The 57,671-nt window shown below is 63.1% G+C and carries 48 protein-coding genes (1 of these 48 cut by a window edge); 32 read left to right on the top strand and 16 right to left on the bottom strand.

Translation table 11 applies throughout. The features are described from left to right. Positions 1–174: 174 nt before the first annotated feature. Together OGV19_RS11810 and OGV19_RS11805 are read left to right on the top strand one after the other, a co-directional pair. Positions 175–1,641, top strand: coding sequence for a DUF3300 domain-containing protein (locus tag OGV19_RS11810; protein ID WP_264313532.1), 1,467 nt, complete (start codon positions 175–177; stop codon positions 1,639–1,641). Next, entirely contained in the window at positions 1,638–2,531 is an 894-nt protein-coding gene (locus tag OGV19_RS11805) for a DUF2950 domain-containing protein (RefSeq protein WP_264313531.1), read from the top strand. The genes OGV19_RS11810 and OGV19_RS11805 overlap by 4 nt, the downstream gene beginning before the upstream one ends. Before the next feature lie 27 nt (positions 2,532–2,558). Here OGV19_RS11805 and OGV19_RS11800 read toward each other — a convergent pair whose 3' ends face one another. The 4 genes from OGV19_RS11800 to OGV19_RS11785 all read right to left on the bottom strand — a co-directional run bounded on the left by OGV19_RS11800 (position 2,559) and on the right by OGV19_RS11785 (position 8,538). Further along, on the bottom strand, positions 2,559–3,515 hold the full coding sequence (locus tag OGV19_RS11800) for an AraC-like ligand-binding domain-containing protein (RefSeq protein ID WP_264313530.1): 957 nt from the start codon (positions 3,513–3,515) through the stop codon (positions 2,559–2,561). Between the two features lie 142 nt (positions 3,516–3,657). Next, positions 3,658–5,742 carry a caprolactamase subunit alpha gene (locus tag OGV19_RS11795; protein ID WP_264313529.1) on the bottom strand — a complete coding sequence of 695 codons (2,085 nt, stop codon included), beginning with the start codon at positions 5,740–5,742 and terminating at the stop codon, positions 3,658–3,660. 13 nt (positions 5,743–5,755) lie between these two features. Continuing rightward, positions 5,756–7,501, bottom strand: coding sequence for a caprolactamase subunit beta (locus tag OGV19_RS11790; RefSeq protein WP_264313528.1), 1,746 nt, complete (start codon positions 7,499–7,501; stop codon positions 5,756–5,758). A gap of 182 nt (positions 7,502–7,683) precedes the next feature. Beyond that, positions 7,684–8,538, bottom strand: coding sequence for a LysR family transcriptional regulator (locus OGV19_RS11785; RefSeq protein WP_264313527.1), 855 nt, complete (start codon positions 8,536–8,538; stop codon positions 7,684–7,686). A gap of 93 nt (positions 8,539–8,631) precedes the next feature. Between OGV19_RS11785 and OGV19_RS11780 the strand changes: the two genes are divergently transcribed. Further along, a complete protein-coding gene (locus OGV19_RS11780; RefSeq protein WP_264313526.1) occupies positions 8,632–9,063 on the top strand; it encodes a multidrug/biocide efflux PACE transporter in 432 nt (143 codons plus the stop codon). 6 nt (positions 9,064–9,069) lie between these two features. Here OGV19_RS11780 and csiR read toward each other — a convergent pair whose 3' ends face one another. Continuing rightward, a complete protein-coding gene (gene csiR / locus OGV19_RS11775; RefSeq protein WP_264313525.1) occupies positions 9,070–9,765 on the bottom strand; it encodes a DNA-binding transcriptional regulator CsiR in 696 nt (231 codons plus the stop codon). Positions 9,766–9,960: 195 nt separating this feature from the next. Here csiR and glaH point away from each other — a divergent pair, with 195 nt between their 5' ends. From glaH to OGV19_RS11735, 8 genes are all read left to right on the top strand, one after another. After that, positions 9,961–10,938 carry a glutarate dioxygenase GlaH gene (glaH, locus tag OGV19_RS11770; protein ID WP_264313524.1) on the top strand — a complete coding sequence of 326 codons (978 nt, stop codon included), beginning with the start codon at positions 9,961–9,963 and terminating at the stop codon, positions 10,936–10,938. Between the two features lie 22 nt (positions 10,939–10,960). Continuing rightward, entirely contained in the window at positions 10,961–12,211 is a 1,251-nt protein-coding gene (lhgO, locus tag OGV19_RS11765; RefSeq protein WP_264313523.1) for an L-2-hydroxyglutarate dehydrogenase, read from the top strand. Positions 12,212–12,369: 158 nt separating this feature from the next. Next, complete coding sequence (gene gabP / locus OGV19_RS11760) at positions 12,370–13,761, top strand: GABA permease (protein WP_264313522.1); 1,392 nt, start codon at positions 12,370–12,372, stop codon at positions 13,759–13,761. Between the two features lie 119 nt (positions 13,762–13,880). Further along, positions 13,881–14,774 (top strand): PA4780 family RIO1-like protein kinase, encoded by an 894-nt coding sequence (locus tag OGV19_RS11755; protein ID WP_264313521.1) that lies wholly within the window; start codon positions 13,881–13,883, stop codon positions 14,772–14,774. Between the two features lie 230 nt (positions 14,775–15,004). Beyond that, complete coding sequence (hemB, locus tag OGV19_RS11750; RefSeq protein ID WP_264313520.1) at positions 15,005–15,979, top strand: porphobilinogen synthase; 975 nt, start codon at positions 15,005–15,007, stop codon at positions 15,977–15,979. 807 nt (positions 15,980–16,786) lie between these two features. Next, entirely contained in the window at positions 16,787–18,289 is a 1,503-nt protein-coding gene (gene proP / locus OGV19_RS11745; RefSeq protein WP_264313519.1) for a glycine betaine/L-proline transporter ProP, read from the top strand. A gap of 33 nt (positions 18,290–18,322) precedes the next feature. Further along, positions 18,323–19,219 carry a transcriptional regulator GcvA gene (gene gcvA / locus OGV19_RS11740; protein ID WP_264313518.1) on the top strand — a complete coding sequence of 299 codons (897 nt, stop codon included), beginning with the start codon at positions 18,323–18,325 and terminating at the stop codon, positions 19,217–19,219. A 110-nt stretch (positions 19,220–19,329) separates the two neighbouring features. Continuing rightward, positions 19,330–20,034: an SDR family oxidoreductase gene (locus OGV19_RS11735; RefSeq protein ID WP_264313517.1), complete on the top strand. Its 705-nt coding sequence runs from the start codon at positions 19,330–19,332 to the stop codon at positions 20,032–20,034. Here OGV19_RS11735 and OGV19_RS11730 read toward each other — a convergent pair whose 3' ends face one another. The 4 genes from OGV19_RS11730 to OGV19_RS11715 all read right to left on the bottom strand — a co-directional run bounded on the left by OGV19_RS11730 (position 20,035) and on the right by OGV19_RS11715 (position 24,537). Continuing rightward, positions 20,035–20,736 (bottom strand): YoaK family protein, encoded by a 702-nt coding sequence (locus OGV19_RS11730; protein WP_264313516.1) that lies wholly within the window; start codon positions 20,734–20,736, stop codon positions 20,035–20,037. Between the two features lie 2 nt (positions 20,737–20,738). Beyond that, positions 20,739–21,368: a riboflavin synthase subunit alpha gene (locus OGV19_RS11725; protein ID WP_264313515.1), complete on the bottom strand. Its 630-nt coding sequence runs from the start codon at positions 21,366–21,368 to the stop codon at positions 20,739–20,741. 83 nt (positions 21,369–21,451) lie between these two features. Continuing rightward, positions 21,452–23,518 carry a maltose alpha-D-glucosyltransferase gene (treS, locus tag OGV19_RS11720; protein ID WP_264313514.1) on the bottom strand — a complete coding sequence of 689 codons (2,067 nt, stop codon included), beginning with the start codon at positions 23,516–23,518 and terminating at the stop codon, positions 21,452–21,454. A 101-nt stretch (positions 23,519–23,619) separates the two neighbouring features. Next, positions 23,620–24,537: a LysR family transcriptional regulator gene (locus OGV19_RS11715; RefSeq protein WP_264313513.1), complete on the bottom strand. Its 918-nt coding sequence runs from the start codon at positions 24,535–24,537 to the stop codon at positions 23,620–23,622. Positions 24,538–24,657: 120 nt separating this feature from the next. Here OGV19_RS11715 and OGV19_RS11710 point away from each other — a divergent pair, with 120 nt between their 5' ends. The 5 genes from OGV19_RS11710 to OGV19_RS11690 all read left to right on the top strand — a co-directional run bounded on the left by OGV19_RS11710 (position 24,658) and on the right by OGV19_RS11690 (position 31,435). Next, on the top strand, positions 24,658–25,416 hold the full coding sequence (locus tag OGV19_RS11710) for a 5-oxoprolinase subunit PxpA (RefSeq protein ID WP_264313931.1): 759 nt from the start codon (positions 24,658–24,660) through the stop codon (positions 25,414–25,416). A gap of 93 nt (positions 25,417–25,509) precedes the next feature. Next, entirely contained in the window at positions 25,510–26,397 is an 888-nt protein-coding gene (locus tag OGV19_RS11705) for a 5-oxoprolinase subunit B family protein (protein ID WP_264313512.1), read from the top strand. After that, positions 26,394–27,365: a 5-oxoprolinase subunit C family protein gene (locus OGV19_RS11700; RefSeq protein WP_264313511.1), complete on the top strand. Its 972-nt coding sequence runs from the start codon at positions 26,394–26,396 to the stop codon at positions 27,363–27,365. Before OGV19_RS11705 ends, OGV19_RS11700 begins: the two co-directional genes overlap by 4 nt. A gap of 201 nt (positions 27,366–27,566) precedes the next feature. Then, a complete protein-coding gene (locus OGV19_RS11695) occupies positions 27,567–30,539 on the top strand; it encodes a T6SS effector BTH_I2691 family protein (protein ID WP_264313510.1) in 2,973 nt (990 codons plus the stop codon). Positions 30,540–30,541: 2 nt separating this feature from the next. Further along, positions 30,542–31,435, top strand: a complete 894-nt coding sequence (locus tag OGV19_RS11690; protein WP_264313509.1) for a DUF6708 domain-containing protein — start codon at positions 30,542–30,544, stop codon at positions 31,433–31,435. Between the two features lie 4 nt (positions 31,436–31,439). Here OGV19_RS11690 and OGV19_RS11685 read toward each other — a convergent pair whose 3' ends face one another. Together OGV19_RS11685 and OGV19_RS11680 are read right to left on the bottom strand one after the other, a co-directional pair. Beyond that, complete coding sequence (locus OGV19_RS11685; protein ID WP_264313508.1) at positions 31,440–32,279, bottom strand: TIGR03915 family putative DNA repair protein; 840 nt, start codon at positions 32,277–32,279, stop codon at positions 31,440–31,442. Then, positions 32,270–33,490, bottom strand: coding sequence for a putative DNA modification/repair radical SAM protein (locus OGV19_RS11680; protein WP_264313507.1), 1,221 nt, complete (start codon positions 33,488–33,490; stop codon positions 32,270–32,272). The genes OGV19_RS11685 and OGV19_RS11680 overlap by 10 nt, the downstream gene beginning before the upstream one ends. A gap of 159 nt (positions 33,491–33,649) precedes the next feature. Between OGV19_RS11680 and mqo the strand changes: the two genes are divergently transcribed. Further along, the gene (gene mqo / locus OGV19_RS11675; protein ID WP_264313506.1) at positions 33,650–35,239 is read left to right on the top strand and encodes a malate dehydrogenase (quinone); all 1,590 of its coding nucleotides are present in this window, start codon (positions 33,650–33,652) and stop codon (positions 35,237–35,239) included. A gap of 112 nt (positions 35,240–35,351) precedes the next feature. Here mqo and OGV19_RS11670 read toward each other — a convergent pair whose 3' ends face one another. After that, positions 35,352–35,549 (bottom strand): hypothetical protein, encoded by a 198-nt coding sequence (locus OGV19_RS11670; RefSeq protein ID WP_264313505.1) that lies wholly within the window; start codon positions 35,547–35,549, stop codon positions 35,352–35,354. After that, positions 35,539–36,099 carry a hypothetical protein gene (locus tag OGV19_RS11665; protein WP_264313504.1) on the bottom strand — a complete coding sequence of 187 codons (561 nt, stop codon included), beginning with the start codon at positions 36,097–36,099 and terminating at the stop codon, positions 35,539–35,541. The genes OGV19_RS11670 and OGV19_RS11665 overlap by 11 nt, the downstream gene beginning before the upstream one ends. 254 nt (positions 36,100–36,353) lie before the next feature. Between OGV19_RS11665 and OGV19_RS11660 the strand changes: the two genes are divergently transcribed. After that, positions 36,354–37,400: a class I SAM-dependent methyltransferase gene (locus OGV19_RS11660; protein ID WP_264313503.1), complete on the top strand. Its 1,047-nt coding sequence runs from the start codon at positions 36,354–36,356 to the stop codon at positions 37,398–37,400. 100 nt (positions 37,401–37,500) lie between these two features. Further along, positions 37,501–38,196 carry a tRNA (adenine(22)-N(1))-methyltransferase gene (locus OGV19_RS11655; RefSeq protein WP_264313502.1) on the top strand — a complete coding sequence of 232 codons (696 nt, stop codon included), beginning with the start codon at positions 37,501–37,503 and terminating at the stop codon, positions 38,194–38,196. Position 38,197: 1 nt separating this feature from the next. Here the strand turns inward: OGV19_RS11655 and OGV19_RS11650 are convergent, their stop codons facing one another. Beyond that, on the bottom strand, positions 38,198–38,464 hold the full coding sequence (locus tag OGV19_RS11650) for a DUF2790 domain-containing protein (RefSeq protein ID WP_264313501.1): 267 nt from the start codon (positions 38,462–38,464) through the stop codon (positions 38,198–38,200). A gap of 125 nt (positions 38,465–38,589) precedes the next feature. Between OGV19_RS11650 and OGV19_RS11645 the strand changes: the two genes are divergently transcribed. Continuing rightward, on the top strand, positions 38,590–39,522 hold the full coding sequence (locus OGV19_RS11645; protein WP_264313500.1) for a LysR family transcriptional regulator: 933 nt from the start codon (positions 38,590–38,592) through the stop codon (positions 39,520–39,522). A 113-nt stretch (positions 39,523–39,635) separates the two neighbouring features. On the opposite strand, the gene OGV19_RS11640 is transcribed toward OGV19_RS11645, so the two are convergent. Further along, a complete protein-coding gene (locus tag OGV19_RS11640) occupies positions 39,636–40,787 on the bottom strand; it encodes an acyl-CoA dehydrogenase family protein (RefSeq protein ID WP_264313499.1) in 1,152 nt (383 codons plus the stop codon). 16 nt (positions 40,788–40,803) lie between these two features. After that, positions 40,804–41,874 (bottom strand): enoyl-CoA hydratase/isomerase family protein, encoded by a 1,071-nt coding sequence (locus tag OGV19_RS11635; protein WP_264313498.1) that lies wholly within the window; start codon positions 41,872–41,874, stop codon positions 40,804–40,806. Positions 41,875–42,187: 313 nt separating this feature from the next. Here OGV19_RS11635 and mdcA point away from each other — a divergent pair, with 313 nt between their 5' ends. The 12 genes from mdcA to OGV19_RS11575 all read left to right on the top strand — a co-directional run. Then, positions 42,188–43,849, top strand: coding sequence for a malonate decarboxylase subunit alpha (gene mdcA / locus OGV19_RS11630; RefSeq protein WP_264313497.1), 1,662 nt, complete (start codon positions 42,188–42,190; stop codon positions 43,847–43,849). Then, positions 43,849–44,832 carry a triphosphoribosyl-dephospho-CoA synthase gene (locus tag OGV19_RS11625; protein WP_264313496.1) on the top strand — a complete coding sequence of 328 codons (984 nt, stop codon included), beginning with the start codon at positions 43,849–43,851 and terminating at the stop codon, positions 44,830–44,832. Before mdcA ends, OGV19_RS11625 begins: the two co-directional genes overlap by 1 nt. A gap of 1 nt (position 44,833) precedes the next feature. Beyond that, on the top strand, positions 44,834–45,130 hold the full coding sequence (locus OGV19_RS11620; RefSeq protein WP_264313495.1) for a malonate decarboxylase subunit delta: 297 nt from the start codon (positions 44,834–44,836) through the stop codon (positions 45,128–45,130). Beyond that, entirely contained in the window at positions 45,127–45,975 is an 849-nt protein-coding gene (locus OGV19_RS11615; RefSeq protein ID WP_264313494.1) for a biotin-independent malonate decarboxylase subunit beta, read from the top strand. The genes OGV19_RS11620 and OGV19_RS11615 overlap by 4 nt, the downstream gene beginning before the upstream one ends. Further along, positions 45,972–46,763 carry a biotin-independent malonate decarboxylase subunit gamma gene (gene mdcE / locus OGV19_RS11610; RefSeq protein ID WP_264313493.1) on the top strand — a complete coding sequence of 264 codons (792 nt, stop codon included), beginning with the start codon at positions 45,972–45,974 and terminating at the stop codon, positions 46,761–46,763. Before OGV19_RS11615 ends, mdcE begins: the two co-directional genes overlap by 4 nt. A 1-nt stretch (position 46,764) precedes the next feature. After that, the gene (locus OGV19_RS11605; protein WP_264313492.1) at positions 46,765–47,379 is read left to right on the top strand and encodes a malonate decarboxylase holo-ACP synthase; all 615 of its coding nucleotides are present in this window, start codon (positions 46,765–46,767) and stop codon (positions 47,377–47,379) included. Beyond that, positions 47,376–48,296, top strand: coding sequence for a malonate decarboxylase subunit epsilon (gene mdcH, locus OGV19_RS11600; protein WP_264313491.1), 921 nt, complete (start codon positions 47,376–47,378; stop codon positions 48,294–48,296). Before OGV19_RS11605 ends, mdcH begins: the two co-directional genes overlap by 4 nt. 62 nt (positions 48,297–48,358) lie before the next feature. Beyond that, on the top strand, positions 48,359–48,781 hold the full coding sequence (gene madL / locus OGV19_RS11595) for a malonate transporter subunit MadL (protein ID WP_264313490.1): 423 nt from the start codon (positions 48,359–48,361) through the stop codon (positions 48,779–48,781). A 2-nt stretch (positions 48,782–48,783) separates the two neighbouring features. Continuing rightward, complete coding sequence (madM, locus tag OGV19_RS11590) at positions 48,784–49,548, top strand: malonate transporter subunit MadM (protein WP_264313489.1); 765 nt, start codon at positions 48,784–48,786, stop codon at positions 49,546–49,548. Between the two features lie 177 nt (positions 49,549–49,725). Continuing rightward, a complete protein-coding gene (mnxG, locus tag OGV19_RS11585) occupies positions 49,726–55,587 on the top strand; it encodes a manganese-oxidizing multicopper oxidase MnxG (protein WP_264313488.1) in 5,862 nt (1,953 codons plus the stop codon). 18 nt (positions 55,588–55,605) lie between these two features. Further along, on the top strand, positions 55,606–57,597 hold the full coding sequence (locus OGV19_RS11580) for a cytochrome D1 domain-containing protein (protein ID WP_264313487.1): 1,992 nt from the start codon (positions 55,606–55,608) through the stop codon (positions 57,595–57,597). Continuing rightward, on the top strand, positions 57,594–57,671 hold the beginning of the coding sequence (locus OGV19_RS11575) for an SCO family protein (protein ID WP_264313486.1). 615 nt of this gene lie beyond the right edge of the window; the window shows 78 of its 693 coding nt (coding positions 1–78); the start codon lies at positions 57,594–57,596; its stop codon lies off the right edge, out of view. Before OGV19_RS11580 ends, OGV19_RS11575 begins: the two co-directional genes overlap by 4 nt.

Genomic DNA, 57,671 nt, shown 5'->3' with positions numbered 1-57,671 from the left:
GGAGCTAGGTTATTGGGCCGGACCGGTTAGTAGAAATTGCCTGGTTCGATAGTCACTATCGATGGCCACTATCGACACAACCCTCAGTGCGAAAAGTTTGCGCGCTCGCAGCTGGTCAAACGCACCGCCATTGCTACCCTTAATCCACGCGGTCTGACCTCATGGGGATAAGCGATGCGCATGCCATTGATTGCCGCCCTTTCGGCGCTGCTGTGCCTGAGCGTTGCGCCCGGCCTGGTGCTGGCAGAAGACGTACCCGCCCCGGCCCCGGCCCCACAAACCGACACGCTGGCGGCCAAGGACCCGGTGTTCACCCAGGAACAACTGGACCAGATGCTCGCACCTATTGCCTTGTACCCCGATGCGCTGCTGGCCCAAGTACTGATGGCCGCGACCTACCCGGGACAGGTGAGCGAAGCCGTGACCTGGTCCAAGGCCAACCCCAAGGCCTCCGGTGACGATGCCGTCAAGCAAGTAGCGAAGCAGCCCTGGGACCCGAGCGTGCAGGCACTGGTGGCCTTCCCGCAGGTGCTGGCGACCCTGGGCCAGGACCCGGTGTGGGTGCAGCGCCTGGGTGACGCCTTCCTCGCGCAACCCGACGATGTCATGGGCGGCGTGCAGCGCTTGCGCCACCAGGCGCAAACCGCCGGCAACCTGCAAAGCAACCAGTACCAGAACGTGACCGTGCAGGCGGCTCCGGCGGCGGCGCCAGCCTCCAGCAGTGCGAGCAAAAACCAGGCGGCCCCGGCCAGCAGTTCGCCTACCACCATCATCATCGAACCGGCTGACCCGCAAGTGGTGTACGTGCCCAGCTACAACCCGACCACCACCTACGGCACCTGGGCCTACCCGGCCTCGCCGCCGGTGTACTACCCGCCACCGCCAATGTACTACGCCGGTTCCGCGCTGGTGGCGGGCCTGGCCTTTGGTACTGGTGTTGCGATCATCAGTTCGCTGTGGGGCGACTGTGACTGGGGTAACAATGACATCGACATCGACGTCAACCGCTACAACAACATCAACGGCAACAACCGCATCACCAACAACCAGAACACATGGCGGCACAATGCCGCGAACCGCGAGGGCGTGCCTTACCGCGATGCCCGCAGCCGCCAGCAGTATGGCCGCCAGCTGGACGGCGCCACCCAGCGTACGGCCTTCCGTGGTGACGACACCCAGCGTGCCCAGGCACGGGACAAGGCCAGGGCTTCGATGGATCGGGCCGGTATCGAACGCCCGGCCACCAGCAACCGCCAGGCACGCCAGCAAGCGCGCGAGGCGCAGGCGGGCAACTCGGTCGGCAATCGCATGCAAACGCGTAACGACACTGCACGGCCAGCCGATCGCCGTCAGGAAACACGTAATACCCAAGGCCGCCAGCAGAACAACCCAGTGAGCCAGCGCAGGCAGGGCGAAGGCCAGGCGCGGCAGGTGGCGCAGAACCGGCCCACCAATACGGCAGGTCGGGCGCGTAACAACGCCTTCGACGGCGTACGCTCGCCGTCACGCACCAGCGCGCAGGCCAGCCGCGGCCGCACCAGCCAATCGTTCGCCCAGCGGCCAAACGCATCGCGTGCCGCCGGGCACCAGATCTCCCGGCCCAGTGCGCCTGCACGCCGTGGGGGAGGTGGCCGTCGATGAACCGTTCACGACTCGGAGCATTGCTGCTCACTGCGGGCCTGGCCTGGTCATCCCTGGCCGCTGCGCAAGAAGCCTTCCCGACGCCGGAGAAGGCCGTGGAGTCCTTCGTCGCGGCGTTGGGCCAGGAGAAAGCGGATGAAGCCCGCCTGGCCCAGTTGCTGGGCGATGACTGGCGCACCTACATCCCGCGCGGCGGTGTGCAACGCAGCGACGTGGACACCTTCCTCGAACAGTACCGTGCGCAGCACAGCATCGACATGACGGCGCAGGGCAAGGCCATACTGGCGGTGGGCAGTGAGCACTGGACGTTGCCCATACCGCTGAGCAAAAGCAGCCAGGGCTGGCGCTTCGACCTCAAGGCCGGCAGCGCCGAAATCCGCGCCAGGCGCATCGGCCGCAACGAGCTGGGCGCCCTGCAGTCGATGCTGGCTTACCACGATGCGCAGATGGACTACGCCGCACAGGACCGCAACGGCAATGGTGCGCTGGAATACGCGCAGAAGATTTTCAGCGAACCGGGCAAGCATGACGGGTTGTACTGGGATGATGACGGTGATGGGCAGGTCAGCCCGCTGGGCCCGCTGTTTGGCCAGGATGTGGTCGGTGACGACTGGTATGGCTATCACTTTCGCATCCTCGACGCGCAAGGCCCATCCGCCCCGGGCGGTGCCTACAGCTACTTGATCGGCAACCAGATGAGCCGTGGCTTTGCCTTGGTCGCCTGGCCGGCGAAGTATGACGACACGGGGGTGATGAGCTTCATGATCAGCCATGATGGCCAGGTGTTCGAGAAAGACCTCGGGGCGCACGGCGACAGGCTGGCCAAGGCGATGAAACGCTTCGACCCGGATGACAGCTGGAAAGAGGTCGATACCGCTGCGAACGACTGAGCACGGCGCATCCTTGCGCCGCCGCATTCAGTGGGCGCGCGCCGCGCGAACCTCGCGTGCGGTGCAGCCATAGCGTTGGCGGAAGGCGCGGGTGAACTGGGCCTGGTCGGTAAAGCCCCAGCGGAACGCCAGTTCGCCGATAGACACATGGCAGTGTGGGTCGCGCAGTTGGCGGTGCACCGCCTCCAGGCGCTGTTGGCGCACCCATTCGCCCAAGGTGTAGGGCGTGATCGCAAACAGTTTGTGCAAATAGCGCAATGACAGGCCGCAGGCGGTGGCGATGGCTTGCGGTGACAGGTCGGGGTCGCCGAGGTTTTGCAGCACGTAGTGCTCGACGCGGGTCAGGTGCAGTGTACTGAGGTTGGAGCCCTCACTGCCAAGCACCCGCTCGTCCTGTTGCAAGGCCAGCAGCAGCGTCGCACTGGCCTGCTCCAGCAGCAGATGGCGGGCGGCCGCGGGGCTTGCGTCGAAGTGGCGTGCGCAGAGGTCCAGTTGTTCGACGAAAATGCGCCCAAGGCCTTGGCTGGCATCGAAGCAGTGGCGGGTGTAGCGCTTGTGCCCGAGCAAGTTGGCCTTGAGCGCGCGTTCAGGCAGTTTCAGCACCCACAGGTCATTCTCGGCCCGGTAATGGAAGCGGTAAGGCGCGTCGCCGCGCTCGACGATAAAGCCGCCTGGGCGGCAGCTCAACTGGTGGCCGTCCTGTTCGAAGTGCACCTCGCTGCGGCTGGGCACCGTAACCAGGTAGAACGCGTCATGGTCCTGGCCAATGTGTGCCTTGCTACGTGAATAGCCGAGCTGGCTGGAGCGCAGGCGCGACAGACTCAGCGGCGTACTGGGTGTGCTCCAGCGCTGCAGGTGGCCATCGAATGGCTGTTCGGCGGCAAACTCCAGGCTCAATGGGAAGTAAGTGTCGCTGATCGCTTCGGCCCAGCGTGCCTGGCGTTCCGGCTGCGGCCAACCGTGGGTCGAAAGTTCTGTGGGCATGGGTTGTCCTTTTTCAAAGAGGGCAGCATTGAAAAAAGGAACTGCAGGCAAGCTACTCAAGCAGCTCTTGTTATTGTGCAAAAAAGCCCGGCAGCGCAATGCTGCCGGGCAGGCCCATGATCGGCGCGAGCCGACCCTTTGATCAAGCCCCGCGTGTCACCCGGTAAGTGGCCGAAGGCTCCAGGCATGCCTGCCAGCCTGGTGGCACGACGATGTTGGTGGTGTCCTCCTCGATCACACAGGGGCCTTGCACCGTCTGCCCGGGCAGCAGGTGGTTACCGTTGAACACCGGGGTCTGCTGCCACTCGCTATCGGCACTGAACAGCATCGGGCGCTCGCCCTCCGGGACGGCCGCCGATGGCTGGGCCGGCCCTTGCAGCGTTGGCTGGGGCGGGCGGGGCAGATGGCCGATCACCGAGCACTCCAGGTTGACCAGCTCTACCGGGCTCGCGGGCTCGCTGTACGAGTACAGCGTCTGGTGGCGCACATGGAAGGCCTCGATCAGCGCCGCCAGCCCGTCGCGGTCCAATGAGTGGCGTTCCAGCTCCACGCTGCACTCATGGATCTGCCCCCCGTAGCGCATCTCCAGGGTGTAGTGGCAACTGCTGGCCTGGTCGCCGAAACCGTCTTCGCGCAGGTTCGCCAGGCCTTGCTGGCGCAACTCGGCAAGGGCCTGGTTCAGCTGTGCGAGGTCCGCGTGTTCGGCGTCCAGGCGCATCGCCAAGCTGGTCAGTTGGTCGTAACGCACATCCGAAAGGATCTGGCCGAACGCGCACAGCCCTGACGCCACTTTGGGGATCAGCACAGTGTGCATGCCAATTTCTTCGGCCAGGCGCACCACGTGCATCCCTGCAGCGCCGCCAGCACCGATCAGGGCGAAGTCGCGCGGGTCATGGCCGCGTTCGATGGAGACACGGCGGATGCCGTTGACCATGTTCAAGTTGACCAGGGTGGTGATGCCAAACGCGGCGCGCTCCACGCTGATGCCCAACGGCTCGGCGATCTTGCTGCGGATGGCGTCCAGCGCAGCCTGGCGGTTCAGCCGAATGCTGCCGCCCAGCAGCGCGCCGTCCGGCAGGTAACCCAGGGCCAGGTTGGCGTCGGTCACGGTGGGCTCACTGCCACCTTTGCCGTAGCACACTGGCCCAGGCTTGGCGCCAGCACTGCGGGGGCCGACCTGTAGCATGCCGAACTCGTCGAGGTGAGCGATGGAGCCGCCACCGGCGCCAAGGGTTTCCACTTGGATCATCGGCACGCCGATACGCTGGCGCAGAAAGTCCACGTCCTTGCTGAAGTTGGTGCGCCCAGCGTTGGTCAGGGTGATGTCGAACGAGGTGCCGCCCATGTCCACGGTGATGACGTTGTCGATGCCAAACGGGCGGGCCACCGAGAGCCCGGCCTGGGGCGCCGAGGCCGGGCCGGAGTTGATGGCGTTGACCGCACGCTCGCGCATCAAGTGGCCGGGTGCCAGGCCACCGTTGGATTGGAAGTAGCGCACCGGTTGCTGGGCGCCGAGTTCTTCGAACAGGCTGTCGATGCGTTCCACGTAGCGCGCCATCACCGGGCTCAGGTAGGCGTTGACCACGGTGGTGGAGGTGCGGGTGTATTCGCGGATTTGCGGGAAGACCTCGACACCTGTGCAGACGAACACCCCAGGCAGCGCGGCCCGTACCAGCTCGGCGGCACGCTGTTCATGGCGGGGGTTGCGTACCGACCAGAGGAAGGAAATGGCCACCGCCTCCACGCCCTCGGCACGGAAGTAGTCGATGGCCTCGTGCACGGCGCGTTCGTCCAGCGGGCTGTGTTCGCGGCCATCGCCAAGGATGCGGCCACCGATCGGGCGACGCAGGTGGCGCGGGGCGAGCATGTGCGCCGGCGGGTAGTGGGCGTCATAGCGGTGGCCCTCTTCCTTGTGGCCCAGGCGGATTTCCAGGCTGTCTTCGTGGCCCTCGGTGCACAGCAGGCCGACCTTGACGCCGGTGCGTTCGATCAAGGCGTTGAGAGCGACGGTGGTGCCGTTGATGCACAGGTCGCAGTTGGCGATGATTTCGGCCGGCGTGCGGCCGGTGGCGTCGGCGATCTGCGCAAGGCCAGCGCGAATGGCCAGGGTGCCATCCTGCGGTGTGGAAGGGGCTTTGAACAGCTGCACACCGCCATCGCGGTCAGCCAGGATGAAGTCGGTGAAGGTGCCGCCGGCGTCGATGCCCAGGCGATATTGATTGCGCATGATGGGTCTCCGGTCAGTGCAGGTCGCGGGCAAGGTGAGTGGCGGTTTCGTCGAGGTGGCCGTCGGCATCGACGATCACACCGTATTCCAGGGCTGCGCCCTGGGGCGAGACCAGGCCGTTGCGCAGGTCTTGCAGCACGGCGGCCACCGGGCGGCGCAGCGGGTCGCCGTAACCGCCGCCGCCTGGGTTGATGTTGATGATCCGCTCGCCGGGCTGGAGGGTGAGCATGGGGTTCTGGGTGTAGTGGTCTTCGGTGCCATCGGCGTGGCGGTGGATCAAGCGGCCGAGCTTGGGCTGCAGCAGGGCATTGCGTGCTCCGGCGGCGCCGGCGGTGGGCAATTGGCGGCCTTCGCCGAAGCCGACCACGGTCATCGCGTGCTGCAGCGGCTCGATTTCCAGGCGGGTGCCTGAGCCGCCGCGAAACTCACCCGCGCCGCCACTGTCGGCCATCAGGCTGTAGCGGTGGATGAGTATCGGATAGGCATGTTCGAGCAGCTCGATGTCACCGCTCATCAGCGCGCCGAAGCAACACAATGGCCCGCACGCATGCCAGCCATCCATGACCTTGTTGGCGCCAGCACCGGCAATGATCGAGGCCAGCACCATGGTGACGTACTCGCTGTTGCCATTGCGTGGGTCGTGGCCGGCGATGTTGATGCCGCTGGTATGGCCCCAGGAGGCGGTGACCCGCTGCGGCGATGCCTGCTCCAGCGCCGTGCGCACGGCATCGGCCAAGGTTTCCATCGGGGTGGTGGTGCAGTTGACGTGGGGCGCTGGCTCCTGCGCATTGCACAGGGTGCCCCTGGCGCCGACGTCGACCGTGACGCAGCGATACAGGCCTTCGTTGTAGGGCGGCGCGACCTGGGCGAACATCATCAAGCCAAGGTACACACCGGAAACCGAGTTGCCCTCGTAAGAGTTGATGAAGTAGGGCACCTGCGGGGGGCTTTCGATGCGCACGTGGGCTTGCTCGCCGCGGACCTCGACATGGGCGGTGATGGCCAGCTCGCCCAGGCCATGGCCTGAGTCTTCGAGCACGGCGGTGCCGCTGTAGTGGCCGTCCGGTACGTCGCGCAGCAGGGCGCGCATATGGCGGTCGGCCATGTTCTTCAGCTCGGCGATACAAGCACGTACCTGCTCCACGCCATACTTGTCGAGCAAGTCGAGCAGGTGCCGTTCACCGACCTTGCAGGCACCGTACTGGGCGTTGAGGTCGCCCTCCTGATACGGGCGGGCGCGCATGTTGGTGAGCATGAAGTTGATCACGTCCTCCCGGCGCTTGCCCTTTTCCCACAGCTTGACGGGGGGGATGCGCAAACCCTCGGCGTAGATCTCCTTGGCGTCCGGGTTGTAGCCGGCCGGTACCGGGCCGCCGATGTCGGTCAGGTGGCCCTTGCACACGGTCCAGAACACCAGCTGGCCCTGGTAGTACACCGGCTTGTACATGCAGCAGTCGAGGATGTGGCTGCCCTTGTACGCTGGGTCGTTGTGGTAGATCACGTCGCCCTCGGCGATGTCGTCACCAAAAAACGCGGCCACGCATTTCATGGCGGGAATCAGCGAGCCCAGGTGGATAGGGATGTCCTGGCCTTGCAGGATCATTTCGGGGAGATGGTCGAACAGCGAGTTCGAGTAGTCATGGGCCAGGTTGAACACACTGGAGCGGCCGGTCTTTTCCAGGGTCAGAGTCATTTCGCGCTGCGCTGTCTCCAGCGCACCCCGGACAACCGCAAGGGTGATCGGATCTACTGTTTTCATAGGTCACCAACGTTTCTTCTTGTGCTTTTGGGTGCGTGCCGCAGTGATCGGCGCGTGGTGACAGGCTACGGGGGGAGCGGGGTGGCTGACTTGTCGGTGGGTGTACTGCTTGTTGCGCTTGGGTGCACTGTTGTTTGGGCGGTTTCAGCTCCCACATTGTTCAGTATTGTCTGGGCGATTGACTACACGCCCAGCAACCGCTGCACCAGCCACTGCCCGGCTGGGCCGAGGGCGCGGCGGCGGGACCAGGCGATGTCCATGTCGACGCGCCGCGGATAACCGGTCACCTGCAGCTCCACCAGGCCGCTGCCAAAGCGCGTGACCAGCGCCTTGGGCAATTCTGCCCAGCCAAAACCTCGGGCGGCGAACTCCAGCAAAGTCAGGTAATCCGGCGCCGACCAGGCCTGGCCGCGGTCGTGGTGCAAGCTGGGTGCGTAGGTCTTGATGTACAGCTGGCGCACGCTCTCCAGGTGCTGGCGTTGCACCGTGCGCAGCGCCGCCAGCGGGTGGTCGGCGCTGACATACACACAAAACTCCGCCTGTTCAGGCAGGCGCGCCACGGCGACGTCGGCGGGGTAGTGGCGCTGCGCGGCGAGAATGCCGATCTGGGCCAGGTCCTGCTGCACCAGCTCGATCACATCAGCGTCTTCCGAAGGCCCGCAACGCAGCTCGGTATGCGGGTAGCTGTGTGCGAAGCCGGCCATGACCGCGCTTTGGAAGGTGACGCTGTAGCTGTCGGACATCACCACCGAGACCAACGCTTCAACGTGCTCAGCCAGCCTGAGCGACAGCGCGTCGAGCCCGGCACTGGCATCGAGGATCGCTTCGACATGGGGCAATACCTGGCGCCCGGCGGCATTGAGCGTGGGGTGGCGCCCGCCCCGGTCGAACAGGGGGCAGCCGATATCAGCCTCGAAATTGGCAATGGCAATGCTGACGGTGGACTGGCTTTTCTTGAGTTTGCGGGCCGCCGCCGAGAACGAGCCCAACGAGGCGGCTTCGACAAAGGCAAGTAAGGCTTCGGGTGAGTAGCGCATAGGTATTGATAAAATCGATGGGTGCTATGTCGCGAGTATCTGTTCCATCAAAGAAAATAGGAAGCACGTCTTAAGCAAACGATGGAATCTGTGATGAAAAAGGTCTCTTTCACCGAACGTATGGTCCATGCCGTGGGTTATGAACTGTTCGCTGTGCTGCTGTGCGCACCGCTGTTGTCCTGGGTACTGGGCAAGTCGTTGGCAACGGCGGGTGGGCTGGCGGTGACCCTGTCGGTGATCGCCATGGTCTGGAACGTGGTCTACAACGCACTGATCGACCGGTTCGTGCAGACCGCTCGGGTGTATTGGAAAGCCTGGGCGCGCGTCGTTCATGGCCTGGGCTTCGAGGCAGGGCTGGTGGTGTGGTGCCTGCCCGTGGCGGCCTGGATGCTGGATATTTCACTGCTCCAGGCCTTCATGGTCGAGCTTGGCTTCTTCGTGATCATCCTGCCCTACACCGTGGTGTACAACTGGGTGTTCGACAAGGTCCGGCACTCTATGGCCCAGCGCCAAGCTGCAGCTTGAGGGGCGCTACCCGCGCCCGATGCCCTCGGCATGCATGATCTGCGCAATGATCGGCACGGGGGTCATCAGGTGCGAGTGCATCATGGCGCTGGCGCGCTTGGCGTCACGGGCCAGGATCGCATCGACCAGCGCCGCGTGCTCCTGGCGCTTGAGTTCAAGGGCCTGCTCGGAAAACACCGTCTGCGTCAGCCACAGATGACGATACCGCTCGGCCTGGTCAAACAGGTAGGTGCGGGCCTGCAGCAAGTGCTTGGAGCCGCAACCGGAGGCGATGGCGGTGTGGAACGCCTTGTGCCGCTCATCCCAGACGTCCAGGCGCTGCTCGCGGGTTTTCACTTCCACTACTTTGGCCAAGGTATGCGAACAGGCCAGCACCGAGGCCTCCCAGGCGTCGTCGCCGCGTTCGATGGCCAGGCTGATGATCATGGCTTCCAGGTTGGCGCGGGCATCGTAGATGTCGTTCATCTCCGCCAGTGACATGGGCGCGACACGGTAGCCTTTCTGGCTGATGGCATTCACCAGGTGCTCGGCCACCAACTGCGAGAGTGCCTCGCGCAGTGGCCCCACGCCGAGCTCGTAGCGATCCTTGAGGGTGCTCATCAAGAGCTTTTCCCCAGGCTTGAACACGCCACGGATGATGTCCTTCTTGAGCCTCTCATACCCGCTGAATGCTGAATTTTGTCGGGGAGCGAGCGCTTCCAAGGTCCTGTTCCTCAAAACGTTTTGCCGATCATACCGAAACCGCTGGCGGACGAAAAACAATGGACATACGTGCAATTTATCTTCGTTTTATAAAAATGTAGACATTTTTGTTGAGTGGCGATATTTTTGCTTCGCCCGCACTGATCCAGATCATGACTGGACAGCGCCACCCCCTTTTTCTGCCAGGACTTAGCCATGAACGCTTTTACGCAGATCGACGAACTTGTCATGCCATTGCCACTCGAACCCCGGGGTTACACCATCGCCCCTTCGAAGCAGTCGCCGCGTCTGCTTGAACTGACCTTTGCCCGCGAGACCGTGGAGGCGTTCGTCAAGGCGGTGGCCGAGTGGCCGGTGCAGGCGTTGGAATACAAGTCGTTCCTGCGTTTTCGGGTTGGCGAGGTCCTCGACCAGCTGTGCGAAGGCACGCTGCGCCCGGTGCTGCTCAATACCATCCTCGACCGCGCCACCGGCGGCATGCTGATTACCCCGGTCGGGCTGGATGACGTGAGCCAGGCCGAAGACATGGTCAAGTTCACCACTGCCTGTGCCCACCTGATCGGTCGCTCCAACTACGACGCCATGAGCGGCCAGTACTACGCCCGCTTCGTGGTGGTGAACAGCGACAACTCCGACAGCTACCTGCGCCAGCCACACCGTGTGATGGAGCTGCACAACGACGGCACCTTCGTGAACCAGATCACCGACTACGTGCTGATGCTGAAGATCGACGAAAGGAACATGGAAGGCGGCAACTCGCTGCTGCTGCACCTGGACGACTGGGAAGACTGCGAGGCGTTCTTCCGCCACCCGCTGGCGCGCCGCGAGATGCGCTGGACCGCACCACCGAGCAAGAAAGTGGCCGAGGATGTGTTCCATTCGGTGTTCGATACCGACGCCGAAGGCCGGCCGACCCTGCGCTACATCGACCAGTTCGTGCAGCCGGAAAACTTCGAGGAAGGCATTTGGTTGAACGCCTTGTCCGAATCGCTGGAAGGCAGCGAGCAGAAACTTTCCGTGCCGGTAGCGGTGGGCAGCTTCGTCCTGATCAATAATCTGTTCTGGCTCCACGGCCGCGACCGCTTCACCCCGCACGACGGTCTGCGCCGCGAGCTGATGCGTCAACGCGGCTATGTCGCCTTCCCCAAGCCGCTGTACCAGCGCGGCCAGTAAACACGGCGCGGGAGGTAACACTGTGTACGATTTCATCATCATCGGCGGTGGCATTGTGGGCATGTCCACAGCCATGCACCTGATCAAGGTGTACCCGGACGCCAAGATTCTCCTGCTGGAGAAGGAGTCCGGCCCGGCGCGCCACCAGACCGGGCACAACAGCGGCGTGATCCATGCTGGGGTGTACTACACCCCCGGCAGCCTCAAGGCGCGCTTCTGTCTGGAAGGCAACAAGGCGACCAAGGCCTTCTGCACCGAGCACGGCATTGCCTTCGACGAGTGCGGCAAGCTGTTGGTGGCAACCAACGACCTGGAAATGCAACGCATGAAAGCGTTGTGGGAACGTACCGCCGCCAATGGCCTGGAGCGCGAATGGTTATCGGCCGCGCAACTGCATGAACGCGAGCCCAATATCGTCGGCCTGGGCGGGATCTTCGTGCCCTCCAGCGGCATCGTCAATTACGCCGAAGTGACTGCGGCCATGGGCCGTCAGTTCCAGCGTGCCGGTGGCGAGATCCGCTACAGCGCCGAGGTGATCGGCCTGGAGGAGCGTGCCAACGAAGTGATCGTGCGTACCCGCAGCGATGAGTTCCACAGCCGCTTCCTGGTCACCTGCTCGGGCCTGATGGCCGACCGCGTGGTGAGCATGCTCGGCATCAAGACTGACTTTGTGATTTGCCCGTTCCGGGGCGAGTACTACTTGCTGCCCAAACAGCACAACCAGATCGTCAACCACCTGATCTACCCGATTCCGGACCCGTCCATGCCGTTTTTGGGCGTGCACCTGACGCGGATGATCGACGGCACCGTGACCGTCGGGCCAAACGCGGTACTGGCGATGAAGCGTGAGGGCTATCGCAAGTCCGACGTCAGCCTTGGCGACATGTTCCAGACCCTGACCACACCCGGCATCCTCAAGGTGCTGGCCAAGAACCTGCGTCCGGGCCTGATCGAGATGAAAAACTCGCTGTTCAAGGGCGGTTACCTCAAGCAGGTGCAGAAGTACTGCCCGAGCATCACCAAGGACGACCTCACGCCTTATCCGGCGGGTGTCCGGGCACAGGCGGTGTCCCGCGATGGCAAGCTCATCGACGATTTCCTCTTCGTCAACTCCCCGCGCAGCGTGAACGTGTGCAACGCGCCATCGCCTGCCGCGACCTCTGCGATTCCTATCGGCGCCTACATCGTCGAGAAGGTCTGCGAACAAGTCACCCGCCAGGGGGGCGGTTTGCCCAAGCCTGATCTGGCTGGCCAGCAGCGCGCTGCTGGCTGAGCAGGCGGGTAACCACGGCGGATCTGCGTTTCGTTTTACTCAACCCGTCCTTGCCCTACTCACCATTTAGGGCAGGGCGGGCTTTTTCGCGCCCGCGTTCGCTAGCCATGCGTGCTGACGGCCCAGCGCGGGCATGACAAGAATAAGAAGGTAAGACCATGCAAACAGACAAAAACAATTTGAGTCATGGATTGAAATCGCGGCATGTCACCATGCTGTCCATCGCCGGGGTGATCGGGGCTGGCCTGTTCGTCGGCTCCGGTCGCGCCATCGCCGAGGCCGGGCCCGCTACCATCCTGGCCTACATCCTGGCCGGCGGGCTGGTGGTGCTGGTGATGCGCATGCTGGCGGAAATGGCGGTCGCTTCACCGGATACGGGCTCGTTCTCCACCTATGCGGACCTCGCCATCGGCAAGTGGGCCGGTTACACCATCGGTTGGCTGTACTGGTGGTTCTGGGTGCTGATCATCCCCATCGAAGCCAACATTGCCGCGACCATCATCAACACCTACGTCCCGCAGATGGAGATCTGGGTGCTGTCGTTGGTGATCACGCTGCTGCTGACCGCCACCAACCTGTTCAGCGTGAAGAACTACGGTGAATTCGAGTTCTGGCTGGCGCTGGTCAAGGTCATTGCCATCGTTGCCTTCATCGTTCTGGGCGCCTGCGCCATTTTCGGCCTGCTGCCAAGCTCCGGTGTCAGCGGTGTTTCGCGCCTGTGGGATAACGGTGGGTTCATGCCCAACGGCTTCGGCGCGGTCCTCAGCGCCATGCTGATCACCATGTTCTCGTTCCTCGGGGCCGAAGTGGTGACCATTGCCGCCGCCGAGTCGGACGAAGCTGGCAAGCACATCTCCAAGGCCACCAACTCGGTGATCTGGCGGATCACGCTGTTCTACATCTTGTCGATATTCATCGTCATCGCGCTGGTGCCCTGGACCGACCCACGGCTGGCCACCGAAGGTTCCTACGTGACGGTGCTGGATACGCTCGGTGTGCCGCATGCCAAGGCCATCATCGACTTCGTCGTGCTGACCTCGGTCACCAGCTGCCTCAACTCGTCGCTGTACACCGCCTCGCGCATGGTCTATTCGCTCAGCCGTCGCGGTGACGCACCGGCCTGTGCCCAAGTGACCAGCCGCAGCGGTACGCCGATTGTCGCGGTTCTGCTGTCCACCGGCGCGGCGTTTTTGGCGGTGATCGCCAATTACCTGGTGCCGGCCCAGGTGTTCGGCTTCCTCATGGCCAGCTCCGGTGCCATTGCCTTGCTGGTTTACCTGGTTATCGCCATTTCCCAGCTGCGCCTGCGCAAGCGCCTGACCGCCCAGGGCAAGACCCTGAGCTACCGCATGTGGCTGTTCCCGTGGCTGACCTGGGCGGTGATCCTGTTCATCAGCAGTGTGCTCGTACTGATGTTGTTCCGTCCGGATCATCGGCTTGAGGTGGTTTCGACCATGGTGCTGGCGATCTTCGTGGTCTGCTCGGGGTTGTTGATCACCCGCCGACGGGCGCGGGTGGTGCAAGGCAGTACTGTGGGGCAGGGCGCCTAGGCGCCCGACACATCCCGAACAGACGAACGTTGCATCACAGACGAGCAAGATCCATCAGGCTGTGAGAGGATGGCCGCCACCTCCACGGCTCGGCCACAGGACCCCAGAACTCAAGCCTGATGAAGACTCCAAAAAGAATCGAACCCCTGATCGAAGATGGCCTGGTCGACGAAGTACTGCGACCTCTGATGAGCGGCAAGGAAGCTGCCGTCTACGTGGTGCGCTGTGGCACCCAGGTACGCTGCGCCAAGGTCTACAAAGAAGCCAACAAACGTAGCTTCCGCCAGGCCGCCGAGTACCAGGAAGGCCGCAAGGTCCGCAACAGCCGCCAGGCCCGGGCCATGGCCAAAGGCTCCAAGTATGGCCGTAAAGAGGCCGAGGATGCCTGGCAGAACGCCGAAGTGGCGGCGCTGTTCCGCCTGGCCAGTGCTGGTGTCCGGGTACCCAAACCTTACGATTTCCAGGATGGCGTGCTGTTGATGGAGCTGGTGACGGACGCCGATGGCGATGCCGCCCCACGCCTGAACGATGTGCACCTGGAGGCCGAAGAGGCCCGTGATTTCCACACATTCGTCATTCGCCAGATCGTATTGATGCTTTGCGCGGGGCTGGTACACGGCGACCTGTCCGAATTCAACGTGCTGCTGGGGCCTGACGGCCCGGTGATCATCGACTTGCCGCAGGCAGTGGATGCGGCCGGTAACAACCACGCGTTCAGCATGTTGCAACGCGATGTGGCGAACATGGCCCATTACTTCGGCCGCTTCGCCCCCGAGCTCAAGAGCACCCGCTACGCGCAGGAAATGTGGGCGTTGTTCGAAGCGGGCGAGCTGAAAGCGGACAGCCCGCTGACCGGCGTGTTCGATGACGACGACGAGGCGGCCGACGTGGACGGCGTGCTGCGTGAAATCGAAGCCGCCCGCTTCGATGACGCCCGCCGCCGAGCGGCGCTGGCCGATGCCGAGCGTGGTCCGGTCAAGGGTGAGGAACCACCGCCGCCCTGGTTGCAGTAAGCCGTAGCCCACAGGTACAGCGCCTCTCTTAAGCAAAGCGCTGTACCGGGTGGGAGATCCCCCTGCGCTTGCCCAGTCCTGTGGCAGCGGGTTTACCGGCGAAGAGGCCGGTGAAGACATTGCAAATCCACGCTATTGCCCCCACCGCAAGACACAATCTCGTCATTCAGCCTTTTCACTGAAGCTCAACAGGCATATGGTGTACGCCGTCCATATTCCCTGGAGCTGTCATGTCCAACCGTTTCCCCTCCGTTCGTCCTCGTCGCTTGCGCCAGAACGAATCCCTGCGTTCGATCTTCCAGGAAACCGAGTTCCGCCTTGAAGACCTGATCCTGCCGATCTTCGTCGAAGAAGGCATCGATGATTTCGTGCCGATCACCAGCATGCCGGGTGTCAATCGCATCCCCGAAAAGCTGCTGGCGCAAGAAATCGAGCGCTACGCCCGCGCCGGCATCAAGTCGGTGATGACCTTTGGTGTCTCGCACCATCTGGACGAAGTGGGCAGTGACACCTGGAACGAAAACGGCCTGGTGGCGCGCATGGCGCGGATCTGCAAGGACACCGTGCCAGAAATGGTGGTGATGTCCGACACCTGTTTCTGCGAGTACACCAGCCACGGCCATTGCGGCGTGGTACACGACCACAGCGTGGACAACGACGCCACCCTGGCCAACCTGGGCAAGCAGGCGGTAGTCGCGGCAGCGGCCGGTGCCGACTTCATCGCGCCGTCGGCGGCGATGGACGGCCAGGTCCAGGCGATTCGCGGTGCACTGGATGCCGCAGGCTTCCATGACACGGCCATCATGGCCTACTCGACCAAATTCGCCTCGTCGCTCTATGGCCCGTTCCGCGAGGCCGGCGGTACCGCCCTCAAAGGCGACCGCAAGAGCTACCAGATGAACCCGATGAACCGCCGCGAAGCCGTGCGCGAATCGTTGCTCGACGAGCAGGAAGGGGCCGATGTGCTGATGGTCAAGCCGGCCGGTGCCTACCTTGACGTGATCGCCGACATCCGCGCGGCCTCGCGCCTGCCGCTGGCGGCGTATCAGGTCAGTGGTGAGTACGCGATGATCAAGTTCGGCGGCCTGGCTGGCGCCATCGACGAAGGGCGCGTGGTGCGTGAGAGCATCGGTGCCATCAAGCGCGCTGGTGCCGACCTGATCCTGACCTACTTCGCCATGGACCTGGCCCGCGAAGGGATCTGATCATTGAAGTAAACGCGGCTGTGTGGGAGCGGGCTTGCCCGCGAACACCGGCGAAGCCGGTGTCATGCTCCGCGTGGCCTTATTCGCGGGTCAAGCCCGCTCCCACAATGACCCCTGTTCTCTGCGTGGCAGCGCAACCCTAAGAGGCCGGGCAATCTCTCATAGAACAAAACCTAACTCATTGAGTTAGCAGCAACTCTGTGGGAGCGGGCTTGCCCGCGAACACCGGCGAAGCCGGTGCCATGCTCCGCGTGGCCTTATTCGCGGGGCAAGCCCGCTCCCACCATGTCCCCTGTTCTCTGCGTGGCAGCGCAACCCTAAGAGGCTGGGCAATCTCTCATAGAACAAAACCTAACTCATTGAGTTAGCAGCAACTCTGTGGGAGCGGGCTTGTCCCGCGAACACCGGCGAAGCCGGTGCCATCCACCGCGTGGCCTTATTCGCGGGGCAAGCCCGCTCCCACAATGACCCCTGTTCTCTGCGTGGCAGCGCAGCCCTAAGAGGCTGGGCAATCTCTCATAGAACAAAACCTAACTCATTGAGTTAGCAGCAACTCTGTGGGAGCGGGCTTGCCCGCGAACACCGGCGAAGCCGGTGCCATGCTCCGCGTGGCCTTATTCGCGGGGCAAGCCCGCTCCCACCATGACCCCTGGTCTCTGCGTGGCAGCGCAACCCCAAAAGGCTGGGCAACCTCCCACAGTGGCTCAGCGTTGCTGCTCAGGCTGACAAAAAATTTATCAAGCGCTGAATTATTTAGTGTCCCTTTGCCTCTCATGCCTTAGAGCATTCAGTGACAAGGAAATGGGCATGAAATCTCGCAAGAAAAGCGTCAAGCCGATCGGCTTGAAAGATATCACCATCGTCGACGACGCCAAGATGCGCAAAGCGATCACCGCTGCCGCACTGGGCAACGCCATGGAATGGTTCGACTTCGGCGTTTATGGCTTTGTCGCCTACGCGCTTGGCAAAGTGTTCTTCCCCAACGCCGACCCCAGCGTGCAGATGATTGCCGCCTTGGCCACGTTTTCGGTGCCGTTCCTGATCCGCCCGCTGGGTGGGCTGTTCTTCGGCGCCCTGGGCGACAAGTTCGGCCGGCAGAAGATCCTCGCCGCGACCATCGTGATCATGTCGTTGAGTACCTTTGCCATCGGCCTGATTCCGTCCTATGCCACCATCGGCATCTGGGCGCCGATCCTGCTGCTGCTGGCCAAGATGGCCCAGGGCTTTTCGGTGGGCGGCGAATACACCGGGGCGTCGATCTTCGTCGCCGAGTACGCACCCGACCGCAAGCGCGGCTTCCTCGGCAGTTGGCTGGATTTTGGCTCGATTGCAGGTTTTGTGCTCGGCGCAGGCGTGGTGGTGTTGATTTCCACCGTGCTGGGCGAGGAGCAGTTCCTTGAGTGGGGTTGGCGCCTGCCGTTCTTCCTGGCCTTGCCGCTGGGCATCATCGGCCTCTACCTGCGCCATGCGCTGGAGGAAACACCGGCGTTCCAGCAACACGTCGAGAAGCTCGAACAGGGTGACCGCGAAGGCCTGGCCTCCGGCCCCAAGGTGTCGTTCAAGGAAGTGGCTACCCAGCACTGGCGCAGCCTGGTGACCTGCATTGGCGTGGTGATCGCCACCAACGTCACCTACTACATGCTGCTCACCTACATGCCCAGCTACCTGTCGCACAACCTGCACTACAGCGAAGACCACGGGGTGCTGATCATCATCGCGATCATGGTCGGCATGCTGTTCGTCCAGCCAATCATCGGGCTGCTCAGCGACAAGTTCGGCCGCCGGCCGTTCATCGTGGTCGGCAGTGTCGGCCTGTTCGCGCTGGCCATCCCGGCCTTCATGTTGATCAACAGCGGGGTGCTCGGGCTGATCTTCGCCGGGCTGTTGATCATCGCCGTGCTGCTGAACTTCTTCATTGGCGTGATGGCCTCGACGTTGCCGGCGATGTTCCCCACGCACATTCGCTACAGCGCCCTGGCCAGTGCCTTCAACATCTCGGTACTGATCGCCGGCCTCACCCCGACCCTTGCCGCCTGGCTGGTGGAAAGCACGGGTAATCTGTACATGCCGGCCTACTACCTGATGGTGATTGCAGCCGTCGGCCTGGTCACGGGGCTGACCATGAAGGAGACCGCCAACAAACCGCTGCGCGGTGCAGCACCTGCCGCCTCGGACATCGAGGAAGCGCGCGAACTGCTGCAGGAGCACCACGACAATATCGAGCAGAAAATCGAAGACATCGACACGCAGATCGCCGAACTGGAGGCCAAGCGCCAATTGCTGGTGCAGCAACACCCGCGTATCGAGTAAGGTACAGGGCCCTGTACTCAGTAGATTATCTTTATGGCCGAGGGCTTTTCGGCGCTACCGCCACTCAACGGGTTGCGTGTTTTCGAGGTGGTGGCACGCCACCTCAACTTCCGCCTGGCGGCGGATGAGCTGGGGGTTACCCAGGCGGCGGTGGCGCAGCAGGTTCGCGGGCTTGAGGCGAACCTTGGGCTCAAACTGTTCGAACGCTTGCCCAGGGGCCTCAGCCTCACCGGCGCCGGACAGCGCTACAGCACCGATATTCGCAGCGCGTTTGCCTTGATCGCCTCGGCTACCCAGGCGCTGCGCCCCGATGCATCCCAGCTGACAGTCAGTGTCACACCCACGTTCGCGGCGAAGTGGCTGATCCCTCGATTGTTGTCATTTGCCCACGATCACCCCGATATCGACCTTCAGGTGCTGGCTACCGACCGCTTGTCGCAGTTCCGCCCCGAAGGTGTGGACATCGCGGTGCGCTACGGCCGCCCTCCGTTCGGCCCGGCGTTACATGTCGAACCTTTCCTGAAGCAGCGCATCGTTGCCGTGGCGAGCCCTGGGTTGCTCGAACAGCTGGGCACGCCGGCTTCCCTTGACGATTTGCAACGTTTCCCACTGCTGCATGATGCGCACAACTTCTGGCCGGACTTCATCGCTGAGGTCTTCCAACAGCCGCTGTTGGCGGGCGCCAAGAATGTACGTTTCAACCAGACGTCATTGGCGATTGATGCTGCGGTTGCAGGGCAGGGGCTCGCCTTGGCCAGCGACTTCTTCGTGCAGAACGATATTGCAGCAGGCAGGCTGGCCTTGGTGTTCGAGCAGCACTGGGTGCTGGAACAGGCGTTTTACCTGGTCTGGCCGCGCAATGCCTACCAGCCGCCGGCATTGGAGAAGGTGCGCAGCTGGTTGCTGGAGCAGGCGAAGGCATCCTGGTAGTAGTTTTTCTGTCGTCTATCAGAAGCTTTACTGGCTCTCTGGCGGGTGGGGGACGGTGCTAGTCTGGAACCCATCACTCACCCGGGCTGAATGCTCGACAAGGGGGCTTCATGTCAGTAGAAAAAGTAGCAGTTGTCATCGCCGGTGGCAGCGGTATTGGCGCGGCGGCCGCCAAGCGTCTGGCCGCCGATGGGTTCAAAGTCGGCATCCTGTCTTCGTCCGGCAAGGGTGAAGCATTGGCCGAAGAACTGAGTGGCATTGGCGTGACTGGCAGTAACCAGTCCAACGCAGACCTGCAACGGTTGGTCGATGCGGTCATCGCCAAGTGGGGGCGCATTGATGTGCTGGTCAACAGCGCCGGGCACGGCCCTCGTGCGCCGATTCTGGAAATCAGCGACGAAGATTGGCACCAGGGCATGGAAACCTACCTGCTCAATGTCATCCGCCCGACGCGCCTGGTGACGCCGATCATGCAGCGCCAGAAGGGCGGCGTGATCATCAACATTTCTACCACCTGGGCTTTCGAGCCAAGCGAACTGTTCCCCACCTCGGCGGTTTTCCGTGCTGGGCTGGCGTCGTTCAGCAAGATCTTTGCAGACCAGTTCGCCGCCGATAACATCCGCATGAACAATGTGCTGCCAGGCTGGATCGACAGCTTGCCGGCCACCGAAGCGCGTCGCGACAGCGTGCCGCTCAAGCGTTACGGCACCAGCGAAGAAATCGCCGCCACCATCGCCTTCCTGGCCAGCGACGGGGCAGCCTACATCACCGGCCAGAACATCAAGGTCGATGGCGGGATTACGCGGAGCATTTGATCAACGCGGCATATAGCCCCGTTGCCATGAGCGCGGAATGAACCGTGTCACCAGGGCCAGCAGGCATGCGAGCGCGCAACTGCCTGCCAGCGCCTGCAGGCCCAGCTGGTGCTCAAGCCAGGCACCCAGTGCCGCGCCCATCAACATGCCCGCCCAAGGCACCAGTTGTACGCGCCAGCCATTGCGCCGCTCGCCCAGCAACCAGCGCCCCAAGCCGCGACCGAAGCGGGACAGGGCGCCGGTGACATAGGTCAGGCCGATTGGCAGGCCATTCACCTGTTCGACCACGGCATTGATCATGCCCATGGCCAGTGTCGCCGCCAGCAGCGCCCCAAAGGTCGCGGGCAGGGGCCATGCCGCCGCGACACCCAGCAGCACGGCGACCACCAGCAGCACCGGCCAGGCGCGGCGACGGCAGGCCCGAGCCAGCATCACGCCCAGGGCATTGCCCGCGACAAAGCCGAACACCGCACCACTCAGGCGCAGCACCATGGCCAGGTCCGCCTCGCTGATGGCCACCGCCAGGCGGGTGGTGTTGCCGCTCATGAACGAAGCGAAATCACCCAGGGCCAGCAGGCCGATGGCATCGGTCATGCCGGCCAGCACCGACAGCGCGGCGACCAGCCCCAAGCCGACCCGACCCCGCACGGCCCGGAGCCTGAGCCGTCGTGCGTTGCGTGCGGGCAGTACGTTGGGCAGCATGCTCAGCGCAGCAGTGCTTCGCGGGCCAGGGTGCCCTTGAGCGTGCGCTCGACCACATCGACCAAGACCATGGTCTGGTGGTCCACTTCGATGTTGAGCAGCTCGCCGGCCTTGTAGTGGGCGAACGTGGTCTGGCGCAAGGTCTCTGGGATCAGGTTGATGGTGATGACGCTGTCATCGACATCGGCGACCGTCAGGCTGCAGCCGTTTACCCCAAGGAAACCGCGGGGGAACACGTACTTGGCCCACGCCGCAGGCATACGGAACTTGATGAAGGCCCCGGTCTCTTCGATGGACAGTTCGACGACCTCGGCGGTGGTGGCGATGTGGCCTGCCATCAGGTGGCCGCCGACCTCGGCGTTCATCTTGGCCGAGCGTTCGACGTTCACCCCTTGACCGGCCTTGAAGCTGCGCAGGTTGGTGCGCTCCAGCGTGGCATTCATGGCGTCGAACTTTACTTGGGTGCCGTCGATCTCGGTGACTGACAGGCAGGTACCCTCGACGCTGACGCTGGCGCCGATCTTGAGATCGTCGAGCAATTCAGGGGTGAGGTCGAGGGTGAACTGCCTGTGGCCGGGGTAAGTGGTCACATCAAGCAACGGGCGAACGGCCTGGACGATGCCGGTGTACATGGAAATTGCTCCTGGGCACGGGAAAATGAAGTCCCCCGGAAACTATGCCTCTGAAGCGGTAAAAGCAAGGCGGGCGCTGCCCCTCAGACATGCCCGCTGCTGTTCACAATGCGCAGGCACAGCGCCTCGTACGGCTCCAGGCTCACCATCAGCCGCCCATCCTCGGTCAAGTCTCCCTCGACCGTCTCGTTGATCATGTCCACCACCGGTCCCGGTGTGAAGCCGGTCAAGTGCAGCTCCTCGGCGATCGCTTCCTGGCCAAAGTTCAGCGCGCTGATCTGGATACCGCGCCCCGCCGGCAGCTCATGCACCATCACCAGCAACCCAGGGCTACTGACCTCGGGTACCAGCACCTGGCGGCTGGTGGCGATGCCGTAGGCCTGGCGCACGGCCAACAGCTTCTTCACCTTGCTGGCAAACGAGTCGCTGTTTTCCAGCTGGCTGTCGAGGCTGCCATAGAGCGCCCGCGCCCGGGGCATGCCGCGTACTGACGCCTCGGCGTCGGGGGCGAGCCCGGCCAGGTCGTAGCCGCCACGGTGGATCCAACGGGTGTCGCCATCGAGCATCCGCTCTGCCACCGCCTCGGCAGGCAAGGGCAGGGCGCCGACCAGGTCCCAGCCAGACAGCGCCACCACGCCGGGCTGCATGGCGTTGTACATCACCAGCAGGAGGTGAATTTTCTGGATGCGCTCGATATCCGCTGTGTCGATCTGCTCAAGGTCGCGAATCCCGAGGGCTGCGGTGATCAGGCTGGCGGTGGTGCAACTGATGCCATTGGTGACGAACCGCAGGTTGTAGGGGGCATGTTCGCCAGACAGGCGTTCATAAATTTCTTCGCGAATGTGCTCGCGCAGGATGTTGCCGGGCAGGGTCTGGCCTTTGTACAGGTACATGTCGTGGGCATGCAGGGTCCAGAAATGCACCAGCTCGACGGTCAGCTCATCATGGTTCTGCAGGGCATGGATCAAGGAGGCCGGGTCGATGCCGAACGCGTGCATTTCCTTGAGCATCAGGCGCAGGAACTCGGTGTCGCCGGTCAGCAGCGCGTGCTGGTAGGCCGGGCGGGTGATGAAGTCGTAGGACAGATCGGCGCCACCCTTGGACATTTGGGCAATGTCGTCGATCGTAAGGTTGAGCTCCTGAAAGCTGAAGCCACCCGCCTTGCGAATCATGCCGCCCATCAGCTGGTTGCCGACGATCGACAGGGGGTGGCTTTCGGACCAGGCGGTGGCATTGAGGCAGGTTTCTACCCCGAGAAAACCGTTGGCGTCCAGGCGCAGGCCCCGTGCGCCAAGGCAGTCCAGCGCATGCAGGGCATCACCGATGATCATCTGTTGGGCGGCGAAGGTCGGGTCGAGCCAGTTGAGTGACGGCTGGCCTTCCTTGAAGTAGTGCAGGTACACCCACCGCCTTGTCTTGCCATCGACGCCGGTAATGGGCGGGGTGACGCTCCAGTCGGTCTCCTTGACCCCAGGCTCGAAGAAGATCACCCGCTGCAACTGGCCGACGATGTAGTGGCGGGCCTTGAGTTCGTCGCACACCGCCGGCAGCAAGTTGACCGCATCGCGGCCTGCTGGCACCTCGGGCAGCAGCGGCCAGTCTTCTTCGCGCACTTCGACCATGTGGTAGAGCCCAGGGTAGGCGCCGTGGGCCAGCTCAGCCAGGCGAAAGTCAGCACCTTTGCCGGTGTGCGAGGGGATCAGGTCATCGATGGTCACGGCGTTGTGCGCAGCGGCCATGCGGCTCATCTGGATCAGCTCCTGTTCGCTGCCGTAGAGCGGGTCGATGTCGAAGCTGATGCGGTCGAAATTGCCGTCCACGCTGGGGGTGAATGCGTGCCCGCGCACCCCGCCGGACTGCTTGATGGGGCCGGTGTGCACGCCTTGTATGCCGATCTCCGACAAGCGCCGCCACAGCGCCTCGTGGGCCAGGGCGGCGAGCACCGAGCAATCATCGGGGGCAATGATGGCGTCGGGATAGACGGTGAGCCACACCGAGGCGATTTCGGTCGCGCGGCGGGGCTGGGCTTCGGCGTAGGGGTTTTGCCACAGGCGCGATTGCCCCGAATACAGGCGGGCCCGCTCCTGGGAGGCCTTGAGCATGGAACGGTCTTCGAGCCACTGGATGTATGACGGGTCTGGTTGGGTCATCTCGCGTCCTCTCTGCGTGTCGGCACCGGCCACAGTTATGACGGCGTTGCAGGCGGAACGTTCGCCTTGCCAGCGATTGGGCCGCACATCAGCCCCACGGCTCAACGCCGCGCCGACAGCTGCTGCGGTGCCAGAAACGCACTGTGGAAGTAGTTGCGCAACGCCTGCATGGCCGGGCTGAAGGCCCGTTCCCGATGCCAGGCCAGGCCCACGCTCATTGGCGTCACTGGGTCGCTGATGGTCACCGTCTCGATGCGCTTGCCTTCCAGCGACCAAGGCCTGTGCACCAGGTCGGAGAGGATCGCCACACCGCTGCCATTGGCAACCATGCTGCGCACGGCCTCTACCGAACTGGTCCGCACGCGTACGCTGGGCCGCTGCCCGGCCAGCTCCCAATAACGCATGGCGCTTTGCTCGGCCTCATCCACGGTCAGCAGAATGAACGGTTCGCTGGCCACATCGGCCAGGCTCACCGCAGAACGCTCGCACAGCGGATGATGGCCGGGCAGCCACAGTCGGCGCTCGGAGTTGAACAGCGTTTCCGAAACGATATCCGGGTGGGTGAGGTTGGCGGTGAGCACCACGGCCATGTCGAAGCGGCCCTCCAACAGGCCTTGCTCAATGGCGCTGCGCTCCTGCTCATGCACTTCCAGGGTTACGTCAGGGTGCCAGTGTTCGAGGCGTTGCAGGTGGTGCGGCAAGAAGTAGCCAATCACGGTATAGCTTGCCGCCAGGCGCAGCAGGCCGCTGGCGCGCCCGTCCGGCAGCGGGCTGTTCAGCGCGTCGTCGACGCTGCGCAACACCACATAGGCGCGGTTGAGAAAATGCCGACCGGCCTCGGTCAGGCTCATGCCCTGGGCCGAGCGCTGGAACAGCAGCACGCCAAGCATCGCCTCCAGCTCCTTGATCGCCGTGGTCACCGCCGATTGGGAAATGTTCAGGTGGATTGCCGCCTGGGAGATCTGGCCGATCTCGGCGGTGGCAACGAAGTAGCGGACCTGGCGCAGGGTCAGAGACACGGTAGGCTCCTGGTGTATCTGATTTTCAGAAGACACCCTATCTGTTTATAGATCTACCCAAGGGGGTACAGAGAATCTAACGTGGCTTGCATGCAGTCACAAGCACCAGGAGATACGTTCATGCAGGTGGTGGATTTCAATTCGGACATGGGTGAGGGCTTCGGCCCGTGGACCATCGGTGATGGCGTCGACAACGAGCTGATGGCCTTTATCAGTTCGGCCAACATCGCCACCGGCTTCCATGCCGGCGACCCCGGCACCATGCGCCGCACCGTCGAGCGGGCCAAGGCACTAGGCGTAGCGGTCGGCGCACACCCAGGCTTTCGTGACCTGGTCGGTTTCGGCCGCCGACACATCAATGCCCCGGCCCAGGAACTGGTCGACGACATGCTCTACCAGCTGGGTGCACTGCGTGAAATCGCCCGTGCTCAAGGGGTGACGTTGCAGCACATCAAGCCCCACGGCGCGTTGTACATGCACCTGGCGCGCGACGAGGAGGCTGCCCGGCTGCTGGTGCAGAACCTGCGCGTGATCGAACCGCAGTTGCTGTTGTATTGCATGCCGGGTTCGGTGATCTGCCGCATTGCCCAGGAACTCGGGCAGCCGGTGATCCGCGAGTTCTATGCCGACCGCGAGTACGATATGAGCGGCTCCATCGTGTTTACCCGCAACGTGCGCGGCCATGACCCCAAGGCCGTCGCCGAGCGCGTGCTGCGGGCTTGCCAGCAAGGCCTGGTGCGCACGGTCGAAGGGCAGGACCTGGCCATCGCGTTCGATTCCATCTGCCTGCACAGCGATACCCCGGGCGCGCTCGACCTGGTCGAGGCCACGCGCCAGGCGCTGGATCAGGCTGGTATCGAGGTACGCACGCCACGATGAGTGTTACCGGCACCCGGCGCAGCTAAGCCGGGGCCGCTGCATGGAGTTGTTTTCGCCTGCCTTTCTATAAAGATTCCAAGAAAAGGAACAGTCATGGCCGAGCCGGTTGCTTCTACCCCGATCCGCTACAGCTTCGGTGCCGACGAGCACCTGTTTGCCGAAGTCAGTGACAGCATGTCGCTGGAGGCCTTTTTCAAGGGCATGGCCGTCACCCGCGCGGTGGAGCGGCTCGGCCTGGATGGCGTACTCGATGTATGCCTGGCCAACGCGTCGTTCCAGATCCGCTTCGACCCTGACCGCATTGCCCCCGAGACGCTGCTCGAAGCAGTACGCGGCGCCGAGGCAGACGCGGTGGCCGAGCGCTCGCTGCACACCCGCATCATCGAAATCCCGGTGCTGTACAACGACCCCTGGACCCACGAAACCCTGATGCGCTTTCGTAATCGCCACCAGGACCCGAGCAGCACCGACCTTGAGTATGCGGCGCGGGTCAACGGCCTTGCCGATGTCGAGGCGTTCATCGCCGCCCACAGTGGCGCGCCCTGGTTCGTGTCGATGGTGGGCTTCGTCGCCGGCCTCCCGTTCATGTTCCAGATGGTCGAGCGCCAGCGGCAGTTGCAGGTGCCCAAATACCTGCGTCCGCGTACCGACACACCCAAACTGACCCTCGGCCACGGCGGTTGCTTCGGTTGCATCTATTCGGTGCGTGGGGCCGGTGGCTACCAGATGTTCGGTGTCACCCCGGCGCCGATCTACGACCCCCAGCAGACCCTGGCCTACCTCAAGGAGCACATGGTGTTCTTCCGCCCCGGAGACATCGTGCAGTTCAAGCCAATCGACCGCCGAGCCTATGACCAGGCCGTGGCGGATGTCGAAGACGGCTGCTTCAACCTGCGCATTCGTCCGGTGGCGTTTTCCCTGGATGCCTTCCTCGCCGACCCGGTCGGATACCCCAAGACGCTGCAGGAGGTGCTGGCATGATCAAGGTACTCAAACCCGGCCTGGCCACCTCGGTACAGGACCTGGGCCGCGAGGGTTACTACCATCTGGGCATCCCGCCGTCCGGGGCGCTCGACCAGTACGCGTTGAGCGCAGCCAACCACCTGGTCGGCAACCCGGCAGGCGCCGCAGGGCTTGAATGCGCGCTGGTGGGCCCGGAACTTGAGTTCCAGCACGATGCACTGGTGGCGGTATGCGGCGCGCAGATGCCGGCATTGCTCGACGGCCGTGAGCAGCGCCCCGACACCGCGTTCGCGGTCAGGGCAGGGCAGGTACTGCGTTTCGGCTTCCCAACGGCAGGCGCCCGGGCATACCTGGCCGTCGCCGGGGGTATCGACGTACCCGAGGTGCTTGGCAGCCGATCTACTTACGCATTGGGGGCCTTGGGTGGGCACCAGGGGCGCAAGTTGCTGGCGGGCGATGTGCTGCCGGTCGGTGTGCCCAGCGGCAAGACACGAGCCGGTGCGAGCCTGCCGATGGCCTTGCGACAGTCACTGGGTGGCGAGGTGGTATTGCGGGTGGTCCCAGGGTTGTATTTTCATCGCCTGACCGCTGCGGCGGCGCAAAGCTTCTTTACCGAGGCATGGACGGTCGGCTCCGAGGCGGACCGTATCGGCTACCGCTACAAAGGCGGCAGCGCATTGAGTTTCCAGCCGCGTGAGCAGCCGTTTGGCGCAGGCTCTGACCCGTCGAACATCGTCGACAGCTGTTACCCGATCGGTTCGATCCAGGTACCGGCAGGGCTGGAGCCGATCATTCTGCACCGCGATGCGGTGTCCGGAGGCGGGTACGCCATGATCGGCACGGTGATCAGTGCCGACCTGGACCTGATCGGGCAGATGCAGCCCAATCAACAGGCACGGTTTTTGGCGGTGAGCCTGGAGCAGGCGTTGGAGGCGCGGCGGTCGTACAAGAAGAAGCTGGGGTGGCTGGCTCGGCTGTTTGCTTGATCGTTGTGCTGTTATTCAGGCGTTGAAATTATCTAAAGCGAAATTTCCTACGTTGTTTTAGGACGTCATTACCTGCTCTGGAAATTGATTCCTCGTTAGTGTTCAGGTCCCGGTTTATTCAGACCTGAGTACTAAAACGCACTTGCAGAGGAATCAATTTGCATAGCCAACCCGATCTGCATTCCCGCTTTTTGTCTAACCATGACTGACGCCTCCGTTAGCAGTGCTGCCTCCGGCCCAGCTTGCAGCGCCCGTGTGCCGATTCTTCCTGTGCGCTATGCCATCGTGCCGCGCATGGGCGGTGCGCCGTCTTCCCGCTACGCCCACTCAGGCTTGGCGCTGGAGCAAGGCTTCAAGCCGTTGCAGCGTTCCGCCTATACCTTGCGTGCCCTGCGCCCCGGTTACATCTACGTGTTCATGAAAGGCCCCCTGGGCGAAAAGCTAGTCATCCATGAGCACGACGGCGAAGGGCACTACAAGGAGTTGAGGTACCGCGGACTGGAGGACTACCACCAACGCCACCGTTATCTGTACGGCCAGACCATGGGCTGGGTTTGGGCCGACACCTGTAGTGACACTGCCCGCGAGGTCTGGATCGGTTACAGCCCGCATCTGTGGACCAACGCCATGACCACCCGCATTACGTCATCGACAGCGGTTCGCAATCGGCACATGCGCTTGCTGAACATGGGCGAATTGATCACGGGAAACCAGGCGCCTTCCGCCCAACGCCATGTGCTTCCCGTCAGTGCACTGAAAACCTGGGTCGAAGACTTCAAACCTGCCGATCAGCGCATGTCGCTGGCCTGGAGCAGCCAGCCGCGTACCGACACCCTACCCATTGGCAACCTCAGCGCCATGGCGCGGCACTACCCCAGCACCCAGCCGAAGATCCCGGCGGTAGTGGTGCTGAGCGATGCCGAAGGGATGGCCCTGGACCTGAGCCTGGCCGTTTCGGCTTACCAGCATCAGTTACGCGACCTGATGCCGGCTGAGCAACTGGAACACACCAAGCCGCTACAAGGTGCCGAGCAGGCTGGCGTGCCAGCGTGCTATGGGCTGGATGCTGAGCGCCTGAGTCCGCAGAGCCGCGACTACCACCATCGCAACCTGGTGGCCCTGCTGCTCGACAAGACCCTGGTAAGCCTCTACCCGCCGGAAGCACGCCCCCTGAACCAGGCCGCGCAGCGGCTGCAGTCACCGGGGGGCCGCCCCTCGCTGTCAGAGGCCGAGGCACGCTACCGGGCACTCACCCATGAATACTACTCCCCCAATGGTGCACGCCTGGGGCAACGCATCGATACGGCCAAATACCAACAGTTCTTGGCCGAGCGAGATCAACTGGAGCAGCGCATTGCTGCCTTACGCGACCTCGCCCTGCAAGCCAGTAACGACCACGACCTCTGGCTGGCCACCGCTGAAGCCCAGCATATCGATGACCCGTACAGCCTGGCGGCAGCGCTGTCATGCTATGACCGTGACGAGCGTACCTCGGCCCGAGGGTTGGAGATTTCACTGGCCTTGTTGATCCACTCAATGGGCCAGCCAGTCCCTGGCACCGAAGACCACGACCGGCGCTTCAAGCGCCTGGAGCGCTGGCTGGATCAGCATGACAGCCCGCTCTACACCGCGCTGGCGCCGTTCAATCCGTTCCGGGATAAAGCCGATACGGTCGGCACCTTGTTGGGCGGCAGCGACTATGTGATCGAAGGGTTGGTAGGTCGTTTTCCGGCCATTGCGGACATTACCGACCTCACTGCTCAGTCGGTGAGTGCCGTGGTACTTAAACGCCTGCGTGGGCAGACACGCTGGGATGCCAGCCGGACTTTGCAGCAGCAAGTGAAGGCGGCGGCGCGCGAGGCCAATGCCGAGAAAGCGCTGGGGTTGTTGGCGGCGCGTTACCAAGTCACTGAGCAGGCGGTAAAGGGAAATCCATTTAGTCAGGAGGTGGAGCGGTATTTGAAAACCGGGATGGCGCAGGTCGAAGAGATGAAGCAGATGCGTATTTCGGGAAGTCGGACAGTGGCGGTCGAGCTCACGACCACGTCACGGGTGCGGCCCACCTTACTTGGCTTGCTCACTTCAGGCGGCGGAACCGGTTTGAACGCGGGGATGCTGTGGTACAACGTGATCGCGCTCAAAGCGGCTTACAACAGCCTGCAAAAGAGTGATGCGCCGGAATATACCGCGGGGTTTGCTGCATCGATTTTCGGGGTGATCGGCGCGGCGGCGGCAACATTAGTTGGCATCAGGGCAACGCAAAAGGCCGTGATGCTGAGGTTGAGTTCAACGGCGCCCGGGATGGCTTTTGGGAATGGGGTTGTAAGGTTTCTGAGCAGCAATTTATTTGCCCGGCTTTCAGGATATTCGGCGATACTTCTTGGTTTTCGTTCTGATTACAATAAATATCTGAGACAAAAAGAAAATGGTGATCTGCAATCATCACACTACACCATCTCGGGCGGTGTTGCCGTTGCAGTAGGGTCTATTGCAATTCTAGAAGGAAGCCTAGCTATCGCAGGCGTTGCGAGTGCTGTTCCATTTGCAGGCTTGGCTGCAGCAGCGGTAGTGTTGTTAGGTGCTGTTGTGTTGGTTGGCGGGTTATATCTGCACGCCAAGGCACAGGGTTGTATTCATAATGCCATAGAGTTATGGACATCCAGGGGCATGTTTGGAACTCGAATGAATGATGGTGAAGCTCGCCAAGATTTAAGGCTGGGTTATGATAAAAAACTTCCTGGGTTCGCCAAGTTAGAACATGAGGTCGGCGCGTGGTACGGCGCATTTTACGTGCCACTTTTAATGTCGTCGAATGAAGCGCAAGCGTTTGGATTAGATAATCTTGATACGGGATGGAGTCGTAAGTATGTACGGGGGAGGTCAGCCCGCTCTTCTGGTCGTGAGTACTCGTATATCGCCGAGTTTACTGTATTTTTATCAGGCTTTGTCTTAGGGCAAAGCCGCTGGCACGCAAGCCTAAGTAGTAGTAAAAATGATGTGATTTCTACCTTTCCAATTACAGTTGATTGTTATGAGGTTAGCGGTGGCTTGGTAGTTAGCGTGAAGACAGAAAGTCAGTCTCGCGAACATGTCACGCTCATGTTTGTATATCGGCCAAACTTCGGCTTGGATGAAGATGCTGAGTCGGTTGCGTATTTCAATCTTGAGAAGTAGTTATGGCAATAATGTGGTTTTTTGATCCGCAAGTAAAGACGGATTATGTGCTTGCGATAAAGGGGCAGGTGGCAAGCTGTAGTAAAGATATTCTGGTTCTACGTAATCCGTGGGTGGCTGACTCGGTTTTTATGGCTAAGTTGTATACGGCTATGATATTGATTTTGGCGGTTGTTACCTACTCGGATGTTCTAAGTGCTCAGTATCGAGATGTTATTTTATCCGATGCAGTGTCGGTTGGGCTTTACATATTTACGCCTTTTATTTTTAGCCCTTTTTTGGTCTATCGAATTTTTCTCATCCGAAATTTATCGGGAATTCATCTAAATCGTACCGCTAAAAAGATCTACTATCAGCGTATAAATACCTTGATGGTGTTTGACTGGAACAATATCGGGGGTGGGTTGTTCAAGCGCACGGAATTTGGAGGATCTTCTTTCAGCACCAGTTACGCATTGGCATTCGCCCCCCGTAGAAAAGACGGTAGCCTCCACCAGAAAGACTGCCTCTGGGTCGACAGCAACGAACCCACCGAACCCGGCATCAAACACGTTGCCGAAGTGTGGGAATACCTGCGCCACTTCATGGACCACGGCCCGGATAAGCTACCGCCTCCCGGCGAACCCAACTGGTGGTATCGGCCGCTTCACGCCATCTGCTTGACGCCCGTAGAAGCCTGGCGGCACTACGCCCCTTGGCGAACCGGCGAGCCCGGCGAAATGCAGGGCAAAAAGAACTGGCAATTACCTTTTTGGGCCGTGTTATTCCCTTACAACTTTACCCTCGCACTTTGCTGGTTTGTGGTCTGCCGCGTATTCAATGTCCGCGCAGCACCTGCTCCCCCCGAGGCTTTCGAAACCGCTCCCGCTAAACCCAGCAAAAAGAAGCGCAAATAAGGTTTCATTCAACCTTGCTGATCCGCTTACCGCGCTGTGCGGCCACTTCCACCGCCTGCCCATCCCGCTGTTTACCCTGTCGCGCCAAGCCTTCAAGCTGCGGTATCAGCATCCCCTCCGGCAAATACCGCCAGAACCGCCCTGGCATGTGCAGGCGCAGCGCGTCCGGGTTGAGGCGGGCGGGGTTGAAGGTGTGGCGATAGTAGGTGCGCCACAGTTCGGCGCCGGGGTCGTCTGCGTTACGTGCCCATTGCCGCCAGTCCTCGGGGCAGTGGCGCCGATAGTCGAAGGCCTGGCCGTCGAAGCGGATGCCATCATTGGGGGTGGCGATCAACCAGCGTTGGCGGCCCAGGCGGTCGGCGAAATGCGCACTGGCACTGTGCAGGATGTCGTGCGCGGGTTCGTGATAGGCGACCAGGTCCAACTGCAGTCGTTCGGCCAACGTTTCGGGTAATGGCACGAAGCGCACGAAGGCATGCAGATGATGCGCTTCACGGCTGACCTGTTTGATGCGCCGGTGCAATTCGCTGCCCAGACGATCGCCGGCAAGCATGGCGATGCGGTCCCCATGGGCCACACGCCAAAGCACTTCGTAGAGCAGGTTCCAGCGTTGCTCGCCGCGATAGCGAGCGGCCTGTTCCAGATGGTTCAGTAACGCCGCCGGCACTTTGCCGCGAAATGGGCCGGGGCCCTCGGGCAGCGGTGCCGGCACGGCCAGCAGATCAGCGATCGGGCCTTGCGACCATGTCACCTCGGCCGGGTCGATGCCATGGCCGAGCAGCACGCGGGCTTGGTCACGCCAGGTCGTGAAGCAATCATCGCAATCGAGTGCGATCATCCCCACAACCCCATTTGCACCGGCGCCTGCGGTTCGCGTAGGCGTTCGCGCAGCAGGCCGGTGCGCAGCTCGGCCTGGGCCGGGCGGTAATCACTGGTGACGATGAACGGGCGGGCCTTGTCCAGCACGCAGCGTAGCTGGATCAGGTCGTCGTAGCGGATGCGCCGTTCCCGCCGCAGCGCCACCAGGCGCTGCACGCTGCGCAGGCCGATGCCTGGGATACGTGCCAGCAAGGCCGGTTCAGCGCGGTTCACATCCAGCGGGAAGACTTCACGATTGGCCAGTGCCCACGCAAGCTTAGGGTCGATGTCCAGTGCCAGGTTACCGCTGTGGCCCAGCAGTTCGCCGGCCTTGTAGCCATAGCCACGCAACAGGAAGTCCGCCTGGTACAGGCGGTGTTCGCGTAGCAGCGGTGGCGCCGCTAGGGGCACGCTGCCTGGGCTGTCGGGGATCGGGCTGAAGGCCGCGTAGTACACGCGCTTGAGACCGTAGCCTTGGTACAACGACTCGGCATTGCGCAGCAGGGTGCTGTCGTCGGTGGCGTCAGCGCCGACGATGACCTGGGTGCTTTGCCCGGCCGGGGTAAAGCGCGGCGCCTTGGGTTCGTTGGCCACGGCCTGCTGGCCATGGTGGATGACCGCCATGGCCTGACGGATGGTGTGCGCGTGTTTCTCAGGTGCCAGGCGCTTGAGGCTGGCATCAGTCGGCAGCTCGATGTTGACGCTCAGGCGGTCGGCCAGGCGCCCGGCTTCCTCGATCAGCAGCGGGTCGGCATCCGGTATGGTCTTGAGGTGGATGTAGCCGCGGAAGTTGTGCTCGTCGCGCAGCAGCTGTGCCACACGGATCAGTTGTTCCATGGTGTAGTCGGCCGAGCGGATGATGCCAGAACTGAGAAACAGGCCGCTGATGCAGTTGCGCCGGTAGAAGTCGAGGGTCAGGCGCACGACTTCCTCTGGGGTAAAGCGCGCCCGTGGCACGTTGCTGGAGCGGCGGTTGACGCAGTACTGGCAATCGTAAAGGCAGAAGTTGGTCAGTAACACCTTGAGCAGCGACACACAGCGCCCGTCGGGGGTGTAGCTGTGGCAGATCCCCATGCCGTCGGTGGCGCCCAGGCCGTCGCCGCCCCGCGAGCTGCGCTTGGGGGCGCCGCTGCTGGCACAGGAAGCATCGTACTTGGCGGCGTCGGCAAGAATGCCGAGTTTGGCGATGAGCTGCATGGAGGCTGACTCGGAATACTGAATATTCATACAGTATTTTGAGAGTGCCTTGATTGCAAGCCCCATCGATGGGTGACTGGGGAATCAGTATCCCAGTAAATCCCTCAGCTAAGCTTGTGCTGGGCTTTACGGACAGTAACGAGGCGCGCGGGAGAGGACATGAAAATCACGATCGATGCGAAGCGAGTGCTGGCGGGGCTGGCGCTGGCTATGGGCATGCTCAATGCCCAGGCGGCTGAAACCAAAAAGGTCGATGTACTGCTGGTGGGCGGTGGCATCATGAGTTCGACCCTGGCCGTCTGGCTCAACGAATTGGAGCCAGGCTGGTCGATGGAAATGGTTGAACGCCTGGACAAGGTCGCCGAAGAAAGCTCCAACGGTTGGAACAACGCCGGTACCGGCCATTCGGCGTTGGCAGAGTTGAACTACACGCCAGAGAAAGATGGCAAGATCGACATCAGCAAGGCAGTGGAGATCAACGAGTCGTTCCAGGTTACCCGTCAATTTCTCGCCTGGCAGGTCAAGCAGGGGGTATTGAAGAACCCCCATTCGTTTATCAACACCACGCCGCACATGAGCTTTGTCTGGGGCGACGACAACATCCGCTTCCTGAAAAAGCGCTATGAGGCGTTGCAAGCCAGCCCGCTGTTCAAGCCCATGCAGTATTCCGAAGACCACGAACAGATCCGCAAATGGGTGCCGCTGATGATGGAAGGGCGCGACCCCAACCAGAAACTGGCCGTGACCTGGACGCCAATCGGCACCGACGTCAACTTTGGTGAGATCACCCGGCAGTACGTGGGCTACCTGCAGACCCGGCCGAACTTCGACCTCAAGCTGTCCACCGAGGTCCAGGACATCACCCGCAACGACGACGGCTCCTGGCATGTCGAGTACAAGAACCTGAAGGATGGCAGCCAGGCTGCCACCGATGCCAAGTTCCTGTTCATCGGTGCCGGTGGCGCGGCGCTGCCCCTGTTGCAGAAGTCCGGCATCGATGAAGCCAAGGACTATGCCGGCTTCCCGGTCGGAGGGTCGTTCCTGGTAACCGATAACCCGGCCATTGCCCAGCGCCATATGGCCAAGGCCTACGGTATTGCTGCGACCGGCGCACCGCCGATGTCGGTACCCCACCTGGATACCCGTGTCCTGGATGGCAAACGCATGATCCTGTTCGGGCCGTTCGCAACCTTCTCGACCAAGTTCCTCAAGCAGGGCTCCTTGCTCGACCTGTTCGCCAGCGCCAGTGTTCACAACGCCTGGCCGATGGTCAGGGTAGGGGTACGCGAGTTCGATCTGGTGCAGTACCTGGTCGGTCAGGTTTTGCAGTCGGACGATGACCGCTTCGAAGCGTTGCGCACCTACTTCCCCGAGGCCAAGAAAGAAGACTGGCGGCTGTGGCAAGCCGGCCAGCGGGTGCAGATCATCAAGAAGGACGAGGCCCAGGGCGGTGTGCTCAAACTGGGTACCGAAGTGGTCACGTCCAAGGACGGCAGCATCGCGGGGCTGCTTGGGGCTTCACCGGGTGCTTCGACCGCGCCTCCGATCATGCTGGATGTGTTGAACAAGGTGTTCAAGGACAAAGTGGCGTCGGCGGCCTGGCAGGCGAAGATCAAGCAAATCGTGCCGTCTTATGGCATTCGCCTGAACGAGCATCCGGACAGGGTGCAGCAGGAGTGGACGTATACCAATGAAGTGCTGCAGCTGAATCCGCCGTCGGGTGGTGAAACCCAGGCAGTGACGCCTTGATTCAAGCGCTCGGGACCGTTGCTGTCGCAGGCGTATGCGGCCGCTTTTACAGGGCTGCGTACGACCTTAAATAAGCTCGGCAGACCTTGGCGAAAAGGCGCTGGAGCGTGGATCAGGTAGGCGAGTACTTGCGACGCTTTCCTGAAGTGCCCGCGTAGACAGACCCCTCGACCTTGGCGAACGCTTCGATTGCCTCTTCAGTCAGGAAGCTGTCGTAGTGCGCCGACTCACGCAGACGTGCGAGCTTTGCGTCAGCAATTGCCCTGAAATGAGCTATAGATTCGCTGAAGTCGCTGCTTTTAGTCGACATCACGGATTTCCTCATGGTTGAGCGCAGCATAGTCACCACGCAGGTCGTAGGCAAGCCCGATACCTTTTACCTGCCGGAAACCCTCCTTTTGGTAGGCAACACGAGCTTCAGGAAGTGGGTCTTTCACCACAACCCATTTCAACCCAAGTAGAAGGGCGTAGAAACGGACGCCGCTCATGCACAAGGGCGCTATGTATCCTCTTGTTGCCAGGCGATCGTCCGGGTTTCGCTGAAGGTAGAGCACCATGATCTTTTCCTTGCTACCTAGTGGCGAGGCCCAGCAAAGGCCCGCGAGGGAATTGTCATGCCATATGGCAATGTCCAGCGCGTGTGCATGAGCACGCCGGCGTTTCCATTGCAGAACACGACTCCAGCCAAAGTCGTGAGGATTGGGATGCCAACACTCATGGGCTTCAATTGCTCTATCATCTATTTCCTCGACTGTTAACCGTTTATTCAGCTTGATGTTCTTGTGATTGTTTTCAAGGCCTATCTGCCCACGAGCGGCTTGTTTGAAGCCAATGAGGGCGGCCTGTTTTTCATCGTCCATGTGCAATCGCTTCACCACACGTTATCAAGCATTTGATGCTATTGCTGAAGCTCATCAGAAGGGGCCGAGAACCTGTTTTGGGTTCTCGACGATTGACGTAGTCCAAATCCTTCTCTGCCGAAATAGGGTCATCTAAACTTACAAACAGCCCGTCGCGTTGGTGGCGCGGCGCGCTTTCCATTCCAACGACCACCGCCCCCTCGGACCCGGACTTCCCCCGTCGACGGTGGCCTTCTTGCAGAGGAGGGCAGGTCATGGACGAGGCAAGGCTTCACGAATTCATGGGCAAACTGGTGGGTGACATGGGCGCTGCAGCGACCCTGGCCAATGTCATCCTGGGCGACGAACTTGGGTTGTACCGGGCGATGGCTGACAGCCAGCCGACGACCGCCGAGGCGCTCGCGACAAAGACCGGCTGCCACCCACGGCTGGTACGGGAATGGCTCAATGCCCAAGCAGCATCAGGCTACATGGTCCACGACAAGGGTAGTTTCGTGCTGCCCGAAGAGCAGGCCATGGCCCTGGCGCTGGAAGATTCTCCGGCCTACATGGCCGGTGGCGCAGCGGTGGTGGCGGCGCTGTTTCACGACAAGGACAAGCTGGTCGCAGCCATGCGTGGCGACGGTGGGCTGGCCTGGGGGGACCATCATCCATGCATGTTCAGCGGCACCGAACGGTTCTTCCGGCCGGGTTATCGAACGTTTTTGGTGCCTGAGTGGCTGCCGGCTTTGGATGGCGTGGTGGCCAAGCTGCAAGCCGGTGCCAAGGTGGCCGATGTGGGCTGTGGCCATGGCGCCTCGACGTTGGTCATGGCACAGGCCTTTGAGGCCTCGACCTTCTTCGGCTACGACTATCACGGGCCATCTATCGCGACCGCCAACCAGCGTGCTGATGAGGCGGGCTTGGGTGCCAGGGTGAGTTTCCAGCAGGCTACCGCCAAGGACTATCCGGGCCACGACCATGACCTGGTGTGTTTCTTCGATTGCTTGCACGACATGGGCGACCCGGTGGGTGCTGCGCGGCATGCTTACCGCGCCCTGAAGAGCGACGGGACGGTGATGCTGGTGGAACCGTTTGCCGAGGACTCGCTGGAGGGCAACCTGACGCCGGTCGGGCGCTTGTTCTACGCGGCGTCGACGTTTATCTGCACGCCAAACTCACTGTCTCAGGAGGTGGGGCTGGGGCTCGGCGCCCAAGCCGGGGAAGCGCGCTTGCGGGCAGTGTTCGAGGAGGCGGGGTTCACGCGGTTTCGGCGTGCCACGCAAACGCCGTTCAACCTGATACTGGAAGCACGTAAATAGCGGCCGCCCTTGCCGCAACCTGAGCCGTTGGGCTTTTACGCATTGTAATGCCGCGCCCTGATCGTCAGAATCGCGCCCGGTTGTCGAGAAGGGGCTTACGTTGAACGAACAGACACTTTCCATGCGCCTGGAGCGCGTGGCGGCGCATGTGCCACAGGGCGCGCGCCTGGCCGATATCGGCTCGGACCACGGTTATCTGCCGGTGGCATTGATGCTGCGTGGCGCCATCGAAGCCGGTGTGGCCGGTGAGGTGGCGCACACCCCCTTTGCCTCGGCCCAGCGCAACGTGCGCCGCAACGGCCTGGAGGCACATATCACCATTCGCCTGGCCGATGGGCTGGAAGCGATCGAAATGGGCGACCGGATTTCGGTCGTCAGCCTCTGCGGCATGGGCGGCGACACCATGTGCGAGATTCTCGAACGTGGCAAGCATCGCTTGAGCGGCAGTGAGCGCCTGATCCTGCAACCCAACGGCGGCGAGTGCGCGCTGCGCGGCTGGCTGATGGACAATGGCTATCGGATCGTCAGCGAAGAATTGTTGCGGGAGAACCGTTTCGACTACGAAATCATCGTCGCCGAACCCAGTGAGGCAGTGGCCTATACCGCCGAAGAGCTGTACTTCGGCCCGCTTTTGATGCGCGACAAAGTGCCGGCGTTCGTGACCAAATGGCAGCGCATGCTGCGCCAGAAGCAGCAGACCTTGGCCAACTTCGAGCGCGCCCGGGATGCGATCCCCGAGGAAAAGCGCCGCGATTTCGACCGGCAGATTACCTGGATCACCCAGGTACTGGCCTGAGTCATTGCTGCGAGCAGTTACCCATCTCCCGGTAGTTGACCTCTCGGGTACGGCCCTGATGGTCGACATACACCATGTGCGCGGTGCCTACCTGGCAATCGGCCGCGTTGCTGGCAGGGGTGATGGAGATGACTTTGGCGACATCCAGCGGCATGCCGTACTCGTAGTTACCACTGCTGGCGACCGGCTGGTTTGTGCCCGCGTCGGCAACGGCGCCGAACGAGGCGAGGGTAGCGGCAACGGCAAGGACAGCGATCGAACGTTTCATGGCAGGCGCCTTCTTCAATGTTTTACCAATGATGTATTCATTGGTGATCCACAATAAATGGGCTAAGCCGTGATAGATTCCTGCCTGGAACGTAAGAATAAGACCGATCAAGGAGCACACCCTTCATGGACATGCTGCATGCCATGCGTACCTTCGCCCGTGTGGTGGAGTGCGGCAGCTTCGCTGCGGCCGCCAACGCCTTGGACATTTCTGCGGCGCAGGTGTCGCGCATCGTTGCCGAGCTTGAGAACCAGCTACAGACCCGCCTGCTGCACCGCACCACGCGCCGTTTGCGCATGAGCGAGGCGGGCGAACGCTTTCTTGAGCGCGCGCGACAAATCATGCTGCTGACCGAAGAAGCCGTAGGCGAAGCGCGAGGCGCGCACCTCACGCCCCGTGGCCGCTTGCGCCTGCATTGCCCGCATGGCCTGGGCCTGCTGCTGATGCCGCTGGTGGCTGGCTACAACGCGCTGTGCCCGGACGTGGTGGTCGAGTTGACCCTGTCCCAGCGCAACCCCGACCCCTTGGCCGAAGGGCATGACGTGGTGATCACCGTGGACGGGGCTTTGCCGGATTCGCAATTGATCGCCGTGCCGTTGGGCAACATCTTCAGCATCCCCTGTGCGGCGCCTAGTTACCTGGAGACCTTTGGTGTCCCCGAGCGGCCGGAAGACCTGCATGAACATCGTTGCCTGCGCATGGCGTATCCGATGTATGAGGGGGACTGGGTATTCCCCCAAGGTGTCGATCATTGCGTGATCGCACCGCGCGACAGCTTCCTCACCAATGTGGCCGACGCCATGCTGGTGGCCAGCGAGCTGGGCATGGGCATTGGCCTGCTGCCGTTCTACACCGCCAGCCAGGCGATCGAGCAGGGGCGTCTGCGCCGGCTGTTGGCCCCGTATCGCTTGCGCGAGTGCGCGCTGTATGCGATCTATCCGTCACGGCACTACCTGGATGCCAAAGTGCGTACCTGGATCGACTACCTCAAGGAACAACTGCCCGCGCTGTTCGAGGGGCATGCGCGGACAGTGGATGATGCGCGTTATTGGCGTTGAGGTGTGTTTCTAAAGTCGGCTTAAACCTGTGGGAGCGGGCTTGCCCGGCGAACACCGGCGAAGCCGGTGCCATACACCGCGCGCGCCCTTCGCGGGGCCGTGTTACCCAGCAACTACAGCGGATAGTGCTTGAGCTCCCGCGCAATCAACATCCGCTGGATCTCGCTCGAACCCTCATAGATCTGCGTGATCCGTGCGTCGCGGTAGTGGCGTTCCACCGGGTAATCCTCCAGGTAGCCATAGCCACCATGCACCTGGATGGCCATGGAACACACCCGCTCGGCCATTTCCGAAGCGAACAGCTTGGCCTGGGACGCCTCCGACAGGCACGGCTTGCCAGCACTGCGCAAGCGCGCCGCATGCAGGATCAGCAGGCGTGCGGCATTGACCTGGACCTGCATGTCGGCCAGCAGGTTGGCAATGCTCTGGTGTTCGTTGATCGGCTTGCCGAACTGCACCCGGTCGCGGGAGTAGGCCAGCGCGGCTTCGAAGGCGGCGCGCGCGATGCCCAACGCTTGCGCGGCAATGCCGATACGCCCGCCTTCGAGGTTGGACAGGGCGATGGCCAGCCCCTTGCCGCGTTCACCGAGTAGGTTGGCGGCAGGGATGCGGCAGTTGTCGAGGGTCACCGCGCAGGTGTCGGAAGCCTTGATACCCATCTTGTGCTCACTGCGATCAACCTTGAACCCTGGGTTGTCGGTAGGCACCAGGAAGGCCGACAGGCCTTTCTTGCCCAATTCCGGGTCGGTCACCGCAAAGACGATCGCCAGGCCCGCCCGACGGGCGTTGCTGACAAATTGCTTGGCGCCATTGATCACCCATTCGCCATCCACCAGCTCGGCACGGGTGCGCAGGTTGTGCGCCTCGGAGCCGGCTTGCGGCTCGGTCAGGCAGAAGCAGCCAATCACCTCGCCCGTGGCCAGGCGCGGCAACCAGGCCTGCTGTTGTTCGGCAGTGCCATAGGCCAGCAACGGGCCGCAGCCGACCGAGTTGTGGATGCTCATCATCGCCCCGGTGGCGCCGCAGCCAGCAGCGATTTCTTCCACCGCCAGCGCATAGGCGACGTAATCGGTGTAGCTGCCGCCAAAGTCTTCCGGCACCACCATGCCGAGCAGGCCCAGCTCGCCCATCTTGCGCACCACGCCATCATCGATCCAGCCGGCCTTTTCCCAGGCCTGGGCATGGGGCGCGATTTCGCCACGGGAAAAATCCCGGGCCATGTCGCGGATCATGATCTGCTCTTCGCTCAGTTCGAGGTCTTGCATCTGTGTACTCCCGGGCTCACAGGCCTTCGAAGAATTGGTCGACCCGCTGACGCTCGAGCCCGGCCAGGGTCGGCGGGTTCCAGCGAGGCTGTTTGTCCTTGTCGATGATCAGGGCGCGTACACCCTCGATGATGTCGCCGTGCTGGAACCACTGGCGGTCCAGGTGCAGTTCCATGGCAAAGCACGCCTCAAGCGCCAGGTGGCGGCCGCGGCGCAGCATCTCCAGGGTAACCGCCATGGCCAGTGGCGAGCGGCTTTCCAGCTGGTCGGCGGTGGCCAGGGCCCATTGGTGGCTGTCGCCGAGGCTTACGGCGCGCAGTTGCTCGATGATCGCCGGCAGGTCGGGGAGGGCGAAGAAATGGTCAATGACCGGGCGCAGCTTCTGCAGTGGCGCGTCGTCCAGCACCTGGGTGCCCAACGTGGCCAGCAGGCTTTGCAGGTCCTTGAGCGGGTTGTCGCCGAAGGCTAGTTGATCCAGGCCCTGGTCAAGGGCGGGCAATGTGTCGCTGCTCACGTACCAGTCGGCCAGCCCGCAGTAGAGGGCATCGGCAGCCTGCACCTGGTGGCCGGTAACGCCGAGGTAGATGCCCAGTTCACCTGGGATGCGTGGGAGGAAATAGCTGCCGCCCACGTCTGGGAAATAGCCGATACCGACCTCCGGCATACCCAGCCGGCTGCGCTCGGTGACCACACGCAGGTCACAGCCCTGGGCCAGGCCCATGCCACCGCCGAGGGTGAAACCGTCCATCAGCACCAGTACCGGTTTACGGTAGTGATGGATGCACAGGTCGAGCGCGTATTCCTCGACGAAGAAGTCTTCGTGCAGGTGGTCACCGTTTTTATAGCTGTCATGCAGCGAGCGGATATCGCCACCGGCGCAGAACCCTTTAGGCCCTTCGCCACGTAATACCACCGCGTGCACGTGAGGGTCTTCGGCCCACTGGTCGAAATGCTGGCGCAGGCTGCGCACCATGTCCAGGGTGAGGGCATTGAGGCCGGCGGGGCGGTTGAGGGTGAGGTGGCCGATCTGGTTACGGACCTCGGCCAAGACATGATCCGTTGCCGAAGTGTGAGCGTGCGCGGTCATCGCGTTCTCCCTGCTTTGTTATTGATTTTCCAAGTGAAGTCTGGAGTTCGCTGGAGGATCGCTGGATCCTGGCATGCGAATTTGTCGTGCACAATCGGTAAATCTGCAGGGGTGTTCTGCATTTTTGCCTTGTGCATAGGCTGAGCCTTGCAGCGCCTATGAGATCGAGCGCCACTAATATCACGCCCTACAGCGCCAAGCCCACTCCCGCAATTCATTAACCTGAGCGTAACGATCACGCACCCAGCTTGATTGATGCGCAAACCCGCCTCGCCCTAAGGTGGCCCCACGACAGCGAACCCGTGGAGTCACCATGACAACAACGAAGAATCCACCGCCGCAATGGTCGCGCCGGCGCGCCGAGAAACAGCGCCGCCTTGACCGGGTCCGGCACCTCGCCGACGGCGTGGTGCTGCCCACCGCGCGTATCGTCGAGGCCCTGGAGCTGTTGCTCGCCCCCGGAGACCGGGTGGTGCTTGAAGGCAACAACCAGAAGCAGGCCGATTTTCTCTCGCGCTCACTCGCCAAGGTCGACCCCACGCGGCTGCACGACCTGCACATGATCATGCCCAGCGTCAGCCGTGCCGAGCATCTGGACCTGTTCGAACGCGGCATCGCGCGCAGGCTCGATTTCTCTTTCGCCGGGCCACAGAGCCTGCGTATCGGGCAGTTGCTGGAAGACGGCCTGCTCGAAGTCGGCGCCATCCACACCTACATCGAGCTGTACTCGCGGCTGCTGGTCGACCTCATCCCCAACGTGACGCTGGTCGCAGGCTTCATGGCCGACCGGGATGGCAACCTCTTTACCGGCCCCAGCACCGAAGACACCCCGGCCCTGGTGGAACCCGCCGCGTTCAGCGATGGCATCGTCATCGCCCAGGTCAACCAGTTGGTGGATCGGGTCGATGACCTGCCGCGCGTCGATATCCCCGCGTCCTGGGTCGATTTCGTGGTGGTCGCCGATCAGCCGTTCTACATCGAGCCGTTGTTCACCCGCGACCCGCGCCACATCAAGCCGGTGCATGTGCTGATGGCGATGATGGCAATCCGCGGTATCTATGAAAAACATCAGGTGCAGTCGCTGAACCACGGCATCGGGTTCAATACGGCGGCCATCGAGCTGATTTTGCCGACCTATGGCCAGTCCCTGGGCCTGAAAGGCAAGATCTGCCGTAACTGGACACTTAACCCTCACCCCACCCTGATTCCCGCCATCGAGACGGGCTGGGTCGAAAGCGTGCATTGCTTTGGCACCGAACTGGGCATGGAGGACTACATTGCCCAGCGCCCGGACGTGTTCTTCACCGGCCGTGATGGCTCGTTGCGTTCCAACCGCATGATGTGCCAGCTGGCCGGGCAGTACGCCGTCGACCTGTTCATCGGTGCCACCTTGCAGGTGGATGGCGATGGTCATTCCTCGACCGTGACCCGCGGCCGCCTGGCGGGCTTCGGCGGTGCGCCGAACATGGGGCACGACCCCCGTGGCCGCCGCCATGCAACACCGGCGTGGCTCGACATGACCGTGCCCGAAACGATGCTCGAGCGCGGCCGCAAGCTGGTGGTGCAGATGGTCGAAACCTATCAGGAAGGCGGCAAGCCCACCTTCGTCGAAACCCTCGATGCGGTCGAAGTGGCCAAAAAAGCGGGCATGCCGCTGGCACCGGTGATGATTTACGGCGACGACGTCACCCACTTGCTCACCGAGGAGGGCATCGCCTACCTGTACAAGGCCAGGTCCCTCGAAGAGCGTCAGCAGATGATCGCGGCCGTGGCCGGTGTCACCGCGATTGGCCTGCGGCATGACCCCAAAGACACCCAGCGCCTGCGCCAGCAGGGCCTGGTGGCATTGCCCGAAGACCTGGGTATCCGCCGCACCGATGCTAGCCGTGAACTGCTGGCCGCGCGCAGTATCGCCGACCTGGTCGAATGGTCCGGCGGCCTGTACAACCCGCCCGCACGGTTCAGGAGCTGGTAATGAAAGCACTCGACTTGCAATCTCATGGGCTTCTTCGCGAGCAAGCTCGCTCCCACAGGTACATTGCAGGCCTTGAAGCCTGTGGAGCCATCACAGGCCTTGAAGTCAGTGGGGCCTCTGTGGGAGCGGGCTTGCCCGCGAAGAGGGCTGCACAGACAACCGAGATCCCTCTGGCCGACCACCTGGCGGATTTGGCAGTAGAAGCCCTCATCGACGAAGCCGACTTGTCGCCCAAACCGGGCCTGGTAGACCGTCGCAGCAACGGCGCCCACACGGACATGACGCTGGCATTGATGCATGCATCGGCGCTGGCCCTGTGGCCGTGCCTGCGGCAAATGGCCGAAACGGCCGAGGCCATCGGCGAAGTCGGCCAGCCCTTGCGCACCGCACTAGGGCGCATTGGCCGCGAAGGCGAGGCCGCGATGCTGGCGACCACGGGAGGGGTAAACACCCACCGAGGCGCAATCTGGGCCTTGGGCCTGCTGGTGGCAGCCCGCGCCCTGGATGGCCAGGTACACCCCTGCGCCCTGGCTGCCCGCGCCGGGCGCATCGCGCTGATCGACGACCCGGGTGCCACCCCTGGCGACAGCCATGGTGCCCAGATCAAGCGCCGTTATGGCAGCGGCGGTGCCCGTGAGCAGGCGCAGCTGGGCTTCCCCGCCGTCATCGCGCACGGCCTGCCACAGCTGCAGCGCAGTCGTGCCCTCGGTGCCAGCGAAACCCACGCGCGGCTCGACGCCTTGCTGGCGATCATGGCGGCGCTGGCTGATACCTGCGTCCTTTGGCGCGCAGGGCCTCAAGGACTGGCCAGCGTCCAGCAGGGCGCCCGTGGCGTACTGGATGCCGGCGGCAGCGCCACGCTGGACGGGCGCCGGCAACTGCGCCTGTTGGACCAGCAATTGCTGCAACTCAATGCCTCTCCGGGTGGCGCCGCCGACCTGTTGGCGGCCTGCCTGTTCCTCGACAATGCCGGGAGCCTGTGACATGGAAACCCTGACCTTTCAATTCCCTGCCGCCGCGCCGGGCCGTGGCCGCACCGTGGTCGGCTGCGTCAGCTCCGGCGACCTTGAAGTGCTGATCGAGCCTGGCATCGCCGGTAGCCTGCAGATTCAGGTCGTGACCTCGGTCAACGGCAGTGGCGCTCGCTGGGCACAGCTGTTCCAGCGCTTGTTCGAAGGCCGCCAATGGCCGGCTGTGAACATCGACATCCACGATTTTGGCGCCACCCCCGGCGTCGTGCGCTTGCGGCTGGAGCAAGGCTTCGAGGAGATCGCCCCATGACTGACATCGAACGCTTGCTGCAAAGCCGCAGCTTTGTCGAACTGGGCGCGCGCCAGCGAGCACGCGCCGTGCTCGACCCAGGCAGCTTCCGCGAACTGCTGGGCCCGTTCGACCGGCTCATGTCACCTTGGCTCCCGCGCCAGGGCATCGTGCCCCAGGCCGATGATGGCGTGGTCATCGCCAAAGGCCGTCTCAATGGCCGCACTACGGTAGTCGCCGCCATCGAAGGTGGGTTCCAGGGCGGCAGCCTGGGCGAGGTGGGTGGGGCCAAGATCGCCGGGGCGCTGGAGCTGGCCATTGAAGACAACCGTAACGGCATCCCCACCTGCGCCGTGTTGCTGCTGGAAACCGGGGGCGTACGCCTGCAGGAAGCCAACCTGGGCCTGGCAGCGATTGCCGAGATCCAGGCCGCGATCGTCGAGTTGCGTAGCTACCAGCCGGTGATTGGCCTGATCGCCGGCTCAGTCGGCTGCTTCGGTGGCATGTCCATCGCGGCCGGGCTGTGCAGCCACTTGCTGGCCACCCGCGAGGCGCGGCTGGGCCTCAACGGCCCGCAGGTGATCGAGCAAGAAGCCGGCATCGCCGAATACGACGCCAAGGACCGGCCCTTCATCTGGAGCCTGACCGGCGGCGAGCAGCGCCATGCCAGTGGGCTGGTGGACGGCTACGTGGCCGATGAGGTGGATGCGATACGCCAGCAGCTTGTGCAACTGCTCGACACCCCCGGCGCAGACCGAGCCCGGCGCCACGCCTGGTTCCTCGAACGGCTATCGCGCCTGGGCGATGACTGCCCGCAACTGGATGCCGCCGCCGTGCGCACCCTCTATCAAGGAGAAGCCAAATGAACCGTGCCATGAACTGGTTGCCGGGCCTGGCCGGCGGGCAAGCGTTGCCGGGCTACCCCGCCTCGCTGCAGGTGATCGATGGCGAACTGGGCAACCGGCTGGCACGCTTCATCGCCGTGGTGCCGGATGCGCACAACCCGTTCCCCCGGGCGCGCGCGGGCGAAGTTGGGCTGCTGGAGGGCTGGGGGCTGGCCAAGGCGGTGAGCGAGGCAGTCGAGGCGGACCGCCAGGGCGAAAAGCGAGCCATCGTCGCCGTCATCGATGTGCCGAGCCAGGCCTATGGCCGCCGCGAAGAAGCGCTGGGGATTCACCAGGCCCTTGCTGGCGCGGTGCAGGCGTATGCCGAGGCGCGCCTGGCCGGGCACCCGGTGATTGGTCTGCTGGTCGGCAAGGCGATGTCCGGCGCGTTCCTCGCGCACGGTTATCAAGCCCAGCGCCTGATCGCATTGGACGACGCCGGGGTGATGGTGCATGCCATGGGCAAGGCCGCCGCTGCGCGCATTACCCTGCGCAGCGTCGAAGCGCTGGAGGCCCTGGCCGCCGAAGTGCCGCCGATGGCTTACGACCTCGACAGCTACGCCTCGCTGGGTTTGCTATGGCGACGCCTCGGCGTAGACAACGCGCAGACACCGAGTGCGGCCGACCTGGCCAAGGTGCGTGCCTGCCTGGCCGAAGCGGTGCGCGACATCGGCAATTCGACCGACCTGGCATCGCGGCTGGCGGGTGAAAACCGGCGTGCCTCCCGCGAGGTGCGCGAACACCTGCGCCGTCAGTGGCAGGGGGCTTGAGATGAGCCTGCCACGCGCCCACGACCTGCTCTGGGGCATGCCCCTGACTGCACTGCCTGGCGGTGCCCCGCACTGGGCGTTGCTGGGGGTGGCAAGCGGTCAACCTGTGGTGGTGCGCCGCGCAGCCTGCGCTGACGGCTGGGTGGCGGTGGGCGTGCGCGGTCTGCGCCGGGACCAGCGGCTGGGCACGCAGATGCGCCTGGCCGATATCCAGCGCCTGCAAAGCCCCGAGGCCTTGCGTTGGCAAGCCGCGAGCCCGTGGCCTGCGCTACAGGCCTTGGTCGCGGTGGCCCCGCTTTTGGAAACCACCGGGCTGGCCTGGGGGCCTACGGGCGGGGTGGGGTATCAACTGGCCACGGGCATTGGCGTGCTGCACCTGGCCAGTGACCTGGACCTGGTCGTGCGCACGCCGCACCCCCTGGCACGCGCCAAGGCCCGAGAACTGCTGGACGTTCTGAACTGCGCGCCGTGCCGTATCGACGTGCAACTGGAAACACCGGCAGGCGCTGTCGCCCTGCGCGAGTGGGCAGGCAGTGCCCGGCGCGTACTGCTCAAGTCGCTCCTCGGCGCACACCTGGTGGCCGACCCCTGGGCTGCCCTGGAGTGCACGGCATGAGCAGCCTGTTCGCGTTCCCCGGCCAGGGCGCCCAGCAGGTGGGCATGTTGCATCGCTTGCCTGAAGGGGCTGCCCAATGGCTGGAAGAAGCCAGTGACACCTTGGGGCAGAACGCTCTGGGCCTGGACAGCCAGCAGGCGTTGCAAGGCACCCGTGCGGTGCAGCTTTGCCTGCTGCTGACCGGGGTGGCCTGGGCCCGCTGGTTGATGCAGCACAGCCCCGCCCCGGACTACGTGGCAGGCCTGTCTATTGGCGCCTATCCCGCTGCGGTCACGGCCGGGGCCTTGGCGTTCGCCGATGCGGTGCGCCTGGTCGCGCTGAGGGGCGAGTTGATGCAGGGCGCCTATCCGCAGGGGTACGGCATGACCGCCCTGAGCGGCCTGGACCTGGCCAGTGTCGAGCGCTTGCTGCGTGATGCTGGCGGCGAGGTGTACGTCGCCAATCTCAACAGTGAAAACCAGATCGTCATTGCCGGTAGCGAGGCGGCCATGGCAGCGGTGGTACGCCGTGCACGCAGCCTGGGCCAAGGGGTTGCACGGCGCCTGGCGGTCAGCGTGCCGTCCCATTGCCCGCTGCTCGCAGGCCCGGCTGCGGAACTTGCCGAGGCCTTTGCGGCGGTCGAGGTGCGACGGCCATCGATTACCTACCTGAGTGGCAGCAGTGCTCGGCCGATTTTCGACCCGCAGCGCTTGCGCGATGATCTGGCCGGCAACATGGCACGGGTGGTGGACTGGCGCGCGACGTTGCGCACCGCCTATGAACGCGGGGTACGCCTGCACCTGGAAGTGCCGCCGGGCAGCGTGCTGAGCGGCCTGGCGCGCCCGGTATTCGCCGACGGCAGGGTGCTGGCCATCGAGTCCACCCGGCTGGACAGTATCGACGCACTGTTGCGTCAGGAGGTGGCCTGCAACCGCTGAAGACGCTGTGCAACGCGAAGGACAACAACAAGCAACTTCGACAACACCTGAGGACAACAACAATGATTATTTACGGTGTGGCTCTGCTGGCGGTGTGCACGCTTGCCGGCGTTATCGTCGGCGACTTCCTGGGCGTGCTGTTGGGCGTCAAATCCAATGTGGGCGGGGTCGGCATCGCCATGATCCTGCTGATCTGTGCGCGGCTGTACATGCACCGCCATGGCGGCATGAGCAAGGAGTGCGAGTTCGGTGTCGGCTTCTGGGGCGCCATGTACATTCCAGTGGTGGTGGCCATGGCCGCCCAGCAGAACGTAGTCACCGCATTGCACGGTGGGCCCGTAGCCGTGTTGGCGGCGGTGGGCGCGGTACTGGTGTGCGGTGCGACCATCGCGCTGATCAGCCGCAGCCACCGCGGTGAACCGTTGCCCGCACTTGAACCTGCCCCCGAAACTCACGAGCAGGTTGCCCCTGCTGGAGGTCGTTGAACATGTGGCCGATCATTGAAAATGCCCTGGAACACAACGGCCTGATCACGGCGTTCGCGGTGGTGGGGGCGATCATGTGGTTGTCGGTACTGTTGTCGAAATACCTGACCTTTGGCCGGGTGCACGGCTCGGCGATCGCCATTGTCATCGGCCTGGTGCTGGCCTGGGTCGGTGGCACCGTCACTGGTGGGCAAAAAGGCCTGGCAGACATGGCGCTGTTTTCTGGCATCGGCCTGATGGGTGGGGCGATGCTGCGTGATTTCGCCATCGTCGCCACCGCATTCGAGGTGCAAGCCACCGAGGCGCGCAAGGCCGGCATGATTGGCGCCGTGGCGTTGCTGCTGGGCACGGTGCTGCCGTTTATTGTCGGCGTGGCGGTGGCCTATGCGTTCGGCTATCGCGATGCCGTGAGCATGACCACCATTGGCGCGGGCGCGGTGACCTACATCGTCGGGCCGGTGACTGGAGCGGCTTTGGGCGCGAGCTCCGAGGTGATGGCATTGTCGATTGCCACCGGGTTGATCAAGGCGATCCTGGTCATGGTGTTCACACCTGTGTCGGCGCGCCTGCTGGCCTTGGACAATCCGCGTTCGGCCATGGTGTTCGGTGGCCTGGCAGGAACGGTATCGGGGGTGACCGCAGGGTTGGCGGCAACGGACCGACGGCTGGTGCCGTATGGCGCGTTGACGGCGACGTTCCATACCGGCTTGGGGTGCTTGATGGGGCCTTCGATACTGTATTTCTGCGTGCGCGGGTTGGTGGGTTGATCCACCGGGTGATGGGCTGCCTGGCAGCCCCGTCCCCCGAATCGGGGAATGCCGTTGGGGAATCCTCCCCAATCTGTTTCGGTTGACCCTGTAACTCACCGAAAAATATAACAATTCTCATCTGGCATATACCTTGCTCAGCCTCCTCGCAGAGTTCTTGTGTCCCGGAGGTGCAGCATGTCGACCCCGCTCAAAGGCCCCGTCCTGTCATCACTCGTACTGGCCCTGCTCGGCTGGGTAGCGACCAGCGAGGCAGCTGTGCAGTGCCAACGCACCTTGGTCGCCAATGTGGTGGCACTGGACCAGCCACTGATGTTCAACCGCCTCGGCGCGCAAAACGCCAATGGCATGATGTTCGCCCTGCGCGAGGATGTGGTGGACGAGCACCAGGTTCCGCTCGGTAAAGGCGGGGCTGCCGTGCCAGGCAAAGTCACCCTGCGCCCGGACAAACGCCCACGGCCCATCGTGTTGCGTGTGGCCGCAGGCGACTGCCTGACCGTCAACCTGACCAACCTGCTGGCCTATCAGGCCAACCCCAACAAGCACGGTATCGACCACGAAGAGAACGAGGCCGAAGGTGAGGAGGGGGAAGGGCCGGAAACCGAGTTCGAGAACCAAGGCGGCGAGCACTTCGTCGCTGATGAGCAAGTCAACGACCGCCACGTAGGCTTCCAGGTCAACGGCATGCAAGCGGTCAACAGCATTGGCGATATCGCCGCCAACACCGGCCGCAACGGCAACTTCCTGGTGTCACCGGGCAACACCCGCAGCTACACCCTGTATGCCGAACGCGAAGGGGCGTTCGCCGCCACCAGCCAAGGTGCGACCTTCGGCGGCCAGGGCGGCGCCGGCAACGTTGCCAATGGCTTGTTCGGCCAGGTGGTGGTGGTGCCCAAAGGTGGGCGTACCTACCGCAATACCCTGACCGAAGAAGAAATGCGCCTGGCCACCACCGGTCGTACCGCCACGGGCCAACCGGTAATCGATTACCAGGCTCGCTATCCGCAGGCCGAGCCGTGGATCACCGAAGGCAAGGCCGGTAAACCGATCATCGCCATGGTCGATGGCAACGAGATCCTCAACAGCGAAACCGATGCCATCGTCATGGGCCCCAACCCGGACGGTAGCTTCCCCCGTTCGACCTACCCGCTGGAGAGCGTCAGCAAACGCAACCCGGCGTTGCCCAACCGGCTGGACGCGTTCCGTGATTTCGCCTCGCAGTTCGCCGACGAAGTGGCCGCGACTCAGGCTTTCCCCGGCTACTGGGCCGACCCGATCATGGGCCATGTGCTGGAGCCGACCCGCGACTCGTTCATGATCAACTACGGTTCGGGTGGCATGGGCGCGGAAGTCGTGGCCAACCGCCTGGGCGTGGGCCCGATGCACGACTGCCTGTCGTGTGCCTACGAGGAGTTCTTCCTCAGTGCCCACACCGTGGGCGATATCGGCACACTGGTGGACGTGCCGGCCAACGTCGGCCTGGAGAACATCCGCCCAGGCGAGACCCCGCCGGCCAATGCCGTGGGCGTCAAGGCCAGCATGGCCCTGTACCCGTCGGAACCGGCCAACGTCCACCACAGCTACATTGGGGACTTCACCAAGTTCCGCAACACCCACAACGGTCATGAACAGCACATCTTCCACTTGCATGGCCACCAGTGGCTGTTCAACCCCAACGACGACAACTCCGACTACGTGGACGCCCAGGGCATCGGCCCGGGCATCGGTTATACCTATGAGATCGCCAACGGCGGCTCCGGCAACCGTAACCGCGTCGCCGGCGATGCCATCTACCACTGCCACTTCTACCCACACTTCGCCCAAGGCATGTGGGCCATGTGGCGGGTGCACGATGTGTTCGAGGAAGGCACCCGGCTGGAGGTCAGTGGCCAGGACGCAAACGGCTTCCACAGCACGCCGTTTGCCCTTCGCAGCGGCAAACCGGCAATTGGCGCGCGGGCTTTGCCTGACGGTGAAATCGTTGCCGGTACGCCAATCCCCGCAATCGTCCCGCTGCCTGGCAAAGCCATGGCACCCATGCCGGGCAAGGTCGTCGTGGTGCCTAAGCTGGCAGAGCAATTGGTGGCTGCGAATGATCAGGGCGATGACGACGAGGAGGGCGACGATGACAATGGCCATGCCAACGCGGGGCCCAAGGCAGTCGGCTCCCTGGCGCTGGTCGACCGTAGCGAGACCAACCGTAACGCCGACGGCACCTTGAAAAACCCGGGTTATCCGTTCTGGATCGGTGGCATGGAAAGCAGCGTAGGCCAGCGACCACCGACCCCGCCGCTGGACATGCTCGACCCTGCGCTTGCTCAGCAACTGAAGAACAGCGGTAATGCCCTGTGGGCGAACCTGGACCCCAACCAGGTCGATGGCTGGGATGGCGGCCTCGGCCGGCATGCGCTGGACGGAGTCTCGGCAGGTGGTGAAGCACAGACCACCACCACCAAGCTGGATTTCTCCAAGGTGGTGCATAAGGCCAAGCCGATCTACCTGCCAGAAGAGGGCACCGAAGTCGAGCAGGCGGCCATGAAATTCCACGCCAAGGCCGAGCACCCCAGCTATGCGCTGATGCCGGGCAGCCAGCCCGTGGCGCGTAACTTCCGCACCAACGGCGCCCTGCCGACTGCCGGTGCGCCGTTCTTCGAACCGTGCATGGACGACCGTGGCAAGCGCCTTACCCAGTCCTCGGGTGTCGGCGAGTACGCCAGCGGCGAGAGCCTGACGGGCATGAACTTCCGTGGCGCCTCAACCTTCACCGCAGACCGCCCGCGCATCTACAAAGGCGCCAATATCCAGTTCGACGCGGTCTACAACAAGGTCGGCTACCACTTCCCGCAGGCGCGCATCATCGCCCTCTGGGAAGACGCCTGGCCGGTAATTACCAAGCAGCGGCCGCCAGAGCCGCTGGTGATGCGCATGAACACCTTCGACTGCACCATGTACCAGCACACCAACCTGATCCCGTCGATTTATGAGATGGACGACTACCAGGTGCGCACCCCGACCGACGTGATCGGCCAGCATATCCACCTGCCCAAGTGGGACCTCACCGCAGCCGACGGTTCGGCCAACGGCTGGAACTACGAGGACGGCATTCTCTCGCCCGGCAGTGTGGTCGAACGTGTGCATGCCATTCGCGCCTACAACGGTTGCACCGAAGGCGATAGCCGCGACGGTACCGCCGCCTGCCCGAAAGCCAAGCAGCATCCTTTCTTCGGACGCTTCGGCCGGGCCGACTGGCTCGGTGCGCGGACGGCCATGCAGCGTTGGTTTGCCGACCCGGTGGTCAACGTGCATAACGTAGACCGCGGCCTGGGCACCATCTTTACCCACGACCATCTCGGCCCATCGACCCACCAGCAGTTGGGCCTGTACGCCACCGTGCTGGCCGAGCCTGCCGGCTCCACCTGGTACCACGCCGAAACCGGCGAGCAACTGTACAACCCGTCTGCCCGCCAGGACGGCGGGCCGACCTCGTGGCAGGCGGTAATCAAGACCGGCGACCACGATGGCGATGGCAAGAACGATAGCTATCGTGAGTTCTTCCTTGAGTACAGCGACTTCCAGCATGCCTATGAAGCCGGTGTGTACGTTGGCGCGGGGCCGGACGGTATTCCCAATGGCCAGTCGTATCCGGCCACTGCCGACAGCTTCCGCTACGCCATCAACCCACCGGTACGGCAGAAAGCCTCGTCGCTGCTCGAATCGGTGGTCGAGTCCCGCGGCGGGCTGAGCCCAGGATGCCCGAGCCGGCCGTGCCCACAGGCCATTTCGGTGGATGACCCTGGCATGTTCGTCGTCAACTACCGCAACGAACCGCTGGCCCTGCGGGTGTTCGACCCCAACAAGGTGGCCCCGGACGGCAAGCGTGGCATGCAGGCCGACGGCCTTGGCGGCGACCTGAGCTATGCCTTGCAGAGCCGCACCGACCGCGCCATCCCGGCGATGAACATGGCGCCTTCGGCGATCACCTCGGCGGTAGGCCCGACCGGTGGCACCACGGTATTCCCACCGCACATCAACACTGCTGGCAGTGAGCCCGGTGACCCGTTCACACCGATGCTGCGCACCTACTCGGGCGACAACGTGCGGCTGCGCATGCACGCCGGTGGCCATGAAGAGGAGCACAACGTCACCTTGCACGGGGTCAAGTGGCTGCAGAATGGCTCGGGCTTCGGCAGCAGCTCCAACTCGGGGTGGAAAGCCTCGCAGATGATCGGTATCTCCGAGCAACTGGGCTTCATGGCGCCGGTGTCGATGATCTCCAGCTCCGCCGCCACCAACGGCGACTACCTGTACTCGCTGGACGCGGCACTGGAAGGCTACTGGAATGGTATCTGGGGCATCATGCGTAACTACACCACCTTGCGCCCTGACCTGTTCCCGCTGTCGAACAACCCGCAGCCGGTGGCCATGCGCAATACCGTGAACTTCGACGGTATCTGCCCGAAAACCACCGCCAACGCCAATGGCATTGGCACCCGGGCGACGGTCAAACGCAGCTACGAAGTCGTCGCCGCATTGGCCAACGATATCCTCGAGAACCGCCACGGGGTCAGCATCGCCGACCCGGCGGGTGCCGGCCAGCATGTCGGTGGCCCGCTCAAGGCCGCTGGCGGCACGCTGGTGTTCAACAGCCGCAAGACCAGCATCCCGCAGATCACGGTGATTGATGAGGAGGACGGCACCACCTTCACCGTCGGTGGCCACAGCGCGCCGCTGCATGACCCGACTGCCGTGCTGTATGTGCGCAAGGCCGATCTGGATGCAACCACCGGCAAGCTCAAACCCGGCGTACCGGTAGAGCCCCTGGTGCTGCGCGCCAATGCCGGCGACTGCATCAGCATCACCCTGGAAAACCGCTTGCCGTTGGTGATGCCTGACCTGCCGAGCACCGCAGTAATGCAGAACGTGGTCAAGCGTGACCGCAACGGCAGTGAAGGCTCCACGGCCTTCAACAACAACCTGATGCGGCCTTCCAGCCATGTCGGCCTGCATGCCCAGTTGCTGGCCTACGACATCACCAAGTCCGATGGTGCCAACGTCGGCCTCAACCCGGTGCAAACCGTGCCACCGCGTGCCGGCACCAGCGGCGCCTACCCGTCCAAGGTGTACCAGTACTACGCCGGCCACCTGGAGCGTGAAGGCAAGCCGGTGCTGCAACTGGGCCGCACGGTGGACAACATCAACACCACGGCGATCGAGTTCGGCGGCCTGAACCTGACCCCGTCGGACTTCATCAAACAACCGCAAAAAGGCCTGGTGGGTGCCATGAGCATCCTGCCGCAGACCGCCACCTTCACCGAAGACACCGCCAGTCGTGCCCAGGCCACGGTGAAAGTCACCGGCCAACCGGACTACCGCGACTTCGTCACGGTGTGGCAGCGCTCGATGAACATGCGCTGGGCTGATGGTCGCCCTGTGGAAGGTATCGCCACGGAAGGCAACGGCGTGCCGGGCGACCCTAAAGACAACGGCAACATGGCCATGAACTACAAGACCGAACCGTTGTGGCTGCGCTTTGGCATGGCGCCGGACGCACCCTTCGGCCATGCCGACGGCAATGGCTTCGCCGATGTGCCAAACGCCCACATGGCCTACAGCAACGCCCTGGTCGGTGGCGATCCACAAACGCCCGTGCTCTGGGCCAAGCCTGGCCAGCCAGCACGCAGCCATGTGCTGATGCCAAGCGGTGGCAGCCGCGGTATCACCTACCAGCTGGACGGGCACCTGTGGCCGCTGCATGCCTACCAGGCGGAGAAGAACGACGCCAATGGCTACCCGATGAACCTGCCTGGCATCGGCTCGGTGCGCTTCGGCTACAACCCGATGTCGATCTACATCGGTGCCCAGGAAAGCGTACTGCCGGCGGCGCACTTCAGCTTCATGCTGCCCAGCGCAGGGGGAGCCAACGCGGTGCCTGGGGACTACCTGTTCCGCGACTATGCCGCCTACGGCAACCTCTCGGGGCTGTGGGGGATCTTGCGGGTGACCAACGAAGCGCCGCCAGCAACGGCTGCCGAACAATAACGATAAAGGAGCGCGAGCATGAACAAGAAGACTCGCCCTGCTTACATGGGGGTAATGCTGGGGGTAGCGCTGATCGGCCTGGGCGTGGCGTACGAAAAGCTCTGGTGCGATCCCCGCGAGCTGTTGCAGGAGTCTGCCGACCCGCAGGCCCTGCATCGGCTGAGCCGGGACGGCGTGACCGTGGAGTTCGAGGCCCGGCCGCTGGCCGGGGGCGAGCTGCGTGAAGGCGCCTTCGCCAGCATCCGCTTCAAGGTCAGCGACCAGACCAGCGGCCAGCCGCTGTCGGGCATGGCGCCGGGCGCCTGGATCGACCCGGCGCAGTCAGCGCCGGTCGGCGACCGCGACCAAAGCTGCAAGGCCCGTGTCGCGCTGTTTCTCAAAAGCAGTATTGGCGCCCGGCCGTTGCTCGACCTCAACAGCTACTTCCTGTTGATGCTGAACAAGGATGCCAGCCTGACGGTCATCGACCCGACGGTGTCGGTGGGTGGCGTCACCAGCACCATGGCCCGTATCGAATTGCCGGGTCGGCCCATGGATTGGGCGGCCACCGGTGACGACAAACAGGTGTTCGTGTCGATCCCCGAGCGCGGCAAGGTGGCGGTGATCGATACCGAAACCTTCACCCGCGTGGCGGACCTGGAGGCTGGCGAGCAACCGACACGGGTGGCGCTGCAACCGGACCAGCATCGGCTTTGGGTCGGTAACAACAGCAGCGACCCGGCCAAGGGTGGGGTCACAGTGATCGACGTGCCCGGGCGCACTACGCTCAAGTCCTTCGCCACAGGCTCCGGGCACCACGAGATCGCCTTCAGCAGTGACTCGCATTATGCCTACGTCAGCAACCGCGACAGCGGCACCTTGAGCGTCATCGACATCCCCGAAATGCGCCTGGCCAAGACCCTGAAGGTGGGCCCGCACCCGCTGTCGGTGAGCTACTCGGCGCTGTCCCAGGCGGTTTACGTGGTTGATGGCGAAGAGGGCACGGTGCGGGTGTTCGATGCCCGCAGCCATCAACTGCGCCACACCGTCACGGCCGAGCAGGGCCTGGGCCCGATGCGCTTCAGCAGTGATGGCCGCTACGGCATTGTGCTCAACACCCTGGAGAACCAGGCCCTGGTGATTGACGCCAGTACCGACAAGCTCATCCACCGCATCCCGGTGGCGGCCGAACCGTATCAGCTGACCTTCACCAAGGGCTATGCCTACGTTCGTGGGCTGGCATCGCCCAAGGTCAGCATGATCAACCTGGGCAGCCTTGGCGAAGGGCGCGCGCCGATCGTCCAGGGCTTTGATGCAGGCCCCGCCGCGCCACGCCAGGCCGGCGACCTGCCACTGGCCCAGGGGTTGTCGGTGTCGCGTGACGACAACTCGGTGTTCGTGGTCAACCCGGTGGACAACACCACCTACTTCTATGCCGAGGGCATGAACGCGCCGATGTCTGGCTACAACAACCGAGGCCATCAGGCCCGGGCCGCCATCGTCGTCGACCGCAGCCTGCGCGAGGTGGCCCCAGGGGTGTACGGCTCGACGGTGAAAATGCCGGCGGCCGGCAAATTCGACGTGGCCTTCCTGCTCAACCAGCCGCAGATCATTCACTGCTTCAGCACCGATGTGGCCGAGGCGCCGAATGCCCGCAAGCACAAGGGCGCGCATGCCGAGTTCCTCGGCCTTGAGCAGCCGATGCCGCAGCACAGCGCCTTCACCGCACGGGTGCGCATCGTCGGCGACGACGGTGAGCCGCGCCTGGGCCTGAACGACCTGAGCCTGCGCTATTTCCTGGCGCCGTCGTCGATGCCGCGCAACCTGCGCCTGGAAGAGGTGGGCGAGGGCGTCTATCAGGCGGCCTTGACCCTGCCAGAAGCCGGCGCCTGGTACCTGCATGTGCAGTCGCCGTCGCTAGGGCGCAAGTTTGCCGAAGAAAACTACACCAGCCTGCGCGTCCTGCCGGCTGCGGTCTCCACGGCCGCGCAAGGGGACGCTTCCCAGCTGCAAATCAGGAGTGTGCGATGAACGCCAAGCATGCTTTTACACGCCTAGGCCTGAGCCTGGCGCTGCCCCTGTTATTGTCCAGCAACCTGGCCCTG

This window comes from Pseudomonas putida (assembly GCF_025905425.1).
Classification (GTDB): Bacteria; Pseudomonadota; Gammaproteobacteria; order Pseudomonadales; family Pseudomonadaceae; genus Aquipseudomonas; species Aquipseudomonas putida_AF.
This window is presented reverse-complemented; position numbering and strand designations above follow the sequence as displayed.

Bases quoted from the DNA above. Each gene is read 5' to 3' on its own strand.
- OGV19_RS11660 (WP_264313503.1), top strand. From the start codon at position 36,354: ATGGACGAGGCAAGGCTTCACGAATTCATGGGCAAACTGGTGGGTGAC.
- OGV19_RS11725 (WP_264313515.1), bottom strand. From the start codon at position 21,368: ATGTACACCGGCATCGTCCAGGCCGTTCGCCCGTTGCTTGATGTGACC.
- OGV19_RS11810 (WP_264313532.1), top strand. From the start codon at position 175: ATGCGCATGCCATTGATTGCCGCCCTTTCGGCGCTGCTGTGCCTGAGC.
- OGV19_RS11790 (WP_264313528.1), bottom strand. From the start codon at position 7,501: ATGAAAACAGTAGATCCGATCACCCTTGCGGTTGTCCGGGGTGCGCTG.
- OGV19_RS11780 (WP_264313526.1), top strand. From the start codon at position 8,632: ATGAAAAAGGTCTCTTTCACCGAACGTATGGTCCATGCCGTGGGTTAT.
- mdcH (WP_264313491.1), top strand. From the start codon at position 47,376: ATGAGCAGCCTGTTCGCGTTCCCCGGCCAGGGCGCCCAGCAGGTGGGC.
- mqo (WP_264313506.1), top strand. From the start codon at position 33,650: ATGAAAATCACGATCGATGCGAAGCGAGTGCTGGCGGGGCTGGCGCTG.
- OGV19_RS11635 (WP_264313498.1), bottom strand. From the start codon at position 41,874: ATGACCGCGCACGCTCACACTTCGGCAACGGATCATGTCTTGGCCGAG.
- madL (WP_264313490.1), top strand. From the start codon at position 48,359: ATGATTATTTACGGTGTGGCTCTGCTGGCGGTGTGCACGCTTGCCGGC.
- OGV19_RS11705 (WP_264313512.1), top strand. From the start codon at position 25,510: ATGGCCGAGCCGGTTGCTTCTACCCCGATCCGCTACAGCTTCGGTGCC.
- OGV19_RS11615 (WP_264313494.1), top strand. From the start codon at position 45,127: ATGACTGACATCGAACGCTTGCTGCAAAGCCGCAGCTTTGTCGAACTG.
- mnxG (WP_264313488.1), top strand. From the start codon at position 49,726: ATGTCGACCCCGCTCAAAGGCCCCGTCCTGTCATCACTCGTACTGGCC.
- OGV19_RS11800 (WP_264313530.1), bottom strand. From the start codon at position 3,515: ATGCCCACAGAACTTTCGACCCACGGTTGGCCGCAGCCGGAACGCCAG.
- mdcA (WP_264313497.1), top strand. From the start codon at position 42,188: ATGACAACAACGAAGAATCCACCGCCGCAATGGTCGCGCCGGCGCGCC.
- OGV19_RS11795 (WP_264313529.1), bottom strand. From the start codon at position 5,742: ATGCGCAATCAATATCGCCTGGGCATCGACGCCGGCGGCACCTTCACC.
- gcvA (WP_264313518.1), top strand. From the start codon at position 18,323: ATGGCCGAGGGCTTTTCGGCGCTACCGCCACTCAACGGGTTGCGTGTT.
- OGV19_RS11735 (WP_264313517.1), top strand. From the start codon at position 19,330: ATGTCAGTAGAAAAAGTAGCAGTTGTCATCGCCGGTGGCAGCGGTATT.
- OGV19_RS11755 (WP_264313521.1), top strand. From the start codon at position 13,881: ATGAAGACTCCAAAAAGAATCGAACCCCTGATCGAAGATGGCCTGGTC.
- OGV19_RS11605 (WP_264313492.1), top strand. From the start codon at position 46,765: ATGAGCCTGCCACGCGCCCACGACCTGCTCTGGGGCATGCCCCTGACT.
- gabP (WP_264313522.1), top strand. From the start codon at position 12,370: ATGCAAACAGACAAAAACAATTTGAGTCATGGATTGAAATCGCGGCAT.
- OGV19_RS11645 (WP_264313500.1), top strand. From the start codon at position 38,590: ATGGACATGCTGCATGCCATGCGTACCTTCGCCCGTGTGGTGGAGTGC.
- glaH (WP_264313524.1), top strand. From the start codon at position 9,961: ATGAACGCTTTTACGCAGATCGACGAACTTGTCATGCCATTGCCACTC.
- OGV19_RS11665 (WP_264313504.1), bottom strand. From the start codon at position 36,099: ATGGACGATGAAAAACAGGCCGCCCTCATTGGCTTCAAACAAGCCGCT.
- OGV19_RS11710 (WP_264313931.1), top strand. From the start codon at position 24,658: ATGCAGGTGGTGGATTTCAATTCGGACATGGGTGAGGGCTTCGGCCCG.
- OGV19_RS11620 (WP_264313495.1), top strand. From the start codon at position 44,834: ATGGAAACCCTGACCTTTCAATTCCCTGCCGCCGCGCCGGGCCGTGGC.
- OGV19_RS11805 (WP_264313531.1), top strand. From the start codon at position 1,638: ATGAACCGTTCACGACTCGGAGCATTGCTGCTCACTGCGGGCCTGGCC.
- madM (WP_264313489.1), top strand. From the start codon at position 48,784: ATGTGGCCGATCATTGAAAATGCCCTGGAACACAACGGCCTGATCACG.
- OGV19_RS11670 (WP_264313505.1), bottom strand. From the start codon at position 35,549: ATGTCGACTAAAAGCAGCGACTTCAGCGAATCTATAGCTCATTTCAGG.
- OGV19_RS11700 (WP_264313511.1), top strand. From the start codon at position 26,394: ATGATCAAGGTACTCAAACCCGGCCTGGCCACCTCGGTACAGGACCTG.
- treS (WP_264313514.1), bottom strand. From the start codon at position 23,518: ATGACCCAACCAGACCCGTCATACATCCAGTGGCTCGAAGACCGTTCC.
- OGV19_RS11650 (WP_264313501.1), bottom strand. From the start codon at position 38,464: ATGAAACGTTCGATCGCTGTCCTTGCCGTTGCCGCTACCCTCGCCTCG.
- OGV19_RS11625 (WP_264313496.1), top strand. From the start codon at position 43,849: ATGAAAGCACTCGACTTGCAATCTCATGGGCTTCTTCGCGAGCAAGCT.
- OGV19_RS11695 (WP_264313510.1), top strand. From the start codon at position 27,567: ATGACTGACGCCTCCGTTAGCAGTGCTGCCTCCGGCCCAGCTTGCAGC.
- OGV19_RS11680 (WP_264313507.1), bottom strand. From the start codon at position 33,490: ATGCAGCTCATCGCCAAACTCGGCATTCTTGCCGACGCCGCCAAGTAC.
- hemB (WP_264313520.1), top strand. From the start codon at position 15,005: ATGTCCAACCGTTTCCCCTCCGTTCGTCCTCGTCGCTTGCGCCAGAAC.
- proP (WP_264313519.1), top strand. From the start codon at position 16,787: ATGAAATCTCGCAAGAAAAGCGTCAAGCCGATCGGCTTGAAAGATATC.
- OGV19_RS11785 (WP_264313527.1), bottom strand. From the start codon at position 8,538: ATGCGCTACTCACCCGAAGCCTTACTTGCCTTTGTCGAAGCCGCCTCG.
- OGV19_RS11580 (WP_264313487.1), top strand. From the start codon at position 55,606: ATGAACAAGAAGACTCGCCCTGCTTACATGGGGGTAATGCTGGGGGTA.
- OGV19_RS11730 (WP_264313516.1), bottom strand. From the start codon at position 20,736: ATGCTGCCCAACGTACTGCCCGCACGCAACGCACGACGGCTCAGGCTC.
- mdcE (WP_264313493.1), top strand. From the start codon at position 45,972: ATGAACCGTGCCATGAACTGGTTGCCGGGCCTGGCCGGCGGGCAAGCG.
- OGV19_RS11690 (WP_264313509.1), top strand. From the start codon at position 30,542: ATGGCAATAATGTGGTTTTTTGATCCGCAAGTAAAGACGGATTATGTG.
- OGV19_RS11640 (WP_264313499.1), bottom strand. From the start codon at position 40,787: ATGCAAGACCTCGAACTGAGCGAAGAGCAGATCATGATCCGCGACATG.